Source organism: Pseudomonas sp. MYb541 (assembly GCF_037479595.1).
Classification (GTDB): domain Bacteria; phylum Pseudomonadota; class Gammaproteobacteria; order Pseudomonadales; family Pseudomonadaceae; genus Aquipseudomonas; species Aquipseudomonas canadensis.
Genome location: NZ_JBBGYS010000053.1, coordinates 1 through 44,914 on the forward strand (window position 1 = coordinate 1; position 44,914 = coordinate 44,914).

Here is a 44,914-nt window from a genome sequence, read left to right on the forward strand (position 1 = left end):
CTTTGGTTACTTTCGACTGGGCCGGCATTCCGGCTTTTCGAAAGTGACCCGCCGTAAGGGCGGAACCATAAGCGGCCGTTACCCAAATAACGGATATGTACCCAACCCAACCCAACCCAATTGGTCACCCATTCTTACCCCAAATTGGATATTCCCCCTCCAAGGCCCGATGACTAACCTAGCCATCAATCCCCACTGCCCTGGAGCACCCCCATGCAAACCCGTACCGATTTCTACACCGCCTCCCCAGACGCCATGAAAGCCATGCTCGCCCTGGAAGCCGCCGTCGGCAAGCTGTCCATCGAACTGCCCCTGCTGGAACTGATACGCCTGCGCGTCTCGCAGATTAACGGCTGCGCCTTCTGCCTCGACATGCACACCGCCGACGCCCGCAAAGGCGGTGAAACCGAACGCCGCCTGTACACCGTCTCCGCCTGGCGCGAAACGCCGTTCTTCACCCCGCGTGAACGCGCCGCCCTGGCCTGGGCCGAGAGCCTGACCCTGATCAGCCACACCCACGCCCCGGACGAAGACTTCAACACACTAGCCACTGAGTTCAGCCCGCAGGAGCAGATCGACCTGAGCGTGGCCATCACCACCATCAACAGCTGGAACCGGCTGGCAGTGGGCTTTCGCAAAATGCCAAAGTAAGGCTCAACCTGATTTGAAATAGCCCCGTGGCGTGGTGCCGGTCATTCCCTTGAAGAAGGCAATCAATGCGCTGTCGCTGGCAAAGCCCAGCTCAAAGGCGCAGTAGCCGATACTGCGCCCGGTAGCGAGCAACTCGATGACGCGCATCAAGCGCCACTGCTGGCGCCATTGCTGATACCCCAGGCCGGTTTCCCGCAGGAAGATCCGGCCGATGGTCTTGGTGCTGGCGCCGACCTGCTTTTCCAGTGCTTGCAGCGTGGGCGGCAAGCGTTCGAGATGGGCCAGCAATGGTGCCAGGCGCTTGTCCTGCGGCAAGGGCAGGAGCATGCGTTGCTCGGCCGCACCCTGGATTTCCTCCAGGCACAACGCCAGCAAATGGGCATATCGGCCGGTGTGCCAATTAGTCTCGAAGGGGGCCATGGCCATCGGTTCCAGCACCGCGCGCAACAAGGCGCTCACTTCGATCACCCGAACCTCTGTCGGCAACAGGGTTGCAACGGCCGGGCTTACGTACACCGAGCGGTAATCTACAGCCTTGCTCATCACCGCACGGTGACGCACACCGCAAGGTATCCACGCTGCGCGGGTCGGTGGCAGCAGGCACAGTTGATTGTCCAGGGTAATGCGGGTGCAGCCTTGTTGGGTAAACAACAGTTGACCACGCCGGTGGTGATGCAGGCCGGAGTCGTGGTCGCCGAGAAGGGCGGCTATGCCGATGACGGGAGCCAGGTGGCTGTCAGGGTCGAAGGATGCGTCGGCGGCGAGCCATACCATGGTCTGTCCGATTTCATGGATAGATTGTCGAAGTCTGGATAATACTCCAGTCCCCGCCGCTTAGAATCCTTCCGCTTGTTTTCCCGTGAAGGTGCGATCCATGACATCTAAAAACGTGTTGGTGCTGGCCGTGGCGTTGCTGATGTTCCCGCAACTGGCCCAAACCCTCTATAGCCCGGCCCTGGGTGATATCGGCCAAGCCTTCGCCGTCGGACCTGAACGGGCCGGGCAGACATTATCGGTGTACTTCCTGGCGTTTGCGTTTGGCGTGGTGGTGTGGGGCCGGTTGTGTGATCGCTGGGGCCGGCGCCCAGTGATGATGGCCGGGCTGGGACTGTATGTCGCCGCCACGCTGTTGGCCTTGAGTGTGAGCACGTTCAACGGTCTGCTGTTGGCCCAGACCATCGCGGCCTTCGGCGCAGCGGTTGGCTCAGTGGCCACGCAGACGCTGTTGCGCGACCGTTTTCACGGCGCGCAGTTGGCCCAGGTGTTTTCCGTGATGGGGATTGCCCTGGCCGCCAGTCCGGCAGTCGGCCTGTTCAGCGGCGCGACCCTGGTGCAGTATTTCGGCTATCGCGGCATGCTCACGGGTTTGCTGCTGACCGCGGCGGGATTGTGGTTCGCCTGCCTGTGGGCCTTGCCCGAGACGCGTCCGGCGCCCCTGCCGACCTCGCCCCTGGGCCAAACCGTGGGCCTGATGCTCCGGGACCTCGGGGTATGGCGTTCCGTTGGCCTGGTGGCGGCGTTCAATATTGCGCTGTTTGGTTACTACAGCGTGGGGCCGTTTATCTTCGCGCGGCTGGGCTTGTCTGCTGCCGAGTTCGGCTACAGCGGTGTGTTGCTCGCGCTTGGATCGGGGCTTGGGGCATGGCTGAACAAAGCCTTGCTCAAGCGTGGCCTGAATGGCGAGCAGTTGGTGCTGGTCGCTGCAGGGGTGGCGCTGTCAGGCGGTCTGTCTGTCCTGATGTTGCAGGACAGCTGGCTATTCGTGGGGCCGATGCTGCTGGTGGTGCTGGCGTTCGGCATGGCGATTCCCAACGTGCTGGGGGCGGCATTGGTGGATTATCAAGACCGCCTTGGCACCGCTGCGGCCGTTTTTGGCTTGCTCTATTACCTGGCGATTGGCGCCGGGTTGACCTTGGTTACCTGGGCTCAGGACCTTGGCTGGAGCCTGTTGACGTGCGGCCTGGCGGCGCTGTGGCTGGCAGCGCCGCGTATGTTCAGAAGTTGACCGAAGCACTCAGTCGCGCCGTCAAGGGCGCGCCCTGGAACAGGTAGTCATCGCCCATGTATTCGCCCGCGTCGCGCCAGTAGCGCTTGTCGAACAGGTTGTCGACGCTCAGGCGGAACACCGTCTCATAGCCGCTCACTTTGGTGGTGTAGCGGCTGCCGACGTTCACCACTGCGTAATCCCCCACCTCCACATTGCCGCTACGGTTGGCGTACTTCTTGGCGCTGTATTGCACGCCGCCGAGTACCGCCAGGCCGTTCACCCAAGGCAATGCATAATCGGCATACACACTGGCGCGCAGCTTGGGCACGTTGATCGCTTGGTGGCCCTCATAGTCCGCAGTCCCGCTGCCGGTCACCCGTGCACGAATCGCCGCCACGCTGGTTGCGATCTGCAGGCGCTCAGTGGCCCAGCCATTGGCCGACAGTTCCAGGCCGGTGTTCTTTTGCTCGCCCTGTTGCACATAGTCGAATTGGCCAGTGCCGTCCGGCTTGGCGTATTGGTAGGCCTGGCGGGTCTGGAATACAGCGGCGGTGAAGCTCATGCGGCGCCAGTCGTATTTCACCCCGGCTTCGATTTGACGTGAGGTGGTGGGGGCCAGGGTTTCGCCGTCGTTGCGGGTCGTCCAAGGTGCCTCACCGCCCAGGGACAGCCCTTTGCTGTAGCTGGTGTACAGCGACACATTTTCCACCGGTTTGTAGATCAACGACGCCTGGGGCAGAAATTCGTATTGTTGGGTATGGCGTTGCTGATTGCCGTTTTGGTCGAAGGCTTTTTCATCCAGGCGCACTTCACGGCCGCCGAGGATGGTTTGCCATTGCTCGTTGAAGCGGATGCGGTCCGTTACGAACAGGCCATATTGGCGGCTGTCGAGACGCCGGTGCTTGTCGTTCAACGGCACGTCGGTGGGGGCGAAGGTCGGGGTGTCGACGTTGATGTTGGCGCTGCCGATGTATTCGTTGACCGACTTGCGCTTGTCGACCACTCGGCGAAATGCGCTGGTGCCAACGGTCAGTTCATGGCCCAGGCTACCGGTGTCGAACAGCCCAGTCATGGCCGCCTGCACTTCGTCGTCACGGCGGGTGTCGTCGGGGCTGCGGTAGTCGTAGATGTCGTAGTCGCCGGTGGGGCTGAAGAAAGCAGTGCCGCAATCGGTCACATAGAAACAGCCATAGGCAAACGAGCTGTAATCATCGATCACCACCTTGCTGCGCGCGGCGCTGACACTGCCTTTCCACTGATCGCTGAAGCGGTACTCGAACTTACCGTTGAGGTTCAGTGAGTCAATGCCCACTTGCTTCGACCCACTCTGGTGGCCCAGCAGTTTTTTCGGTGAAGCATCGTGGGGTACTTCGGTGCCGCCGAGCAATTGGTAGCCCGGCACCGAACGCTGTTGCTTGTCCTGGTATTCCGCATCCAACTGCAATACCGCATCGGGGCTGATGTTCCAGTCGAACGCCAGGGACACAAAGTCGCGCTGGCCATTGGCGTGTTCCACATAGGAGTTGAGGTCTTCATGGGCCACGTTGGCGCGCAGGCCGAATTGCTGCTCGCTGCCAAACCAGCCGCCCACGTCGGTGGCGATGTAGCCGCTGCCGCGATCGTCGGTGGAGACGGTCACCGAGCGCACGTCTTCCGGGCGCTTGGTCACGTAGTTGATCACGCCGCTTGGTTCGGAAATCCCGCTTTGCAGGCCGGCCAGGCCCTTGAGCACTTCGACCTGCTGTTTGTTTTCTAGGGCAACGTTCTGCTCGCCCGTGATGGTGCGCCCGTTGATCTTGTAGCTGCTCGCGGCGTTCAGCGAGAAGCCGCGCACCACAAAGTTCTCGTAGTAGCCGATGGGCGCATAGCTGTCGCCTACCGAGGCGTCGTTGCGCAGTACTTCACTGAGCAGGCGCGCCTGCTGGTCCTTGATCAGCGCAGCGTTGATCACCGTGATCGACGCCGGAGTGTCCAGCAGCGGCGCGTCATCGAAGCCGGCCACCGAGGCGGTTTCACTGCGATAGCCGGACTCTTCCTGGCCCTGGACGTTCACCGCTGGCAGTTCGATTTCAGCCGCCAGGCTGCTGCCGATGCCGCCGCTGAGCAGCAGGCCGAGGGCGAAACGTGAGGAAACGACGGGACGAGAACGCAAAACCATGGGGCAGGGCCTTAAAGCGCGGGCGGGGGGCGCATAAGCTAGGCATAAGCGTGGTCTTTTACAAGTCTGCTGCTACGAGGGCGTAGTGCGCTTCAGGGTTTCGCTCGGCAGTTCCTTGAACAACGCCCGGTAACTGTTGGAAAACCGCCCCAGGTGCCAGAACGACCAATTCATCGCCACCTCGGCCACAGTAGAGTCCGGTGAACCCAGCAACTCACGCCGCGCCCCGTTCAAGCGGCGCAACCTCAGCCATTGCGCCGGGCTCATTCCGGTGTAGGTCTTGAAGCCCTGTTGCAACTGACGCAACGGCACGCCGGCAATGTGCGCCAGTTCCAGCAGGTTGACGGTCTCATCCGGTGCATCCGCCGCCCATTCGCCGATGCGCGCCATCAACCGGCGTTCTTCGCTGCGTCGCTGCAACGAGTGGCGGTCCAGGCACACGCAGGCGTTGTCGAGGATGAACAGGCAATCGTCCAGTAACTGTTGGGTGAGGGCGTCACGGCTGGCGGGGTCGATTTCGGCGGACAAGCGGGTGAGGGTGCCACTCAGCCAGCGGCTGAACAGCCCATTCTGCTGGCAGGTCAACGGTGCCATGAACAGGCCTTCGAGCTTGGCCACATCCAGCCCATGGCGCTGCACGAATTGCGGCCCGAACACCACCGCCACTTCACGGTAGTTTTCCGGGGTGATCCAGGTGTTGTGGCTTTCGCCGTTGAGCATATACAGCGCGTTATCACTGCCGTCGAAACAGAACGCCAACGAGCCCGGCGGCGCGTTGAAATGCTGTTCCACGCGGGTGTTCATGCACTCTTCGTACACCTGCACACCCTGCAAATCCAGATAGCGGATTCGCCCGGCAAAATGTCCTGGGGACATCTGCTGGTACTGCTGCACCCAACCGGGTGTCGCATTGCATTGAGCGGCCACATCACCGGTGGTGAAGGCCTGTACGCGCAAAGCTGTTGCCTGTGTCATGAGTAACCTGGGCGCACTCTATTGGTGCGTTGTGGTTCGTGCAAAGTGGATAGATGCCGCAGGGGCGGCGCATCAAGATAGACCTCAATGCGCCAGGAGTACAAGCCGGCGCATGCACCCAACCCATGACGAGGTCCTTATGAACGCCCCCTTCGATCAGCTGTCCGCCTGGCTGAAAGAACACAAGATTACCGAAGTCGAATGCGTGATCAGTGATTTGACTGGCATCGCACGCGGCAAGATTGCGCCCACCAACAAGTTCCTGCATGAGCGAGGCATGCGCCTGCCGGAAAGTGTGCTGCTGCAAACGGTAACCGGGGACTTTGTCGACGACGAGATCTACTACGACCTGCTCGACCCGGCCGATATCGACATGGTCTGCCGCCCGGTGTCCAATGCCACGTATGTGGTGCCGTGGGCGATTGAGCCCACTGCGATTGTGATCCATGACACCTTCGACAAGCAGGGCAACCCCATCGAACTGTCGCCGCGCAACGTGCTGAAGAAGGTCCTGCAGCTCTACACCGATCAGGGCTGGCAGCCGATCGTCGCGCCGGAAATGGAGTTCTACCTGACCCAGCGTTGCGAAGACCCGGACCTGCCGCTGAAAACCCCGATAGGCCGCTCCGGCCGCGCCGAAACCGGGCGTCAGTCGTTTTCCATCGATGCCGCCAACGAATTCGACCCGCTGTTCGAAGACGTCTACGACTGGTGCGAAGCCCAGGGCCTGGACCTCGACACGCTGATCCACGAAGACGGCCCGGCGCAGATGGAAATCAACTTCCGCCACGGCGATGCCCTCGACCTGGCCGACCAGATCACCGTGTTCAAGCGCACCCTGCGCGAGGCCGCGCTCAAGCACAACGTAGCCGCGACCTTTATGGCCAAACCGGTGGCTGACGAGCCGGGCAGCGCCATGCATCTGCATCAGAGCGTGGTCGACATCGCCACCGGCAAACCAGTGTTCGTCGACGCTGATGGCAATAAGAGCCAACTGTTCCTTCACCACATCGGCGGCTTGCAGAAGTACATCCCCAAGCTGCTGCCGATGTTCGCGCCCAACGTGAACTCGTTCCGCCGCTTCCTGCCGGACACTTCGGCGCCGGTCAACGTCGAGTGGGGCGAAGAAAACCGCACCGTCGGCCTGCGCGTGCCCACCTCCAGCCCCGACGCCATGCGTGTGGAAAACCGCTTGCCCGGCGCCGATGCCAATCCCTACCTGGCGATTGCCGCTAGTCTGCTGTGTGGCTACCTCGGGATGATCGAGCAGATCGAACCCAGTGTGCCGGTGGAAGGTCGCGCCTATGAACGCCGCAACCTGCGCCTGCCGTTCACCCTCGAAGATGCGCTCGCGCGCATGGAGGATTGCGACACGGTCAAGCAGTACCTGGGCGACAAGTTCGTGCGGGGCTACGTGGCGGTCAAACGTGCCGAACACGAGAATTTCAAGCGGGTGATCAGTTCCTGGGAGCGTGAGTTCCTGCTGTTGAGCGTCTAAAAAACCAAAAAAGGGGTGTCGATATGCGTCTTGTGAAACAGCTTCTCCCGCTGGCCCTGGTGGCCGCGTTCAGCAGCGCCAGCCAGGCGGCGCCGACGGTCAGCGTCTATAACTGGACCGACTATATCGGGGAGACGACCTTGGCCGACTTCCAGGCCAAGACCGGGATCAAGCCGATCTACGACGTGTTCGACTCCAATGAAACCCTGGAGGGCAAGTTGCTCGCCGGGCGCACCGGCTACGACGTGGTGGTGCCGTCCAACCACTTCCTGGCGCGCCAGGTAAAGGCCGGTGCGTTCCTCAAGCTCGACCGCGCGCAACTGCCCAACTTCAAGAACCTCGACCCCAAGTTGCTCAAGCTGTTGGAAAAGAATGACCCCGGCAACGCGCACTCGGTGCCGTACCTGTGGGGCACCAATGGCATTGGCTATAACGTCGACAAGGTCAAGCAGGTGCTGGGCATCGACCATATCGATTCATGGGCGGTGCTGTTCGAGCCCGAGAACATCAAGAAACTCAACCAATGCGGCGTGGCCTTCCTCGATTCGGCGGACGAGCTGTTCCCGGCGATCCTCAACTACATGGGCAAGGACCCGCGCAGCGAGAATCCCGAGGACTACAAACAGGCCGAGGCCAAGCTGCTGACGCTGCGGCCGTATATCACGTACTTCCATTCCTCCAAGTACATCTCGGATTTGGCCAACGGTGATATCTGCGTGGCCTTCGGTTATTCCGGCGACGTGTTCCAGGCTGCCAATCGCGCCAAGGAAGCCAAGAATGGGGTGAACATTGCTTATTCGATTCCCAAGGAAGGCTCCAACTTGTGGTTCGACCTGCTGGCGATTCCCGCCGACGCGAGCAACCCGAAAGAAGCCCACGCCTTCATTAACTATCTGCTCGACCCTGAAGTGATCGCCAAGGTCAGCGCCTCGGTGGGGTATGCCAACGCCAACCCGGCCGCCAAGGCCTTCATGGACCCGGAACTGGTGAACAACCCCGAGGTGTACCCGCCGCAGGAAGTCCTCGACAAACTCTACATTTCCACCACGCCGACCCCGGCGACCATGCGCCTGATGACCCGGGCCTGGAGCAAAGTGAAGACCAACAAATGATGCAGTCGACTGACCACGCCCGGTCCTACTACCGGGCCACGGCCAACGCCCTGACGGAGCGCCCCGCATTGGGCAGCGACCTGACCGCCGATGTGTGCGTGATCGGCGGCGGGTTCACTGGCGTGAATACCGCCATCGAACTGGCCCAGCGCGGGCTTTCGGTGATCCTGCTGGAAGCCCGGCGCATCGGCTGGGGCGCCAGCGGGCGCAACGGCGGGCAGTTGATTCGCGGTATCGGCCATGACGTGTCGGGCTTCGCCAAGTACGTGGGCGAGGAGGGCGTGCGCTACCTGGAGCGCGCCGGGATTGACTCGGTGGCGTTGGTGGGCGAGCGTATTCGCGAGCACAACATCGACTGCGACTTGCGCTGGGGCTTTTGCGAGTTGGCCAATACGCCGACGCAGTTCGCGGCGTTCAAAGGTGAGCAGGAGCACTTGGCGGCGATGGGGTATGCCCACGAAACGCGCCTGGTGGGTCCGCAGGATATGCAGCAAGTGGTGGGCTCGTCGGTGTATGCCGGCGGCCTGGTGGACATGGGTTCCGGGCACCTTCACCCGTTGAATCTGGTGCTGGGTGAAGCGCAGTTGGCCGAGTCTCTCGGAGTGCGGATATTCGAGCACACTGAGGTGCTTGAACTGATCCACGGCGACACGGTGCAAGTGCGCTGCTCAGGCGGCACGGTACGCGCCGACCACCTGGTGCTGGCCTGCAATGCCCATCTGGAGGAACTGGAACCGCGCCTGAGCGGCAAGGTGCTCCCGGCGGGCAGCTACATCATCGCCACCGAGCCGTTGTCGGAAGAAATGACCCACCAGTTGATCCCGCAGAACCTGGCGTTGTGCGACCAGAAAGTCGGCCTGGATTATTACCGATTGTCCGCTGACCGCCGCCTGCTATTCGGCGGCGCCTGCCATTACTCCGGCCGCGATCCGGTGGACATCGCCGCCTATATGCAACCGAAAATGCTCAAGGTGTTCCCGCAACTGGCCCATACCGCCATTGAGTTTCAGTGGGGCGGCAAGATCGGCATTACCGCCAACCGCTTCCCGCAGGTGGGGCGCCTGAAGCAGTACCCGAATGTGTTTTATGCCCAGGGCTATTCCGGGCATGGGTTGAACGTGACGCACTGGTGTGCAAAGTTGCTGGCCGAAGGTATCCACGCCGGCCACAGCACGGGCCTGGATATTTTCAGCCAAGTGCCACACATGACCTTCCCTGGCGGGAAAGCGCTGCGCTCGCCGCTGCTGGCGTTGGGGATGTTGTGGTACCGGCTGCGAGAGCTGATCTAACCGACACCACCATTTCAAACGGCGTCAGGCCTCGGGTTCGGTGAGTACCTTGCGGAAGGTTTCCACCAGTGGCCGCAGGTTGATCCGATGCCACGCTGCCCACAATGGTGTGGTGTAGCTCAGCCATGGCAGCTCCCGCAACACCACGCCGGGCGGGGCATTGCGGCTCAGGCCTTTTTGTACCATCGCCACGCCCAACCCCGAAGCCACCAAGCCCAACGCGGTAAACGGTTCACCGGCTTCCATGGGGATCTGCGGGGTGAAGCCGGCGCGAATGCAGGCAGCAACAAAGTCGTCAGCTGGATGCGCGCCGGGTTTGCGCTGCACGCCGATCCACTCCTGGTCGGCCAGGTGTTCGGGCAACAGCTCACTCATGTGTACCAAGGGATGATGCTCGGGCAGGGCCAGCAGCATCGGGTCATCCAGCACTTGCCGCGCGATCAGGTCCGGGTCATCGGCGGCCGGTGGTTCGTTCACCAGCGCGATATCCAGGCTGCGTTGGCGCAGACCTTCCAGCTGTTCGAGAGACGGCAGGTTATACAGCTTGATATGCACGGTGGGGCGGTCGTCGCGCAGCACGCGCAGGGCATTGGGTAACACACCGGCATGCATGGCGTTTTCGATATAGCCGATGCACAGCCCACCTTCTTCGCCACGGCCCAGGCGCTTGCCCAGGGATTCCAGGCGATTGGCGTGGGTCAGCAGCGCTTTGGTTTCAGCCAGGAAGGTCTGGCCGTCACGGGTCAGGCGGATGCGTTGCTGGCTGCGTTCGAACAAGGTCAGGCCCAAACGCTCTTCCAGCTGAGCTATCTGCCGGCTCAGCGGCGACTGCGAGATGTGCAGGCGTTCGGCTGCACGGCCGACGTGTTCTTCTTCGGCGACCACTTCGAAGTAGCGCAGTTGGCGGAGATCGATCATGTTAGACCTACGAGGACTCAAGTTGGTCGCAGTATGTCTTGGACGGTCCGATCTCTGCAATCTAGGATCTGCTCAACGGTCACAGCGACCCCTGAACCCATTGAGGATCCACCATGAGCTTGAAAGATAAACTTCCCGGCCAACTCGGCTTCGGCACTGCACCGCTGGGCAACATGTTCCGCGCCATTCCTGAAAACGAGGCACAGGCCACTGTGGAGGCGGCCTGGAACGCAGGCGTGCGCTATTTCGACACGGCGCCGTTCTACGGCTCGGGCCTCTCGGAAATCCGCCTGGGCCAAGCCCTGTCGCAGTACAACCGTGACGACTTCGTGCTCAGCACCAAGGTCGGCCGGGTGATCCTCGACGAAGTCGAGGACAGCGCCCGTGACCTCGGCGAGAAAAGCGGCGTGTTCGAACACGGCCGCCCGAACAAGATGCTCAACGACTACAGCGCCGATGCCACCTTGCGCTCCATCGAAGACAGCCTGACCCGCCTGAACACCGATCGCCTGGATATCGTGTGGATTCACGACATCGCCCAGGACTTCTACGGCGACCAGTGGCTGGAGTACTTCAACCAGGCCCGTACCGGTGCGTTCAAAGTGCTGACTCGCTTGCGCGAAGAGGGCGTGATCAAGGCCTGGGGCCTGGGCGTGAACCGCGTCGAGCCGTGCGAATTGACCCTGGACCTGACGGAAGCGCAACCCGACGGCTTTTTGCTGGCCGGCCGCTACACTCTGCTGGACCACGATCGCGCCCTGCAACGCCTGATGGACGCGGCTTCTGCCCAGAACGTCGAGATCGTCGTCGGTGGCCCCTACAGCTCGGGCATCCTTGCCGGTGGCGAACACTTCGAATACCAGAAAGCCAGCCAGGCGATCATCAGCAAGGTCGAGCAGATCAAGGCGATTGCCCAGGCGTTCGGCGTCAGTGTGAAAGCCGCCGCGCTGCAATTCTCCCTGGCCCATCCGGCCGTGGCGGCGGTAATTCCCGGTGCCAGCCGTCCGGGCAGGATTGCCGAAGACGTCGCGGCGTTGTCAAAAAAGATTCCGGCAGCCTTCTGGCAGGCCCTGCGCGATGCCCGATTGATTTCGGATCGCGCACCACTGCCGCTTTAACTTCAGGAGTTTCAACCATGAAAATTGATGTAAGCGGCAAAGTAGCGATTGTCAGCGGCAGCACCGCCGGTATTGGCCTGGGCATCAGCCAGGCGCTGGCGCAGTCCGGCGCCACGGTGGTGGTGATCGGGCGTGACGCGGGCAAGGTGGATGACGCCTTGGCGAGCATCCGCCAGGCCGTTCCCGGCGCTGACCTGCGTGGTTTGGTGGCGGATCTCGGTACGGCCGAAGGTGCAGAAAAACTCTTCGCCGCCGAACCGCGTGCCGACATCCTGGTCAACAACCTGGGCATCTTCAACGACGTGGATTTCTTTGAGGCCCCGGACAGCGAGTGGACACGCTTCTATGAGGTCAATGTGATCTCCGGTGTACGCCTGGCGCGGCATTACACGCCGGGTATGGTCGAGCAGGGCTGGGGGCGGGTGATTTTCCTGTCGTCGGAGTCCGGCGTGGCGACCCCGGCGGACATGATCAACTACGGCGTGACCAAGAGCGCCAATCTGGCGGTGTCCCATGGTTTGGCCAAGCGCCTGGCGGGCACCGGTGTGACGGTAAACGCGGTGTTGCCTGGTCCGACCTTTACCGACGGCTTGGAGCAGATGCTCAAGGACGCCACCGCACAATCGGGGCGCAGTGCGCGGGACGAGGCGGATGTGTTTGTGCGTAACGCACGGCCGACCTCGATCATCCAGCGCGCGGCAAATGTGGATGAAGTCGCCAACCTGGTGGCGTACATTGCTTCACCCCTGTCATCTGCCACCACCGGTGCCGCGCTGCGGGTCGACGGTGGTGTGGTCGACAGCATGGCCATCTGAATTGTTTTTCATTTTCTGGAGTAATTAACGTGGCAACAGCGTCTTCTGTGATTGAAATCCCGGTTTCGGCCGATCAGGTCTGGCAATTGGTCGGCGGCTTCAACAGCCTGCCGGACTGGCTGCCGTTCATTGTCAAAAGCGAGCCAAGCGATGGCGGCCGCGTGCGTCACCTGCAAACCGCCGACGGTGGCGTGGTGGTGGAGCGGTTGCAGAACTTTGATAACGTTGGGCGCACCTACAGCTACACCATCGAGCAGTCACCGTTTCCGGTGAGTGCGTACCTGGCGACATTGCAGGTTGAGGCCTTGACCGAAACGTCGGCGAAAGTGACCTGGTCGGGTGTGTTCACGCCGGCGACGGGGACTACGGATGCGGCGGTGGAGGAATTGTTTGCCGGTGTCTACAGCGGTGGGCTTGAGGCTTTGCGCGCCAATTTCCCGGCCTGAAACTGAACCTGTGGTGATTGGGCGTTTGTGGTGAGCGGGCTTACCCCGCGCTGGGCTGCGCAGCAGCCCCAAAAATCTTGGGAGCGCTACGCACTCCAGCGCGAGCAAGCTCGCTCACCACAGCAAGCCCGCTCACCGAAGTAAATCTCGACAGCGCAAGCTATTCGGGCATGAGCTGCTGGCGGCATTCCAGGACTAATCTGGCACCGCCTTGTTCACTGGTACCCACTTCCAACTTGAACCCATGCAAGTTGATGATCGCCGCCACAATCGACAAGCCCAACCCGAACCCGCCTTGCTGGTCGCTTTCATCCACGCGATAGAAGCGCTGGAACACTGCGTCACGTTCCGCCGCGGGTATGCCGGGGCCGGAGTCGTGCACTTCAATGCGCGTGCTGCCGGCATCATTGACCCCGCGCAAGATCACTTCGCCGCCCGGTGGGGAGAACTTGATCGAGTTGCTCAACAGGTTGGCCAGGGCTTCGAACAGCAGGGCGCGGTCGCCGGTGATCCACGGCAGGGATTCCGGGGTTTCGAGGCGCAGTTGCAACTCGCCTTCTTCGGCCAGCGGCAGGTAGAAGTCGTGCAACTCGCGCAACAGCGGCAGCGGGTCCATGACCAAAAAGCCGGAGCGACGCTGGTGGTCTTCCAGTTCGGAGATACGCAACAGCCCGCGAAAGCGCGCCATCAGCGTATCGGTTTCGGCAATCGCGTCATCCAGTTTCACCGCGTAGTCCGACTCCGCCTCGGCCTCCTGCTTGATCCGGTACAACTGCGCGCGCAAGCGTGTCAGCGGGGTGCGCAGGTCGTGGGCGATGTTGTCGCACACGCCCTTGACCTCGTTCATCAGCTTCTCGATGCGATCCAGCATGGCGTTGACGATGGCCGCGAGCATGTCCAGTTCGTCGCGTCGGTTCGACAGCGGCAGGCGGTGGGTCAAGTCGCCGGCGACGATGGCTTCGGCGCTGGCCTGGATCCCGCGAATCCGCCGCAACGGGCGTCGACGCAATAAGTGCCAGCCGGCAACACCGGGGATAATCGTCAACGAAAGCGCCCACAGCAGGGCATGCCAGATGATCCGGGTCACGCCAAACAGCGAACCGTTGGCGCGCACCAGCACCAGCCAGCGGCCGTCTTCGGTGTGGGTGGCGACAGCGTCGCAGCTGTCCTTGGGCAACTTGGGGTCGTCGGAGTCGACGCAGTTGACCAGGGCGTGGATCTTGCCGTCCAGCGGCAGGTCCGGCGGCACCGCGCGGATCGGCCCACTGAGCGGGCGGAACTGCTCATCGAACAGGCCGTAGGCGTCCACGCCCTTCATGTCGAAGGTCATGCTGGTGGTCAGGGCTTCCACCAGTTCCTCGCCGTCGAAGCGCTGGAACAGGTGCTGGCGCTGCATCAGCGAATGGCGCGACAGGTCGCCCAGGTAACCCGACACCTCGTAATACAGCACCCCCATGAGGATGCAGCTCCAGGCCACGAACAACGAACTGTACAACGCCAGCAAGCGGCTGCTGGAAGAGCGCCAGCCTTTAGAGGGGTTCAGCAATGACATAACCGGAACCTCGTACCGTGCGGATCAGCGGCGTGAGGCCCGGTGGGTCGATCTTCTTGCGCAGACGGCCGATGTGCACGTCGATCAGGTTAGTGCCGGGGTCGAAGTGATAGCCCCAGACTTCTTCGAAGATCATCATCCGCGACAGGATCTGCCCGGTGTTGCGCATCAGGAATTCCAGCAACTTGTATTCGGTGGGCAGCAGGCTCAGGGGCTGATCGGCGCGACTGGCTTCGCGGCTGATCAGGTTCAGTTCCAGGTCGGCCACGCGCAGGGCGGTTTCGAACTCCTGGACCGTGCTTTTGCGCCGCAGCAGCACTTCGACGCGGGCGGCCATTTCATCCGAGGCGAACGGCTTGGTGAGGTAGTCATCCCCGCCGGCACGCAGGCCGCGCACACGCTCATCCACGTCGGAGAGGGCGCTGATCATCAGGATCGGCGTCGACACACCAATCGTGCGCAGCGTGGTGACGATGGCCAGGCCATCGAGTTCCGGCAGCATGCGGTCGAGGGTGATCAGGTCGTAATCGCCACTGACGGCGCGGACCAGGCCTTCACGGCCGTTGTCTACCCAATCTACATCCAGTCCATGGCTACTCAGCTCGGCGACGATCTCGCGGGCCGTTACGGCGTCATCCTCGATGGTCAAAATTCGGGTCATGGGATTACCTTTCACACTGGAAGACCGCAATCGCCGGCAAGCCGGCTCCTACAGATGTGCGGGCATTTTGCCAAGAAATGGCTGAACGCTTCCTAAATAAAACTTCATGTTGGCAAAACCGCCACATTGACCTCCGGGAATGCATAAAGCCCGCCTGCCACTGCCGTTTCTTGCAACTTGCATGGTCCTGGGAAGTTCAAGTTATTTAACCTGTTGAAATATATAGATATTTATTTTTGTGGCGACTGGCATGGTGCCTGCACTGTCCCTTTTGAGACTTGTAACACTATTTTTCTGCCTTGGAGCACAACAACAATGATCACATCTTCATCCACGCTGCAAGAGTCGAGCGCGCTCTCCGGGGTTTCCTGGGGGGCGATTTTTGCAGGGGCGGCCGCTGCGGCCGCATTGTCCCTGATCCTGGTGCTGCTGGGCTTCGGCCTGGGCTTTTCGGCGGTATCGCCGTGGGCCGACAGTGGCATCAGTGCCAAAGGGCTTGGCATTTCCACGATTGTCTGGCTGGCGTTTACCCAGATCGTCGCGTCCGGGCTGGGCGGTTATATCGCCGGCCGGTTGCGGGTGAAGTGGGCGAATATGCACGGCGACGAGGTGTACTTCCGCGACACCGCCCATGGTTTCCTGGCCTGGGCTGTGGCCACGCTGATTACTGCGGTACTGGTGGTCGGTTCGGTGAGCAGTGTCGTCAGCGGCGGCGTGAAAGCCGGTGCCAGCGTTGCAGCCGGCGCGGCCAGCGGCATCACCCAAGCCGCTGGCAGTGCTGCCAAGGGCGTCAACGGTGGCGACTTCGACTACTACGTCGACAGCCTGTTTCGCGACGACCGCCCGGCCGCCGTCAGCGATGACGCCGCCCACGGTGTGGTTGCCCGCATCTTCACCCGCACCCTGAGCAACGACGGTCAACTGGCCCCTGAAGACCGCGCCTACCTGGCCCAGTTGATCAGCCAGCGCACCAACCTCAGCCAGGCGGATGCCGAAGCGCGTATCGACAAAGTCTACGGCGACGCCCGCAAAGCGTTGGAAGACGCCAAGCTCAAAGCCAAACAAGCTGCTGATACCGCCGCCAAGGTCGCTGCCTACACGTCGCTGTGGACCTTTGTTGCCCTGTTGATCGGCGCGTTCTTCGCCAGCTTCGCAGCCACCTTTGGCGGTCGCCGTCGCGATGCCGTGGTGTATGTCGAAACCGAACACTTCGTACGTTAATTCAAGGAGAACATCATGCGCTCATTACTGCTTTGGTTCCTCGGTGTGCCTATTCCGGTGATCATCCTGATCGCGATCTTCATGCACTGATTGTTGCGTTACCCAAGCCGCGCCTGAGCAACAGGCGCGGCTTTTTGCTGCAAGGCCAGCCAGCTTGTCACCAGCAACACACTTGCCAGTGCCGTCATCATCACCAACGGTGCCGACGTGCCATCGGATAACAGCCCGGTCGCCCAACTGCTCACAGCCGTCAGGAACATCTGGGTGAAAAAGAACAGCCCGGATGCCGTTCCCGCGATTGCACCATAAGGCTGCAGCACCGACAGCTGACAGGCCGGAATCACCATCCCCACCGACACCATGATCAGCACCATCGGCAGGACGATCGCCAGCCATTCCCCCGGCAGCGCGACAGTCGCCAGCGCGAGAATCCCACTGCCCAGCACGTTCACGGCTATGCCGGCGACGATCAAACGGTCTGCCTCGAAGCGCCGCACCAGCCGACGAAACAGGTTCGCGCCCAGCATGTAGCCGCTGATGGTTGTTGCGAATACCAGTGCGTAAGCAGTCGCGGACAGATGAAACCCCCGTTGCAGCAACGCCGATGACTCGCTGATAAACGGAAAATAGGTGCTGTACACGCAACCGATCGCCACGGAGTAACGCAGGAAGTAGCGGTCACGCAGCAGTTGGCCGTAGATGCGCAACAGCCCACGCGGCGGGGCGGCGGCGACTTCCGGCGGGCGGGTTTCAGGTAAACGGCGATACACGACCAGGCACAGCACAGCTCCGATTACGCCCAGCAGCACGAACAGCCCGCGCCAGTGGATGAACGGCAGCATCAGGCTACCCAGTACCGGCGCGGCCATGGGCGAAATTGCCATGGCCATGGAGATCAGCCCAAGCAGGCGTGCTTGCTCGTTGCGGTCGAAGTAATCGCGCACGATCACACGGCCGATCACGGTGGTGCAACAGCCACCCAAGGCCTGGAACAGTCGGGCGATGATCAACACGGCGATGTTGTCCGCCAGGGCACAAGCTGCCGTGGCGAGGACATACAAAAACAACCCGGCCAGCAACACCGGACGACGACCAAAGCGGTCGGTGAGCGGCCCACTGACCAGCAGCGAAATCGCCGAGCCGAGGGCGTACAGCGTCAGGGTCAGTTGCAACTGGCTGTCGCTGGTCTGGAAGTAATCGGCCATGGCGGGCAGGGCCGGGAGGTGCATGTCCAAGGTCACGCGTGGCAAGGCGATGAGCACGGTCAGCAGCACCAGCCAGAACCCGGTGGAGAGGGCGCGTTGAGTCATGGGGCGTCTCGATGCAAAGAGTAGAGTCCTGACTCTAGCTGCGTTGTGGTTTAATCATTAGGACCACTTGTGTCTTGTTCGATAGGACCACTATGAGCCGAGGAAAAACCGCATCCGCCCTCGACCTGCCGCGTCCCGACACGCTGGACGCGGGCAAGCAGCAGGGCGCCTACGAAGCCTTGCGCGGTGCGATCCTGAACCGCCAACTGCCGGCGGGCAGCCGCTTGCCCTCCACGCGGAGCCTGGCCGAACGCTGGCGGGTCTCCCGTGGCACGCTGGAAGCCGTGTTCGACCGTCTGCACAGCGAAGGCTACGTGCAGCGGGTCGCCGGGTCCGGCACGCGGGTGTGCGCGGTGATCCCCGAGCAGTTCATCGCCGCGCCGTTGGCCAAGGACATACCCCGTCGGCCTGTGGAGTCTGATCTGCCGGACAGTGGTGTGCAGAGCCATGTGCCCTTTGTCGCACGGCGCCCGGATGCCAGCCTGTTCGATCTGAAGAGCTGGGCCCGCTGTATCACCCGTGGGCTGTTGTCAGTCGGGCCGGGCGTGTTGGAGGCGTCACACCCGGCCGGCCTGCCCGAGTTGCGCGCACAGATCGCCGACTACCTGCGCAGCTATCGCGGTCTGCATTGCGAAGCCGATGAGGTGATTGTCACCACCGGCATCCGCCACGCCCTGGACCTGATCGCGCGCAGCGTGCTCAAGGTCGGCGATAGGGCCTGTGTCGAGGATCCAGGCTACCTGCCGGCACGGCGCCTATTCACGCTGGCAGGCGCCAATGTGCAGGGCATCCCCGTCACCGCCGAGGGCCTCGATACTGCGCAACTTCCCGAGACAGCCCGCTTGGCCTACGTCACCCCGGCGCACCAGGCGCCGCTGGGCATGACGCTGTCGGTGTCCCGTCGCCTGGCGCTGCTGGACTGGGCAGCCCGCGCGAACGCCTGGGTGGTCGAAGACGATTACGACAGCGAGTACAACTACAACACCGCGCCACTGGCGGCGCTCAAGTCCCTGGATTCGGCAGACCGCGTGATCTACTGCGGCAGCTTCAACAAGAACCTGTTCCCCGGTTTGCGCGTGGGCTTCATGGTGGTGCCCAAGGCGTTGCGTCGCGGGCTGTTGCGCACCTTGCAACTCACCGGGCATTCGGTGGGGGCCACTGATCAATTGGGGTTGGTCGAGTTCTTGCGCAGTGGCGCCTTCGTGCGTCACTTGCGTGCCTCGCGCCAGGCGTACCAGGCCCGTCGCGATGCGTTGCTGGAATGCCTGGGCGGGCGCTGCGCGGTCAGTGGCCAGCAGGCAGGGTTGCATTTTGTGTTGTGGTTGCCGGCCGGTGTCGAAGAGGGCGATTTCTGCAACCATGCCGCCGAAGCCGGGTTGACGCTGCAGCCTCTGGGCAAGTTCTGTCACGGCGTGAGCTTGCCGCCGGCGGTGATCATCGGCTACACCGCGTTGACCCTGGCCCAGATCCGCTATCACGGCCGAGTTCTCACGCAATTGTTAATAGCGGCTTAACCCGCGCTTGGCTAGACTCGCGCCCCATGAGCCGCCTTTTGCGTTTAGCCCTGGTCTTGCTGTTGAGCCTCACGCTTCCCCTGACCGGGATGGCGGGTGTGCCGTCGAGCACCGAACCCTGCCCGATGAAGATGTCGGACATGCAGGTGATGACCGACATGAACCCTGACTGCTGCCAGGACGGCGTCGATCACGGCAAGGCCTGCAAACCCGGCCAGGAGTGCAAGACTGGCGGCTTGCTGCAACTCTCCTTGCCGGTGCTCAAGGCGCCGTTGAGCCTGGCGCATCCGCTGCTCGTCAGCACCTCTTCGGATTTCATCCCAGACCGCACGCCGTCCGGCGTCTGGCGCCCACCCCGTTCCTGATTCCTGTTGCACCTCAAGACGCATCCCCTGACCGGGATGGCTTTGCTGTGGGCCGCGTAATGCGGCGCGCAGCGCAACGGAACAGGAATTTTCAACATGAATCCCTTCTACATGCGCGCCCTGGTGGTGGGCGTGCTGGCGTGGCCGGCGTGGGCGAGTGCGCTGACCCTGGACGACGCCCTGCGCCTGGCGCAGAACAACGCACCGTCGCTCGCTGCTGAGTCGGCCAAGTTGCAAGCCGCGACCCAGGCGGCGATCCCGGCTGGCGAACTGCCAGATCCGAAGCTGGTGGTTGGCCTGCAGAACTTCCCCATCGGTGGGCCCAATCGCGGCACGTTGTATGGCGATGACATGACTGAACAAATGATCGGTATCCAACAGCAGGTGCCCAGCCGCGACAAGCGCAAGGCGCGTATCGAGCTGGCCGATGCCACGGTGGAGCGCACCGCGGCCGAAGGTCGGATCGAGCGCCTGAACGTGCGCCAGGCCACGGCCCAAGCCTGGATCCGTGCCTATGCGGTGGAACGCAAGGAGGCCTTGTTCAAGGACTTCTATCAGCAGAACCGCCTGCTGCAAGACAGCGTGCGTGCGCAATTGGCCGGTGGTCGCGGCCAGCCCTCGGATGCGGTGTTACCACGACAGGAAGCCGCCGAACTGGCCGGACGCGAAGATGAACTGGTCCAGCAACGCGCCCAGGCCCGCGCGGCGCTCAAGCGCTGGATCGGCCCAGCCGCCAATGAAGCACCCAGCGGCCAGTTGCCCAACTGGCCCATCGACGGGCGTTACAACCTGCATCAACACCCTGAACTGCAAGCTTTTGCGCCGCGCACCCGCGAGGCCGAAGCGCGGTTGCGCGAAGCCAAGGCGCAAAAGACTTCGGACTGGAGTTGGGAAGTGGACTACCAGCACCGTGGCCGTGAATACGGCGATATGGTCAGCCTGCAATTGAGTTTCGACCTGCCGATCTTCCCCGGTCGCCGGCAAAACCCTGGGATCGCCGCCAAGCAAGCCGAGCTGGATCAACTGGATGCCGAGCGCGAAGCGGTCACCCGCGAACACACCCAGCAACTGGATGATGACCTCGCGCAATACCAGCGTCTGGACCGCGCCGTGCAGCGCAGCCAGGACAGCCTGGTGCCCCTGGCCGAAGAGAAGGTCGCGCTGAGCTTGGCCGGTTATCGCGCTGGCAAGGGTGACTTGCTCAACCTGGTCGGCGCCCGACGTGAGCTGGTCGAAGCCCGTTTCAAACAGATCGATGCCCTCGAGCAACGTGCCCTGGTTGGCGCGCAGCTATATTTCGCCTACGGAGAAGCCTCCCATGATTAATCGACTCCTCGCGGTGGCGCTGTTGGGCGGTGGCCTGGGCGCCGGTTACTGGCTGGCGCAGGCACCAGCGCCCGTCGCGGCCATGGCCGACAAATCGGCGCTGTACTGGTATGACCCCATGTACCCGCAGCAGAAATTCGACAAACCCGGCAAGTCGCCTTTCATGGACATGCAATTGGTGCCGCGTTATGCCGAAGGCGCTGCAGACAGCGCCGCTGTGCAGATCGACCCCCGTGTGGCGCAGAACCTCGGTGTGCGCCTGGCAACGGTCACCCGTGGCGTGTTGGCGTCCACGCTGGAGCTCTCTGGCATCCTCGCCTTCAACGAGCGTGACGTCGCCGTGGTACAGGCGCGGGCGGGCGGCTTTGTCGAGCGCGTGTATGACCGCGCGCCAGGGGATGTACTCAAGGCTGGCGCGCCTCTGGCTGACCTGTTGGTACCCGAATGGGTGGCGGCCCAGGAAGAGTTCCTGGCCTTGCGCCGTAGCGCGGATGCGCGTCTGTTGGCGGCTGCGCGCCAGCGTTTGCGCCTTAGCGGTATGCCCGCCGGGTTGATCGCGCAGATGGAGCGAAGCGGCCGTGTGCAATCGGTATTGACCGTCGCCAGCCCCATCGGCGGCGTGGTGCAAACCCTCGACGTGCGCGAAGGCATGACGATGGCGGTGGGGCAGACCCTGGCGCGCATCAATGGCCTGGATCGCCTGTGGTTGCAGGTTGCTGTGCCGCAATCTCAAGGTGCGGCCCTGGCTGTGGGGCAGGCGGTGGAAAGCCGCTTTGTCGGGCTGCCGGGGCAAGTCGTCAAGGGCGCCGTCAGTGCCATTCTGCCGGCGATTGCCGGCGACAGCCGTACCGTGCAGGTTCGCGTTGAACTGCCCAATGCCGATGGCACCTTGCGCCCCGGCATGACGGCCCAAGTGCGTCTGGCGCAATCCTCCGCGCAATCCGTGTTGCAGGTGCCCAGCGAAGCGTTGATCCGTACCGGTAAACGCACGTTGGTGATGCTGGCCGAGGAGGGCGGGCATTACCGCCCGGTGGACGTCGAGGTCGGCGCTGAAAGCCAGGAGATGACGCTGATCCGCAGCGGTTTGCAGGAAGGCCAGCAGGTGGTCGCGTCCGGTCAATTCCTGCTGGATTCTGAAGCCAGTTTGCGCGGGATTATCCAACCATGATCGCCTTATTGATTCGTTGGTCAGTCGCCAACCGTTTTCTGGTATTGCTCGCGACGTTGTTTGTCACGGCTTGGGGCGTCTGGGCGGTGCAAAACACGCCGGTCGATGCACTGCCGGACCTCTCCGATGTGCAGGTGATCATCCGCACGCCGTATCCCGGCCAGGCGCCGCAGATCGTGGAAAACCAGGTCACCTACCCGATGACCACCACCATGCTTTCGTTGCCGGGCGCCAAGACCGTGCGCGGGTTTTCCTTTTTCGGCGACAGTTACGTCTATGTGCTGTTCGACGAAGGCACCGACCTCTATTGGGCGCGTTCGCGGGTGCTGGAATACCTCAGCCAGTTGCAGGCGCGCTTGCCCGCATCGGCCAAGCCAGCGCTGGGTCCGGACGCCACTGGCGTCGGCTGGATCTACCAGTACGCACTGGTGGACCGCAGCGGCCAGCATGACCTGGCGCAGTTGCGCGCCTTGCAGGATTGGTTCCTCAAGTTCGAACTCAAGACCCTGCCCAATGTGGCCGAAGTCGCGACCATCGGTGGCCAGGTCAAGCAGTACCAGGTGCAGCTCGATCCGCTGGCCCTGGCCAATCGCGGCATTACCCAGGCGCAGGTGGTGGAGGCCATCGGCAAAGCCAACCAGGAAACCGGCGGCTCGGTGCTGAACATGGGCGAGTCCGAGTACATGGTGCGGGCGTCCGGCTACCTCAAGTCGCTGCAGGATTTTCGCGGGATTCCCTTGCGGCTGGACGCGAATAATGTGCCCGTTACGCTTGGCGACGTGGCAACCATTCAGTTGGGCCCGGACCTGCGTCGGGGCGTCAGCGAGCTGGACGGCGAAGGCGAGGCGGTGGGCGGTGTAGTGATCCTGCGCAGTGGCAAGAATGCCCGTGAAGCCATCGCTGCGGTCAAGACCAAGCTGGAACAACTGAAAAGCAGCCTGCCACCCGGCGTGGAGATCGTCACCACCTACGACCGCAGCAAACTCATCGACCGCGCCGTGGACAACCTCAGCCACAAGCTGCTGGAAGAGTTCGTGGTGGTGGCGCTGGTCTGCGGGATTTTCCTATGGCACCTGCGTTCATCCCTGGTGGCGATCATCTCGCTGCCGGTGGGGGTGTTGATCGCGTTTATCGTCATGCGCTTCCAGGGCATCAACGCCAACATCATGTCCCTGGGCGGCATCGCGATTGCCATCGGCGCGATGGTCGATGCGGCGGTGGTGATGATCGAAAACGCCCACAAGAAAATCGAAGCCTGGCACCACGCCAATCCGGGTCGTGAACTCAAGGGCGAAGACCACTGGCAGGTCATGACCGACGCGGCGGTCGAGGTCGGCCCGGCGCTGTTTTTCTGCCTGTTGATCATCACCTTGTCGTTCATTCCGGTGTTCACCTTGCAGGCCCAGGAAGGTCGCTTGTTCGGCCCGCTGGCCTACACCAAGACCTACGCCATGGCGGCCGCCGCCGGTTTGTCGGTGACCTTGATCCCGGTGCTGATGGGCTACTGGATTCGTGGACGCATTCCGGATGAGCAGCGTAACCCGCTCAATCGCGGCCTGATCAAGCTCTACCAGCCTGCGCTGGAGGCGGTGCTGCGTCGGCCGCGCCTGACCCTGGTGGTAGCGTTGCTGGTGGTCGCCAGCGCGGTGTGGCCGATCTCGAAACTGGGCGGTGAATTTTTGCCGCTACTGGACGAAGGGGACTTGCTGTACATGCCTTCGGCACTGCCGGGGCTGTCGACGCAAACGGCGGGTGAGTTGCTGCAACGCACCGACCGGCTGATCAAGACCGTACCCGAAGTCGCACACGTGTTCGGCAAGGCCGGTCGCGCCGAAACCGCCACTGACCCGGCTCCGCTGGAAATGTTCGAGACCACTATCGAGTTCAAGCCCCGTGACCAATGGCGCCCCGGCATGACCCCGGACAAACTGGTGAAGGAACTCGACCGCGTGGTGCAGGTGCCGGGGCTGACCAATATCTGGATTCCGCCGATTCGCAACCGCATCGACATGCTTGCCACCGGCGTGAAAAGCCCGGTCGGCGTGAAGGTGGCCGGTACCAGCCTGATGCAGATCGACGCGGTGACCCAGGCGGTGGAAAAGGTCGCCAAGGGCGTGCCGGGCGTCAGTTCGGCCTTGGCCGAACGCTTGACCGGCGGGCGTTACATCGACGTGGATATCGACCGGGCAGCGGCCGCGCAATACGGACTGAACATCGCCGATGTGCAGTCGATTGTGTCGGGTGCCATCGGCGGGGAAACCATTGGCGAAACCGTGGAAGGCTTGGCGCGCTTCCCGATCAGCCTGCGCTATCCAAAGGAATGGCGCGACTCGGTGACGGCCTTGGCAAACTTGCCAATCTACACGCCGTCAGGCAGTCAAATCACCCTGGGCACGGTGGCCAAGGTCAAGGTGAGCGACGGTCCGCCGATGCTCAAGAGCGAAAACGCCCGGCCTTCCGGCTGGGTCTACATCGATGTGCGCGACCGCGACCTGGCATCGGTGGTGAAGGATCTGCGCGCGGCAATCAACCAGCAGGTGCATCTGCAACCGGGCATGAGCCTCAGCTATTCGGGGCAGTTCGAATTCCTGGAACGGGCCAATCAGCGCCTGAAACTGGTGGTGCCGGCGACTTTGCTGATCATCTTCGTGCTGCTGTACCTGACCTTCCGCCGGGCGGACGAAGCGCTGCTGATCCTGGCGACTTTGCCGTTCGCACTGACGGGCGGGGTGTGGTTGCTTTACTGGCTGGGCTTCAACTTGTCGGTGGCCACGGGCGTGGGGTTTATCGCGCTGGCCGGTGTGTCGGCGGAGTTCGGCGTGATCATGCTGCTGTACCTGAAAAACGCCTGGGCTGATCGCAAGGATGGGGATCTGCTGGCCGCCATCACCGAAGGCGCGGTGCTACGGGTACGGCCCAAGGCGATGACGGTGGCGGTGATCATCGCCGGCCTGCTGCCGATCCTGCTGGACGACGGCACCGGCAGCGAAGTGATGAGCCGCATCGCCGCGCCGATGATCGGCGGGATGCTCACGGCGCCGTTGTTGTCGCTGTTTGTGATTCCGGCGGCCTATCGGTTGATGCTCAGTCGTCGAAGCCGACCTGCTCATGAATCTCATCCACCTTCAACTCCAACCGGTACGCCACCGCAATAAACAACGCCTGGCACAGGCACAGGGTGGCGCTCAACGAGCGGAAGGCAAACGACGAGCCTTCATTCACCAACAGCACCGCGTTCGCCCGCTTGGCCAGGGGCGACAGGTTGCTGTCGGTGATGATCAGGGTCTTGGCCTGGTGGTGCTGGGCGATGCGCAGGCAGTGCTGGGTCTCTTTGCCGTAGGGCGTAAAGCTGATGGCGATCACCAGGTCATTGGCGCGCACGCTGCGCATCTGCTCGCGGTAGCTGCCGCCCAGGCCTGAGATCAGGTGGATGCGCTTGTTGGTGTGCTGCAGGTTGTAGACCAGGTAATCGGCCACCGCAAAAGAGCGGCGCACGCCGACTACGTAGATATTGTCGGCATTCACTACCAGGTCCACGGCTTTGTCGAACGCGACATCATCCAGCTCCAGCCCCAGGCGCTCGATACCGGACAAGGTCGCGTTGACGCATTCGCGCGCCAGGTCGCCGCCGCTGGCCTTCTGCGACTTGTTGGCGATCATGCTGCGGATGCGTTGCTGGTAGTTCTGCACCGGCGTGGTCTTGTGGGTGTAGGCCTCACGGAACAACGCCTGCATCTCACTGAAGCCACTGAACCCGAAGCGTTGCGAGAAGCGCACGATGGCCGACGGGTGCACCTCGCACTCGCGGGCGATGTCGCTGATGCGGTCGACCATGATCCGGTCGCTCTGTTGGCTCATGTAGCTGGCGATGCGCTTGAGCTGGCGCGGCAGGCTCTCGTATTCGTCGGTGATCAGCTGCAACAGGCGCTCGGCATTGATCGGAGGGCTGGCGATAGTGTCTTCCAGGGTGGTCTCGGGATCGGTGCGGGACATGGGAAATCCTTCTGGCGTTTTTGTCTGTTGCGCTGATGGGTGGCGCAAGTCTACAGGGTAGGCGCAAAAAAATACCCCGGCATCACGGCCGGCGTGGCCTGCTGAAACGATGCACTGTAGTGGGACTGGCTCTGTACAAGCTTAATGGAAAAAATATTCCAATGAAAAAATATCTGGAATAAATATTGATTGGCGTCGCCGGACGTTCTAGTCTGCTCCCACCAAGAGCGTTTGCCGTCGCCACGTCGGTACAACGCAGGCTGATAAAAATAACAGGAGCCAGCATGGGCCAGACTCGTTTTGCCAGTGGGCGTCAATTGGATCTGATTTGCCTCGGGCGCCTGGGCGTCGACCTTTATGCACAGCAAGTGGGTGCGCGGCTTGAGGACGTGTCCAGCTTCGCCAAGTACCTCGGCGGGTCCTCCGCCAACATCGCCTTCGGCACCGCCAGGCTGGGGCTCAAGTCGGCGATGTTGAGCCGGGTCGGCGACGACCACATGGGGCGCTTTCTGGTGGAGTCCCTGGCCCGCGAGGGCTGTGACGTCAGCGGCATCAAGGTCGACCCGGAACGCCTCACCGCACTGGTGTTGCTCGGCCTCAAGGACCGCGAAACCTTCCCCCTGGTGTTCTACCGCGAAAACTGCGCCGACATGGCCCTGCGCGCCGAAGACATCAGCGAAGCCTTTATTGCCTCCAGCAAGGCGCTGCTGATCACCGGCACGCATTTCTCCACCGACGGCGTGTACAAGGCCAGCATCCAGGCCCTGGACTACGCGGCCAAGCACGACGTCAAGCGCGTGCTGGATATCGACTACCGCCCGGTGCTGTGGGGCCTGGCGGGCAAGGCCGATGGCGAAACCCGCTTTGTCGCTGACCAGAATGTCAGCCAGCATGTGCAGAACATCCTGCCGCGCTTCGACCTGATCGTCGGCACCGAAGAAGAATTCCTCATCGCGGGCGGCAGTGAAGACTTGCTCGCCGCCCTGCGTAAGGTGCGCGAACTGACCCCGGCGACCCTGGTGGTCAAGCTCGGTCCGCAGGGTTGCACAGTCATCCACGGTGCCATTCCCCCGCGTCTGGAAGACGGCGCCATCTACCCCGGTGTGCGGGTTGAAGTGCTCAACGTATTGGGCGCCGGCGATGCGTTCATGTCGGGTTTCCTCAGCGGCTGGATCAACGACGCGAGTGACGAGCGTTGCAGCCAGTTGGCCAACGCCTGTGGCGGCCTGGTCGTCTCACGCCACGCCTGCGCACCGGCCATGCCGACGCCGGCGGAGCTGGAATACCTGTTCAACAGCCCGGTGCCGATTACCCGCCCGGACCAGGACGTGACCCTGCAACGCCTGCACCGCGTGACGGTGCCGCGCAAGGCCTGGAAGCAATTGTTCGTGTTTGCCTTCGATCACCGCTGGCAACTGGTGGATCTGGCGCAAAAAGGCGGCCAGGACCCGTCGCGCATCAGTGATGCCAAGCAACTGTTTATCCAGGCCATCGAACGCGTCGAGAAAAAACTCGCCGAGCAAGGGGTGGAAGCCGACGTCGGCCTGCTCGCCGACCAACGCTTCGGCCAGGACGCGCTCAACGCCGCCAGTGGTCGTGGCTGGTGGATCGCGCGCCCGGTAGAAGTGCAGAACTCACGGCCCCTGGCGTTCGAACATGGCCGTTCAGTGGGCAGCAACCTGATCGCCTGGCCCCAGGAACAGATCATCAAGTGCCTGGTGCAATTCCACCCGGATGACGAGCCGATGCTGCGCCTGGAGCAAGAGGCACAACTCAAGGCGGTATATGAGGCGTCGATTGTCAGCGGCCATGAACTGCTGCTGGAAGTCATCCCGCCCAAGGATCATCCGTCCACCTACCCGGATGTGCTCTACCGCAGCCTCAAGCGCCTGTACAACCTGGGTATCTACCCGGCGTGGTGGAAGATCGAGGCGCAGTCGGCCGAAGACTGGAAAAAGCTCGACGAACTGATCCAGGAGCGCGATCCGTACTGCCGTGGCGTGGTGTTGTTGGGCCTGAATGCGTCGGCGGAATTTCTTGCCGACGGCTTCCAGCAGGCCAGCCAGAGCACCACCTGCCGTGGCTTTGCCGTGGGCCGCACGATCTTCCAGGAACCGAGCCGCGCGTGGATGGCGGGGGAGATCGATGACGAGACCTTGATCCAACAAGTCCAGGCCACCTTCGAACAGCTGATCAATGCCTGGCGAAGTGCCCGAACCTGAACCCGTTTTCCAACTTGAAGTGCAATCAAATGTGGGAGCTGGCTTGCCTGCGATGCTGGCAACTCGGTCTATCAGGTACACCGAGTTGATGCCATCGCAGGCAAGCCAGCTCCCACATAAAGCAGATCTCATGCAACTTTGAAAAACAATAAAAGGTGCAGCCATGCCCGCAATCCGAATTGGCATCAACCCGATCTCCTGGAGCAACGACGACCTACCGGCCCTGGGCGGTGAAACCCCCTTGAGCACCGCCCTGAGCGAAGGCAAGGAAATCGGCTACGAAGGTTTTGAACTCAACGGCAAGTTCCCCAAGGACGCCAAGGGCGTCGGCGATGTTTTGCGCCCTTATGATTTGGCGCTGGTTTCCGGCTGGTACTCCAGCCGCCTGGCCCGGCGCTCGGTGGCTGAGGAGATCGAGGCCATCGCCGGGCATGTCGAGTTGCTCAAGCAGAATGGCGCCACGGTACTGGTCTACGGCGAGGTGGCCGATTCGATCCAGGGCTCGCGCATTCGCCTGATCGAACGTCCACGTTTCCACAGTGAACAGGCCTGGCAGGACTACGCCGACAAGCTCACTGAACTGGCGCGCTTTACCCTGTCCCAGGGCGTGCGCCTGGCGTATCACCACCACATGGGCGCTTATGTTGAATCCCCGGAAGACATCGACCAACTGATGCGCCGCACCGGTCCTGAAGTCGGCCTGCTGTTTGATTCGGGTCACTGCTACATGGGCGGCGGCGAACCTATCGAGGTGCTGCGCAAACACATCGACCGCATTTGCCACGTGCACTTCAAGGACGTGCGCAAACCGGTGGTGCAACTGGCGCGTAACCAGATGTGGAGCTTCCCCGACTGCATCGTCAACGGCACCTTCACCGTGCCTGGCGATGGCGATATCGACTTCGCCGAATTGCTCGACGTGCTGCTGGCTGCCCACTACGAGGGTTGGCTGGTGGTGGAAGCCGAGCAGGATCCGGCAGTAGCCCCCAGCTATATCTACGCGAAGAAAGGCTATGACACCTTGCGCGCGCTTCTCAACGAGAGGACTTGAGTGATGAGCTTGTTGGTCAAAAGCAGCAAACGCGGCCAGACCATGGTCGCCCTGGAAGCCGGGCGCCTGGAGTACGTGGGTTTTTCCGCCTACCGCCTGAGCCTGGGGGAAACCCTGCCGGTCAGCGCCGGTGATAAAGAGCTGTGCCTGGTGCTGCTCAGCGGCCGGGTGAACATCGAAGGTGAAGGCTTCAACTGGCAGAACCTGGGTGATCGCCAATCGGTGTTTGAAGACAAATCGCCGTTCGCCGCTTACTTGCCGCCGGGCACCGATGCCCAGGTCACGGCGTTGAGCGACGTGCAGATTGCCGTGTGCGCGGCGCCTGGCACCGAGGGCTACGAACCACGCCTGATCCGCCCCGAAAACTGCAAGCGCAGCGTACGTGGCAAGGGCGCCAACACTCGCTACGTGTGCGACATCCTGCCCGACAGCGAGCCGGCCCATTCGCTGCTGGTGGTGGAAGTGCGTACGCCGTCCGGGCATTCGTCGAGCTACCCGCCGCACAAGCACGATACCGACGACCTGCCGCACCAGAGCTTCCTGGAAGAAACCTACTACCACCAGATCAACCCGCCCCAGGGCTTCGTGTTCCAGCGCGTCTATACCGACGACCGCAGCATCGACCAGGCCATGGCCGTGGAAAACAGCGACCTGGTGGTGGTGCCCAAGGGTTATCACCCAGTCAGCGTGCCCTATGGCTACGAATCCTATTACCTGAACGTGATGGCCGGCCCCAAGCGTGCCTGGCATTTCCACAACGACCCGCAGCACAGCTGGCTGCTGGACCTTTAATCAGCGGTTTGGACGGAGAACAACAACAATGAAGTCGCCTCTACGTTTCGCCCTTAACCGCATGGTTGCCCCCAATCTTTCCCTGCCGGATTTCATCCAACTGGCCGCAACGCTCAAGTGCGATGCGATCGAGATTCGCAACGACCTGGCCGACAAGCAGATCGAATTCGGCACCCCGGCCAGCCGCGTGCGTGAACTGTGCGCGGTGCAGGGCATTACCGTGCTGTCGATCAACGCGCTGTACCCTTTTGATGTGTGGAACGACGAGCGTCGGGCCCAGGCGATCACACTGGCGACCTACGCCCGTGAATGCGGCGCCCAGGGCCTGGTGATGTGCCCGCTCAATGAGCCGGGCGACACGCGCAATGAAGCCCAGCGTGCCGCCGGTTTGCGCACGGCCTTGAGCGAGTTGGCGCCGATCCTACGCGACTACGGGATTCTCGGCTTTATCGAGCCCCTGGGTTTTGAAGAGTGTGCCCTGCGGCGCAAGCGCGTGGCGGTGGAGGCGATCAAGTCCATCGGCGGCCTGGATGTGTTCCGCCTGGTGCACGACACCTTCCATCATCACCTGGCCAGCGAACATGAGTTCTTCCCGGAGTTGACCGGGCTGGTGCATATCTCCGGCGTGGAAGATAGCGAGGCGCCGCTCAGTTCGATTCGCGACGGCCACCGCGTGCTGGTGGGCGAGGGCGACATCCTGGGTAACGCCGCACAGATCGACACCTTGCTCAGCACCGGCTACAGCGGCTACCTGTCATTCGAACCGTTTGCCGAGAGCGTGCATGCATTGGCGGATATCCAGCAGGCGTTGGGGGCAAGCATCGCCCATCTGCAGAAACGATAAGGGGCGCGAGATGACCACAACAAGACTGACCATGGCCCAGGCCCTGGTGAAGTTCCTGGACAACCAATACATTGAAGTCGACGGCGTACAGAGCAAGTTCGTCGCCGGGGTGTTCACGATTTTCGGCCACGGCAATGTGCTGGGCCTGGGCCAGGCCCTGGAACAGGATGCCGGCGACCTGGTGGTGCACCAGGGCCGCAACGAGCAGGGCATGGCCCACGCCGCCATCGGTTTCGCCAAGCAGCACCTGCGCCGCAAGATCTACGCGTGTACGGCCTCCGTCGGCCCTGGCGCCGCCAATATGCTGACCGCCGCCGCGACCGCCACGGCCAACCGTATCCCGTTGTTGCTGTTGCCCGGCGATGTGTACGCCAGCCGCCAGCCTGACCCGGTGCTGCAACAGATCGAGCAGTTCCACGACTTGAGCATCAGCACCAACGATGCCTTCCGCTCGATCAGCAAATACTGGGACCGCATCAACCGCCCCGAGCAGTTGATGACCGCCGCCATCCACGCCATGCGCGTGCTTACCGACCCGGCCGAGACCGGCGCGGTGACGCTGGCATTGCCCCAGGACGTGCAGGCCGAGGCCTGGGATTATCCGGATTATTTCCTGCAGAAACGCGTGCACCGCATCGACCGTCGCCCGGCGACCGCCGCGATGATCAGTGATGCATTGGCGGCGTTCCGCGGCAAGCGCAAGCCGCTGATCATCTGCGGTGGTGGGGTGAAGTACTCCGGCGCCAACGCCGCGCTGCAAGCCTTTGCCGAACGGTTTGATATTCCCTTCGCGGAAACCCAGGCGGGCAAGAGCGCCGTGGTTTCCAGCCATCCGCTGAACGTCGGCGGGATCGGTGAAACCGGCTGCCTGGCGGCGAATCTGCTGGCGCCCGAAGCGGACCTGATCATTGGTATCGGCACGCGCTACACCGACTTCACCACCTCGTCCAAATCGCTGTTCAAGCACGCAGACGTGAAGTTTCTCAACCTCAATATCAGCCCCTGCGACGCCCTGAAACTGGATGGTGTGCAGGTGTTGGCCGACGCGCAGATCGCCTTGGAGACACTGGCGGATGCCCTCGGCGATTACCGTTCCGGTTGGGGCGAGCAGATCAGCGAGGCCAAGGCGCAGTTGGAGGCCGAAGTGGACCGTGTGCATCAGGTCGAATATGCCGGCGACGGTTTTGTGCCTGAGGTCGACGACCACCTGGACCGCGCGGTGCTGCGTGAATTTATCGAGCTGACCGGCTCGTGCCTGACCCAAAGCCGCGTGCTGGGTGTATTGAATGAAACCCTGGCCGACGACGCCATCATCGTCGCCGCCGCCGGCAGCCTGCCCGGTGACCTGCAGCGAGCCTGGCGCAGCAAGGGCGTGAACACCTACCACGTCGAGTACGGCTATTCGTGCATGGGCTACGAGATCAACGCCGCCCTCGGCGTGAAACTCGCCGAACCGAGCAAAGAGGTCTACGCCCTGGTGGGTGACGGCTCCTACATGATGCTGCACTCGGAGCTGGCTACCTCGATCCAGGAGCGCCGCAAGATCAACGTGGTGCTGCTCGATAACATGGCCTTCGGCTGCATCAACAACCTGCAGATCGGCAACGGCATGGACAGCTTCGGCACCGAGTTCCGCTTCCGCAACCCTGAGAGCGGCAAGCTCGACGGCGGCCTGGTGCCGGTGGACTTTGCCATGAGCGCAGCGGCCTATGGCTGCAAGACCTACAAGGTCAGCAGCGTGGAACAGCTGCAAGCCGCGCTGGCCGATGCGCGTACGCAGACGGTGTCCACGCTGATCGATATCAAGGTGCTGCCCAAGACCATGATCCACGGCTACCTGTCGTGGTGGCGAGTGGGCGTGGCGCAGGTCTCCACCAGCGAACGCACGAATGCCGCCGCGAAAAAACTCAACGAACACCTGGCGAAGGCCCGGCAGTACTAATAACAAGAGGAGTGTTGTATGTCTTTGAAGCTTGGAGTGATTGGTACGGGCGCCATTGGCCGGGACCATATTCGTCGTTGCAGCCAGACCCTGCTCAACAGCCAGGTCGTCGCCGTGACCGACATCAACCTTGAACAGGCCGCCAAGGTGGTGGCGGACTTGAAGCTGGACGCCGAGGTGTACCCCGACGGCCATGCGTTGATCAACTCGCCGCAGGTGCAAGCGATCCTGGTCACCTCCTGGGGCCCGAGCCACGAAGAGTTCGTGCTCGCCGCCATCGCCGCCGGCAAACCGGTGTTCTGCGAGAAACCCCTGGCGGTCACTGCCGAGGGCTGCCGCAAGATCGTCGATGCCGAGGTGGCCTACGGCAAGCGCCTGGTGCAGGTCGGTTTCATGCGCCCCTACGACGAAGGCTATCGCGCCCTCAAAGCCGTGATCGACAGCGGCCAGATCGGCGAGCCGCTGATGCTGCACTGCGCGCACCGCAACCCGACGGTGGGCGAGAACTACAAGACCGACATGGCGATCACCGACACCCTGATCCACGAGCTGGATGTGTTGCGCTGGCTGCTCAACGACGACTATGTGTCGGTGCAAGTGGTGTTCCCGCGCAAATCCAGCAAGGCGTTGGCCCACCTGCGCGACCCGCAGATCGTGCTGCTGGAAACCGCCAAGGGCACGCGCATCGATGTGGAAGTGTTTGTGAACTGCCAGTACGGCTATGACATCCAGTGCGAAGTGGTGGGGGAGACCGGCATCGCCAAGCTGCCGGAGCCGTCCCAGGTGCAACTGCGCAGTGAAGCGAAGCTGTCCAACGCGATTTTGATGGATTGGAAGGACCGTTTTATCGGCGCCTATGACGTGGAGTTGCAGGCGTTCATCGACAGCGTGCGCGCCGGCCAGGTCGGCGGGCCTTCGGCGTGGGATGGCTTTGCGGCGGCAGTGGCGGCGGATGCGTGCATCGAGGCGCAGAACAGTGAGCAGATTGTGAAGGTGAGCCTGCCGGATCGCCCGCACTTCTACGGCTGATTCACTGGAGAAACCCGGTCAAAAACTGTGGGAGCTGGCTTGCCTGCGATGGCGGTTCATCAGTGTCAGATTCATTGCCTGACACACTGCTATCGCAGGCAAGCCAGCTCCCACAGTTGAATTGGGTTTCCAGTTTAAATTAGGAGTGTATGTATGAGAATTGGACTGGTTGGCTATGGCCACGGAGGGCGCTTCTTTCATGCGCCGCTGATTGCAACACTGCCCGGCGCCACGTTTGTTGGCGTCGTTACTCGCTCACCTGAACGCCGCCAGCAGTTGGCGACTGACCATCCCGGCCTCAAGGCTTTCGATTCCATCGGCCAGATCGTCGAGGCCGGTGTCGACGCGCTGGTCATCTCCACCACCCTCAAAGGCCGCCCGGCCCTGGTGCTGGAAGCCATCGAACACGGTGTCACCGTGGTCAGTGACAAGCCCTTTGCCGCTAACGCCGAACAGGCCCAGGCGCTGATCACCGCCGCCGAGCGCCAGGGCACGCTGCTCAGCGTGTACCAGAACCGGCGTTGGGATTCGGACTACCTGACCCTGCGCAAGCTCATCGACGCTGGCGCCCTGGGCAAGATCACCCGCTTTGAGTCTCGCGTGGAACGCTATAGCCCGCACGCCGTGGGCAACGCCAGCGGTGGTGGCTGGCTGCGCGACCTGGGCAGCCATTTGGTCGACCAGGCGTTGCAACTGTTCGGCCCGGTAGATCGAGTGTTCGCCCAACTGCACTACACCGCCGAACATCCCACGGTGGATCACGGCTTCTTTGTCTCCCTGACCCATGCCAACGGCGTGATCTCCCATCTGTGGGGCAACGCCTTGCAAAACAGCCAGGCACCACGTTTTCGCGTCAGTGGCAGCGCAGGTTGCTACACCGTCGAAGGCCTGGACGGTCAGGAAGAGGCGTTAATGGCCGGCAAGTCGCCGAAAACCGAAGGCGAGCACTGGGGCGCCGAAGAGCATCGACGCTGGGGCTGGTTTGAACAAGGATCGGAGCGTGAGCGAGTACCCTCGGAGAAGGGCTGCTGGACGCAGTTCTATCGGCAGTTGCAACTGGCCGTGCAAGGGCAGGGACCGTTGCCAGTGGACGCCTATGACGCCTTGGAAACCACCCGTATATTGGACGCCGCACGCCTCAGCGCCGAGCGTCAGCAGGTGGTTTCAACAAAAATAGAATAAAATTCTAAAACATGTTGATATGGAAATTATTTTCCAATAAAGTCTTTTCCAGGTTGCATAAAGTACGTTCGGGCTCGACCCGCGCGACTCAACAAAAACAAGATCAAAAACAACCAGGTACCGTCAGATGAAAATCTTCAACGCTGTACTGCGAGTTTTACGCCCCACTCTTGCGCCACGCGGTCTGCCCCGCGCCCGGCCGTTCTACTTCTCCTTCCTTAATGTGCTGTGCGTCGAAAACAAAGGCGCGCTGGTGTGCTGCATTCCAGGCGCACCGGTCGTCCGGCTGCCTGCCGAGCTCTGATAAACGCAACGTCCAAAAAACCAACAAGAAAGTGGAGACAGACCGTTCATGAAGACCCCGATCCGTTTTACCGCGCTGGCCCTGTCCATGCTGCTCGCCAGCGGTGTTGCCTCGGCTGCTGACCTCAAGATAGGCGTGAGCATGTCCGCCTTCGATGACACCTTCCTGACCTACCTGCGCGAAGACATGGATAAGCAAACCAAGTCCTATCCCAAGGGGGATGGCGTGCAATTGCAGTTCGAAGACGCCCGTGCCGACGTGGTCAAGCAACTGAGCCAGGTCGAGAACTTTATCAGCCAGAAAGTCGACGCGATCATCGTCAACCCGGTGGACACCGCGTCGACGGCCAACATCATCAAGGCCGCCACCGCAGCGAAAATCCCGCTGGTGTTCGTCAACCGTCGTCCTGACAGCGCGACATTGGCCCCAGGCGTCGCGGCGGTGACGTCCGACGACGTCGAGGCCGGCAAGCTGCAGATGCAGTACATCGCCGAAAAGCTTGGCGGCAAAGGCAACATCGTGATCCTGCTGGGTGACCTGGCAAACAACTCCACCACCAACCGTACCAAGGGTGTGAAGGAAGTCCTGACTAAGTACCCAGGCATCAAGATCGAGCAGGAACAGACCGGTATCTGGCTACGTGACAAGGGCATGACCCTGGTCAACGACTGGCTGACTCAGGGCCGCGAGTTCAACGCGGTGTTGGCCAACAACGATGAAATGGCCATCGGCGCGTCCATGGCCCTCAAATCGGCGGGCAAGAAGGGCGTGTTGATCGCCGGTGTCGATGGTACGCCGGATGGCCTGAACGCGATCACCAAGGGTGACATGACGGTGTCGGCCTTCCAGGATGCCAAGGGCCAGGCCGACAAGTCGGTGGAAACGGCGCGCAAGATGGCCAAGAACGAGCCTTTCGAGCAGAACGTGGTGATCCCGTTCCAGCTGATCACCCCGGACAACGTCAAAGACTTCAAATAGCCCTGCATAACAACAATAAGCCGGCAGGGCGGTCTTGGCCGCCCTGCAGATGGAGTACTTCCCTATGCTCGCTCAAGCGACTGTCTCGCAGCCTCCCGGTCTTCAGCCCCAGCCGCTGGAAGAACCCTACCTGCTGGAAATCGTCAACATCAGCAAAGGCTTTCCCGGCGTCGTGGCCCTGGCCGACGTGCAACTACGGGTGCGCCCCGGCACCGTGCTGGCGCTGATGGGCGAGAACGGTGCGGGCAAGTCGACGCTGATGAAAATCATCGCCGGCATCTACCAGCCCGACGCCGGGGAAATCCGCCTGCGTGGCAAGCCGATCGTGTTTGAAACCCCCCTGGCGGCCCAGAAGGCCGGGATCGCGATGATCCACCAGGAACTCAACCTGATGCCGCACATGAGCATTGCCGAGAACATCTGGATCGGTCGTGAGCAGCTCAACAGCCTGCACATGGTCAATCACCGCGAAATGCACCGCTGCACCGCCGAGTTGCTGGCGCGCCTGCGCATCAACCTGGACCCTGAGGAACATGTGGGCAACCTGAGCATCGCCGAGCGGCAGATGGTCGAGATTGCCAAGGCGGTGTCCTATGACTCCGACATCCTGATCATGGATGAGCCGACCTCGGCCATTACCGAGAAGGAAGTGGCCCACCTGTTTTCGATCATTGCCGACCTCAAGTCCCAGGGCAAAGGCATTGTCTACATCACCCACAAAATGAACGAAGTGTTTGCCATCGCCGATGAAGTGGCGGTGTTCCGCGACGGCCACTACATCGGCCTGCAACGTGCCGACAGCATGAACAGCGACAGCCTGATCTCGATGATGGTCGGCCGTGAGCTGAGCCAGTTGTTCCCGGTGCGCGAGACGCCCATCGGCGACCTGTTGCTGACGGTACGCGACCTGACACTGGACGGCGTGTTCAAGGACGTATCGTTCGATCTGCACGCCGGTGAAATCCTCGGTATCGCCGGGCTGATGGGCTCGGGCCGTACCAACGTGGCAGAAACTATTTTTGGCATCACGCCCAGCAGCAGCGGCGAGATCACCCTGGATGGCAAGGCGGTGCGCATCACCGACCCGCACATGGCCATCGAAAAGGGCTTCGCGCTGTTGACTGAGGATCGCAAGCTCAGTGGCCTGTTCCCGTGCCTGTCGGTCCTGGAAAACATGGAAATGGCCGTGCTGCCGCATTACTCCGGCAACGGCTTTATCCAGCAGAAAGCCCTGCGTGCGCTGTGTGAAGACATGTGCAAGAAGCTGCGAGTGAAAACCCCGTCGCTTGAGCAGTGTATCGACACCTTGTCCGGTGGTAATCAGCAGAAGGCCTTGTTGGCGCGCTGGCTGATGACTAACCCGCGGCTGCTGATCCTCGATGAACCCACCCGTGGCATCGACGTGGGCGCCAAGGCCGAGATCTACCGATTGATCTCATTCCTCGCCAGCGAAGGCATGGCCGTGATCATGATTTCCTCCGAATTGCCCGAAGTGCTGGGCATGAGTGATCGGGTCATGGTGATGCACGAAGGCGAATTGATGGGCACCCTGGACCGCAGCGAAGCGACCCAGGAAAAAGTCATGCAGTTGGCCTCCGGGATGACGGCAGTCCACTGACGTACAGAATAAGAAGGTGATGGGCTATGAACGCAATAACGGATAACAAACCCGCGACGGTACCCACCAAAAGTCGCCGACGCATGCCCACCGAGCTGAGCATCTTTTTGGTGCTGATCGGCATCGGCCTGGTCTTCGAGCTGTTTGGCTGGATCGTGCGGGACCAGAGTTTCCTGATGAACTCCCAGCGCCTGGTACTGATGATCCTGCAAGTGTCGATCATCGGCCTGCTGGCGATTGGCGTGACCCAGGTCATCATCACCACGGGGATCGATCTGTCCTCCGGTTCGGTGCTGGCGCTGTCGGCGATGATCGCCGCGAGTTTGGCCCAGACTTCCGACTTTTCCCGTGCGGTGTTCCCGAGCCTGACCGACTTGCCGGTGTGGATCCCGGTGGCGATGGGGCTGGGGGTCGGGCTGCTGGCGGGAGCGATCAACGGCAGCATCATCGCCGTCACTGGCATCCCGCCGTTCATTGCGACGCTGGGCATGATGGTCTCGGCCCGTGGCCTGGCGCGTTACTACACCGAAGGCCAGCCGGTGAGCATGCTCTCGGACTCGTACACGGCCATCGGCCATGGCGCGATGCCCGTGATCATCTTCCTGGTGGTGGCGGTGATCTTCCATATCGCCCTGCGCTACACCAAGTACGGCAAGTACACCTACGCGATTGGCGGCAACATGCAGGCAGCGCGTACCTCGGGGATCAACGTCAAGCGCCACTTGATCATCGTGTACAGCATCGCCGGACTCTTGGCTGGCCTGGCGGGTGTAGTGGCCTCGGCACGTGCCGCCACCGGCCAGGCCGGCATGGGCATGTCTTATGAGCTGGATGCGATTGCTGCGGCAGTGATCGGCGGTACCAGCCTGGCGGGCGGGGTAGGGCGCATCACCGGCACCGTGATCGGCGCGCTGATCCTTGGGGTGATGGCCAGCGGGTTTACCTTTGTCGGTGTGGATGCGTACATCCAGGACATCATCAAGGGCCTGATCATTGTGGTGGCGGTGGTGATCGACCAGTACCGCAACAAGCGCAAGCTCAAGCGCTGAAGCGCTTTCTTGTAGGAGCCGGCTTGCCGGCGATAGCATCGACACGGTCTCGCTGAAGAGCCCGGTTGACTGCATCGCCAGCAAGCCGGCTCCTACATTTAACCGTTTGTCTTCTATATAGCTCCACAACACTGAATTTCTTGCTATAAACGCACTCCGATGACCATTCGCCGAGCCCGTCCTGGTGCTTTTGGGGGTTATCTCGGAAAAATTGCCTGTCTTTTCAGTTGCTGCGCCCTCAAGTCGGCCTTAGACTGCCGCCCCTCGTAAATTGAGTGCCGGGTGGCGCTTGAAATGAATGGCGCCCTTCCGAGACCTGCAGAGGCCTTCCGGAACGCTCCCTTATTCGCCTTAATGCACGTATTTTTTATAGAGAAATCAATGACAAAGGAAAAGTTGCTGGCCATGCCGGCGGATGACTACATGAATGCCGAACAGCACGCTTTTTTCGAGCAGTTGCTGCAAGACATGAAAGTGGAACACCACGAGCGCATTGAACAGAACCGTATCGCCATTGAAAGCCTGGACACCCCGGCCGACCCGGCCGACGCCGCTTCTGTCGAAGAAGAGCGCACCTGGCTGGTCAACGCCATTGACCGCGACCAGCGCATGCTGCCGCAGCTTGAGCGCGCACTGGAGCGTATCAAGGAAGATTCCTTTGGCTGGTGCGATGACAGCGGCGAGCCTATCGGCCTCAAGCGCCTGCTGATCAGCCCGACCACCAAGTACTGCATCGAAGCGCAAGAGCGTCACGAGCAGATCGACAAGCATCAGCGCCAAGCCTGATGCGGTGAAGCGGGGGACCGTCCAGCGGTTCCCCGGGAAAGACCCGTTACACCCCGTCTATTGATCTGCTGCAAGCCACCCCACTAAAGGCCCATGGATAATGGCCCGATAGTGGCGTTTAATGCAGCGACAATAATGACAAGCAGTGGGGTAACGAAGATGGCTGGAGACGGATCTCTGATGGGCGCAGCAGTGCCACCGCAAGCGGTGGCGCGCGGGCTGCCCGGCTGGCTGACGCCCCTGTTGCAGAGTACCGCCCTGGTGTTGGTCCTGCTGGGCTTGGCGCTCGCCAGCCTGCCGCTCTACCTTTGCCTGCCACTGGCCCTGCTGGTGATCTGGCTGCCTCGATTGAAAAGTCGCACACCTGTTATTGCATCTTCCGATGCCGTCGATGCCATCGGCGAATTGACTCGCGACCTGTCCTACACCACCAGTCATAACGCGTTGTCTGCGGCCGGCGTGGCCTTTTCGGTCAAGCAACTGGCGGCCCGTGTGCAGTCGCAGTTGGGCGCGGCCAAGCAGATTGTCAGCAGCGCCGAGGTGATGATCGGCACTGAAAAGATCACCTCCCAGCTGAGCCGCGAAGCGCTTGGCGCCGCCAGCCAGGCGCATCAACGCAGCACTGAAGGCCGCGAAGTGCTGGCCCAGTCGATTACCCGCATGCACCAACTCAGCCAACGCGCCAACGCCAGCCGTGAGCTGATTGAAGCCTTGAGCCTGCGCAGCGAGGAAATCCAGCGAGTGACCTTGGTGATTCAGTCCATCGCCAGCCAGACCAACCTCTTGGCGCTTAACGCCGCGATTGAAGCGGCTCGGGCCGGTGAGCATGGACGCGGGTTCGCCGTGGTCGCGGATGAAGTGCGCGGTTTGGCAGGGCGTACCGCAACGGCCACCGATGAAGTCGGGGTGATGGTGGCGGACATCCAGCAGCGCACCGCCCAGGTGGTGGAGCAGATTCGCCAGTTATCGGCGGACTTGCATACCGGTGTCGAGCAGGTGGAGCACGCCGGCGAGCAGTTGCAAAGTATCGCCAGCCTGGCGGCCGATGTGGAAGGCCAGGTGAATGAAATCGCCCAGGGCACCGACACCAACCGCACCCAGCTCGACAGCTTGTTCCATGCCGTGGAACAGATGCGCAGCGACCTGGCTGTCAGCGATCAGCAAACCCGCCAGTTGGCCGACGCTGCCGTGCAGATGGAAGGGCAAGCTGAAACCATCAGCGAGCGCCTGGCGGAAGTTGGGCTGGATGACTACCACCAGCGTGTCTACGACCTGGCCCGCGAGGGGGCGAGCCGGATTGCTGGGCAATTCGAAGCCGATGTGCAGCAGAACCGGATCAGCCTGGATGACCTGTTCGACCGCAGCTACACGCCGATCGCCAACACCAGCCCGAGCAAGTACCACACCCGGTTCGATGGCTACACCGACCAGGTGTTGCCGCCGATTCAGGAGGCGCTGCTGCCACGGCATGAGGGGTTGGTCTTCGCCATTGCCTGCACTCCGCAGGGCTATGTGCCGACACACAACAAGGCATTTTCCCATGCTCTAACGGGTGATGCGCAGGTGGATGCGGTGCAGAACCGCACCAAGCGCAAGTTCGAAGACCGCACCGGGATCCGTTGCGGCAGCCACCAGCAGGCCGTTTTGTTGCAAACCTACACCCGCGACACCGGAGAACTTATGCATGACCTGTCAGTGCCGATCATGGTCAAGGGCCGGCATTGGGGCGGCTTGCGCCTGGGCTATAAACCTGAGGCAGTAAAGGGCGGGCGCTAAGGATTATTGTTGTTTATGCAATGGAGCTATTCCTGGGATAGCTTTTTCCAACTGGAAGAAAACCGTAGCATGGCCAACATTGTTAGCCAGCTAACTAATGCTGCGGAGAAGCTCCATGCAAAACAAAGTCGATGTCGCCGTGATGATTGGCAGTGGCGTACCTCAAACCCTGCGTGCGCTGGGCCAAAAAGCCTGTTGGGTGGTGTTGCTCAACGGTGAGCAGCGCGGCACCGCCTTTGCCAGTCGTGATGAAGCCGAGGAATGCAGGGCCGCCTGGCAGGCGCTGTTGCGCCTGGAGCAGTCGGACAGCCTGCATTGATAAGGGCTTATTGCGATTGATGCAGGCGTTGATTCAGCTCATCCACGGGAATTGCCCATTCAGCGTCCTCGCGTAACTCTTCCTTGAGAAAGGCCGCTTGCTGAGCAGACCAGAATGGCGCATCGATCAGCTTCACGTCCTCAGGCAAAGGATGCGCGACGATAAAGGCGTCGATGGCGTCCGGGGTCGAGTCCAGGCCCAATTGTTCAAACAAGGTTTCAAGGGTAGGGATTGGCGCGTTCATATCGTTCTCCATGCAGGGTGGTCGTTATGCATGGGAGGGTTGTGGCGCAGCAGAGTTCTATCGGATTGTCAGGACTTCAGCGCCCCGGAATCCACGGCGGCCTTCAAGGCCTTGGCCGACTCTTTTGCGGCGATGGCCGCCGCGTCGACGGTTTTGAACCAGCGGTCTTTTTCCACCTGGTGGGTGGTGACAGTGGTCAGCGGAGGCTTGGCCCGCATAATGATCACTGCTTGGAACTCACCGTCTACTTCCCTTGCGTCGCCATGGATGAAAAATTCGCCGATATCAAATTCCGTCACGTAGAGCCTTCCCTTGGAGATAACTGCACTGGAGAAACCTGGCCCGCAGGGCACAAACTTCAGTGGACGGGCCAGTATGGCAGTTGTTGCGGGTCGGCGGCGCAGTTAAGTTATCGGGCGGACGAAACGACCGCTCCATGGTGTGCTTGCAACTGGGCTTCTAGTTTCTTGGCCAGTTCACAAGCCTTGACATGGCCGCTGCGAAAGCCTTTTATTTGGCCGCTGAGCACTTCACGGATGTGGAAGAAGTTTTTACCGGCAGGTACAACCTGGTAAAGAACCGGATCCGAGTACCCCTCGAAGCCGCCCAAGCGGTAGTATTGAGCCTCGCCCTGGCATGATGAACGGGTGTGCGAAGACATTGCATTGTAGGTTGATCGTTGCATGGCCTGCTCCTTTCGATCGATCCGGTTGACTTGATTGCAACGTTTTGGGTGGTTTTGATTGGTGCTGCTGTTTTAGTATTGTCGTCGGCGATCTGCGCCTGGTTCCATGACAGCGTGCTTATTTGCGCTTGCGTGTCGGAAAACTGCATTTTTAACTGGGTTATTCTCTGAAGTGGGTCGGTCCGTATTCTCTGGCCGTTGAACCTGTGATCTCCTGTGGTGCTTGATGACCTTGCACAAGGTCCATCGCGTACGTCTGTACTGGTCTTATGGCGCGGCAGTGGGTTCTTCTTCAGTTTTTTTCAAAGAATGAGTGATGTGATCGTGCCGTAATGGCCGTTTTTTTGTGCTGCCCGCTCTGGCGGACAGCGCTCTTTTTGATGTGGGGGCGTTTCCTTGGCAGTCAGTAATCTGGATATGCACGCGTTGTTCGTGCTGGGTGATTTGCGCGCAAAGTTGGTCAAACAGTTTCAATCCCGTTTCGTTTACATCACTGAGCAGACGCCGGAAGGTATCTACATCGCCGAGATCGACACCGAGGCGGCGTTGGTCGTGGACGACAAGCCCCGCCTGGAACTCAAAGTTGGCGATCACTTCCGCGCAGCGGTATTGCCCAGCCGTGAAGGTGGCAAATTCGAACTGAAGTTCCGCGATATCAAGTTGACCGTCTATGGCCTGGGTGACTACGCCTTTGTCTCCTCGGCCGAAGGCCAGGGCATCGTGTTCAAGGAAGGCCACAGCGTGATGCTGGTGTTTGCCGCCAACGAGCAACTGCAGGAAGGCCTGACCAAGACCCTGAAAGCCGTGACCGGCAAGGCCGCCAAATGGCGCAAGGGTGAACTGGTGACTTTCAAGGCCAGCGAATAACCAGCAAATTCCACGAACACCCGTTATCTCCCGGAACCTCTACTACAGTTGAGTTGACTTAACTATTCAGAGGCTTCGCGCTTACGCAGCAAAGCCGTCCGCTGTCTGCTGCGATATCGCGAGGTGCAAGGGCATGAAAGGATTGAGAACGCTGTTGGCTGCATCCGTGACGGCCTTGAGTCTGTCCGTGGCCGCATTGCCGGTTTCGGCCGCCGAGACGCCGATACACTTTGCCGATTTGAATTGGGAAAGCGGCAGCCTGATCACCGAGGTACTTCGGGTGATTGTCGAAAAGGGCTACGACTTACCGACCGATACCTTACCGGGCACCACCATCACCCTGGAAACCGCCCTGGCGAAGAACGACATCCAAGTGATCGGCGAAGAGTGGGCCGGCCGCAGCCCGGTGTGGGTCAAGGCTGAAGCCGAAGGTAAAGTGGTCGGCCTGGGCGATACGGTCAAAGGCGCAACCGAAGGTTGGTGGGTGCCGGAATACGTGGTCAAGGGCGACCCTGCCAAAGGCATCAAGCCTCTCGCGCCGGAACTCAAGAGCGTGAAGGACCTGGCGCGCTACAAGGACGTGTTCAAGGACCCGGAATCCCCGGGCAAGGGGCGCTTTCTCAACAGCCCTATCGGCTGGACCTCGGAAGTGGTCAACAAGCAGAAGCTCAAGGCCTATGGGTTGGACGACAGCTATGTGAACTTCCGCAGTGGCTCGGGCGCGGCACTGGATGCCGAGATCGCTTCGTCGATCCGCCGGGGCAAACCGGTGCTGTTCTACTACTGGTCGCCGACGCCGTTGATGGGGCGCTACAAGTTGATCCAGCTGGAAGAGCCACCGTTTGATGCCGAGGCGTGGAAGACGCTAACGGATGCGGATAATCCTGATCCAAAACCAACACGCTCGTTGGCGTCCAAGTTGAGCATCGGGGTGTCGACGCCGTTCCAGAAGGAACATCCGCAGATTGCACAGTTCTTTGAGAAGGTCGAGTTTCCGATTGAGCCGCTGAACAAAGCCTTGGCGACCATGAGTGAAAATCACACGGCGCCACGGGAAGTGGCCCAGGTGTTTCTGAAGGAACATCCGCAGGTGTGGAAGGCTTGGTTGACCGAGGATGTGGCGCAGAAGGTTGAAGCCAGCCTGAAATA

At 61.5% G+C, this 44,914-nt stretch carries 41 protein-coding genes; 30 read left to right on the forward strand and 11 right to left on the reverse strand.

Annotated elements, in window-relative coordinates:
* Positions 1–213 precede the first annotated feature (213 nt).
* The gene (locus WH299_RS25700) at positions 214–651 is read left to right on the forward strand and encodes a carboxymuconolactone decarboxylase family protein (RefSeq protein ID WP_028615837.1); all 438 of its coding nucleotides are present in this window, start codon (positions 214–216) and stop codon (positions 649–651) included.
* A 3-nt stretch (positions 652–654) separates the two neighbouring features.
* On the opposite strand, the gene WH299_RS25705 is transcribed toward WH299_RS25700, so the two are convergent.
* Positions 655–1,425: an AraC family transcriptional regulator gene (locus WH299_RS25705; RefSeq protein ID WP_339551665.1), complete on the reverse strand. Its 771-nt coding sequence runs from the start codon at positions 1,423–1,425 to the stop codon at positions 655–657.
* 100 nt (positions 1,426–1,525) lie between these two features.
* Here WH299_RS25705 and WH299_RS25710 point away from each other — a divergent pair, with 100 nt between their 5' ends.
* Entirely contained in the window at positions 1,526–2,656 is a 1,131-nt protein-coding gene (locus WH299_RS25710) for an MFS transporter (protein WP_339551666.1), read from the forward strand.
* Here WH299_RS25710 and WH299_RS25715 read toward each other — a convergent pair.
* Both WH299_RS25715 and WH299_RS25720 read right to left on the reverse strand, forming a co-directional pair.
* On the reverse strand, positions 2,646–4,796 hold the full coding sequence (locus WH299_RS25715; protein WP_339551667.1) for a TonB-dependent siderophore receptor: 2,151 nt from the start codon (positions 4,794–4,796) through the stop codon (positions 2,646–2,648). The genes WH299_RS25710 and WH299_RS25715 overlap by 11 nt on opposite strands.
* A 72-nt stretch (positions 4,797–4,868) precedes the next feature.
* Positions 4,869–5,771 (reverse strand): helix-turn-helix domain-containing protein, encoded by a 903-nt coding sequence (locus WH299_RS25720; RefSeq protein ID WP_323625437.1) that lies wholly within the window; start codon positions 5,769–5,771, stop codon positions 4,869–4,871.
* A gap of 139 nt (positions 5,772–5,910) precedes the next feature.
* Between WH299_RS25720 and WH299_RS25725 the strand changes: the two genes are divergently transcribed.
* Genes WH299_RS25725 through WH299_RS25735 form a run of 3 tightly spaced genes read left to right on the forward strand, consistent with a single transcriptional unit; the run spans position 5,911 to position 9,670 of the window.
* Entirely contained in the window at positions 5,911–7,269 is a 1,359-nt protein-coding gene (locus tag WH299_RS25725; protein WP_068934205.1) for a glutamine synthetase family protein, read from the forward strand.
* A gap of 23 nt (positions 7,270–7,292) precedes the next feature.
* Complete coding sequence (locus WH299_RS25730; protein WP_028615843.1) at positions 7,293–8,381, forward strand: polyamine ABC transporter substrate-binding protein; 1,089 nt, start codon at positions 7,293–7,295, stop codon at positions 8,379–8,381.
* Positions 8,378–9,670, forward strand: coding sequence for an NAD(P)/FAD-dependent oxidoreductase (locus tag WH299_RS25735; RefSeq protein WP_339551668.1), 1,293 nt, complete (start codon positions 8,378–8,380; stop codon positions 9,668–9,670). Before WH299_RS25730 ends, WH299_RS25735 begins: the two co-directional genes overlap by 4 nt.
* 24 nt (positions 9,671–9,694) lie before the next feature.
* Here the strand turns inward: WH299_RS25735 and WH299_RS25740 are convergent, their stop codons facing one another.
* Positions 9,695–10,588: a LysR substrate-binding domain-containing protein gene (locus WH299_RS25740; RefSeq protein WP_126571690.1), complete on the reverse strand. Its 894-nt coding sequence runs from the start codon at positions 10,586–10,588 to the stop codon at positions 9,695–9,697.
* Positions 10,589–10,701: 113 nt separating this feature from the next.
* Here WH299_RS25740 and WH299_RS25745 point away from each other — a divergent pair, with 113 nt between their 5' ends.
* From WH299_RS25745 to WH299_RS25755, 3 genes are read left to right on the forward strand one after another with little or no spacing between them, the layout of a single operon-like run.
* Positions 10,702–11,706 (forward strand): aldo/keto reductase, encoded by a 1,005-nt coding sequence (locus tag WH299_RS25745; protein WP_339551670.1) that lies wholly within the window; start codon positions 10,702–10,704, stop codon positions 11,704–11,706.
* Positions 11,707–11,723: 17 nt separating this feature from the next.
* The gene (locus WH299_RS25750) at positions 11,724–12,521 is read left to right on the forward strand and encodes an SDR family NAD(P)-dependent oxidoreductase (protein WP_016975578.1); all 798 of its coding nucleotides are present in this window, start codon (positions 11,724–11,726) and stop codon (positions 12,519–12,521) included.
* Between the two features lie 29 nt (positions 12,522–12,550).
* Entirely contained in the window at positions 12,551–12,967 is a 417-nt protein-coding gene (locus WH299_RS25755) for an SRPBCC family protein (RefSeq protein ID WP_323625433.1), read from the forward strand.
* 160 nt (positions 12,968–13,127) lie between these two features.
* On the opposite strand, the gene WH299_RS25760 is transcribed toward WH299_RS25755, so the two are convergent.
* Both WH299_RS25760 and WH299_RS25765 read right to left on the reverse strand, forming a co-directional pair.
* On the reverse strand, positions 13,128–14,519 hold the full coding sequence (locus WH299_RS25760) for a sensor histidine kinase (protein WP_028615849.1): 1,392 nt from the start codon (positions 14,517–14,519) through the stop codon (positions 13,128–13,130).
* Complete coding sequence (locus tag WH299_RS25765) at positions 14,497–15,180, reverse strand: response regulator transcription factor (protein ID WP_010211030.1); 684 nt, start codon at positions 15,178–15,180, stop codon at positions 14,497–14,499. The genes WH299_RS25760 and WH299_RS25765 overlap by 23 nt, the downstream gene beginning before the upstream one ends.
* Before the next feature lie 315 nt (positions 15,181–15,495).
* Here WH299_RS25765 and WH299_RS25770 point away from each other — a divergent pair, with 315 nt between their 5' ends.
* Complete coding sequence (locus tag WH299_RS25770) at positions 15,496–16,401, forward strand: hypothetical protein (RefSeq protein WP_123476703.1); 906 nt, start codon at positions 15,496–15,498, stop codon at positions 16,399–16,401.
* Positions 16,402–16,499: 98 nt separating this feature from the next.
* On the opposite strand, the gene WH299_RS25775 is transcribed toward WH299_RS25770, so the two are convergent.
* Entirely contained in the window at positions 16,500–17,711 is a 1,212-nt protein-coding gene (locus WH299_RS25775) for a Bcr/CflA family efflux MFS transporter (RefSeq protein WP_122727594.1), read from the reverse strand.
* Between the two features lie 92 nt (positions 17,712–17,803).
* Between WH299_RS25775 and pdxR the strand changes: the two genes are divergently transcribed.
* From pdxR to WH299_RS25800, 5 genes are all read left to right on the forward strand, one after another.
* Positions 17,804–19,225 carry a MocR-like pyridoxine biosynthesis transcription factor PdxR gene (gene pdxR, locus WH299_RS25780; protein ID WP_339551672.1) on the forward strand — a complete coding sequence of 474 codons (1,422 nt, stop codon included), beginning with the start codon at positions 17,804–17,806 and terminating at the stop codon, positions 19,223–19,225.
* A 26-nt stretch (positions 19,226–19,251) separates the two neighbouring features.
* Complete coding sequence (locus tag WH299_RS25785; protein ID WP_126571695.1) at positions 19,252–19,590, forward strand: hypothetical protein; 339 nt, start codon at positions 19,252–19,254, stop codon at positions 19,588–19,590.
* Between the two features lie 96 nt (positions 19,591–19,686).
* Positions 19,687–20,916 carry a TolC family protein gene (locus WH299_RS25790; RefSeq protein ID WP_339551674.1) on the forward strand — a complete coding sequence of 410 codons (1,230 nt, stop codon included), beginning with the start codon at positions 19,687–19,689 and terminating at the stop codon, positions 20,914–20,916.
* Complete coding sequence (locus tag WH299_RS25795; protein WP_339551676.1) at positions 20,909–22,084, forward strand: efflux RND transporter periplasmic adaptor subunit; 1,176 nt, start codon at positions 20,909–20,911, stop codon at positions 22,082–22,084. Before WH299_RS25790 ends, WH299_RS25795 begins: the two co-directional genes overlap by 8 nt.
* Positions 22,081–25,239 carry an efflux RND transporter permease subunit gene (locus WH299_RS25800; RefSeq protein WP_339551678.1) on the forward strand — a complete coding sequence of 1,053 codons (3,159 nt, stop codon included), beginning with the start codon at positions 22,081–22,083 and terminating at the stop codon, positions 25,237–25,239. The genes WH299_RS25795 and WH299_RS25800 overlap by 4 nt, the downstream gene beginning before the upstream one ends.
* Here the strand turns inward: WH299_RS25800 and WH299_RS25805 are convergent.
* Positions 25,169–26,077: a MurR/RpiR family transcriptional regulator gene (locus WH299_RS25805; RefSeq protein ID WP_010211026.1), complete on the reverse strand. Its 909-nt coding sequence runs from the start codon at positions 26,075–26,077 to the stop codon at positions 25,169–25,171. The two genes, WH299_RS25800 and WH299_RS25805, sit on opposite strands and share 71 nt — an antisense overlap.
* 284 nt (positions 26,078–26,361) lie before the next feature.
* Between WH299_RS25805 and WH299_RS25810 the strand changes: the two genes are divergently transcribed.
* From WH299_RS25810 to WH299_RS25875, 14 genes are all read left to right on the forward strand, one after another.
* The gene (locus tag WH299_RS25810) at positions 26,362–28,299 is read left to right on the forward strand and encodes a bifunctional 5-dehydro-2-deoxygluconokinase/5-dehydro-2-deoxyphosphogluconate aldolase (protein ID WP_339551679.1); all 1,938 of its coding nucleotides are present in this window, start codon (positions 26,362–26,364) and stop codon (positions 28,297–28,299) included.
* Between the two features lie 163 nt (positions 28,300–28,462).
* Positions 28,463–29,350 carry a myo-inosose-2 dehydratase gene (iolE, locus tag WH299_RS25815; protein WP_122727608.1) on the forward strand — a complete coding sequence of 296 codons (888 nt, stop codon included), beginning with the start codon at positions 28,463–28,465 and terminating at the stop codon, positions 29,348–29,350.
* Positions 29,351–29,353: 3 nt separating this feature from the next.
* Positions 29,354–30,142, forward strand: a complete 789-nt coding sequence (gene iolB / locus WH299_RS25820) for a 5-deoxy-glucuronate isomerase (RefSeq protein ID WP_068934195.1) — start codon at positions 29,354–29,356, stop codon at positions 30,140–30,142.
* Positions 30,143–30,170: 28 nt separating this feature from the next.
* The gene (locus WH299_RS25825; RefSeq protein ID WP_028615861.1) at positions 30,171–30,986 is read left to right on the forward strand and encodes a TIM barrel protein; all 816 of its coding nucleotides are present in this window, start codon (positions 30,171–30,173) and stop codon (positions 30,984–30,986) included.
* Between the two features lie 10 nt (positions 30,987–30,996).
* Positions 30,997–32,928: a 3D-(3,5/4)-trihydroxycyclohexane-1,2-dione acylhydrolase (decyclizing) gene (gene iolD / locus WH299_RS25830; RefSeq protein ID WP_339551682.1), complete on the forward strand. Its 1,932-nt coding sequence runs from the start codon at positions 30,997–30,999 to the stop codon at positions 32,926–32,928.
* An 18-nt stretch (positions 32,929–32,946) separates the two neighbouring features.
* Complete coding sequence (locus WH299_RS25835) at positions 32,947–33,957, forward strand: Gfo/Idh/MocA family protein (RefSeq protein WP_126571701.1); 1,011 nt, start codon at positions 32,947–32,949, stop codon at positions 33,955–33,957.
* 153 nt (positions 33,958–34,110) lie between these two features.
* Positions 34,111–35,139, forward strand: coding sequence for a Gfo/Idh/MocA family protein (locus WH299_RS25840; RefSeq protein ID WP_122727612.1), 1,029 nt, complete (start codon positions 34,111–34,113; stop codon positions 35,137–35,139).
* A gap of 127 nt (positions 35,140–35,266) precedes the next feature.
* Entirely contained in the window at positions 35,267–35,443 is a 177-nt protein-coding gene (locus WH299_RS25845) for a hypothetical protein (protein WP_163002101.1), read from the forward strand.
* Between the two features lie 48 nt (positions 35,444–35,491).
* The gene (locus tag WH299_RS25850; RefSeq protein ID WP_339551685.1) at positions 35,492–36,421 is read left to right on the forward strand and encodes a sugar ABC transporter substrate-binding protein; all 930 of its coding nucleotides are present in this window, start codon (positions 35,492–35,494) and stop codon (positions 36,419–36,421) included.
* Between the two features lie 64 nt (positions 36,422–36,485).
* Entirely contained in the window at positions 36,486–38,039 is a 1,554-nt protein-coding gene (locus tag WH299_RS25855; RefSeq protein WP_028615866.1) for a sugar ABC transporter ATP-binding protein, read from the forward strand.
* Positions 38,040–38,065: 26 nt separating this feature from the next.
* Positions 38,066–39,088, forward strand: a complete 1,023-nt coding sequence (locus tag WH299_RS25860) for an ABC transporter permease (protein WP_016975559.1) — start codon at positions 38,066–38,068, stop codon at positions 39,086–39,088.
* A 381-nt stretch (positions 39,089–39,469) separates the two neighbouring features.
* On the forward strand, positions 39,470–39,874 hold the full coding sequence (locus WH299_RS25865) for a TraR/DksA family transcriptional regulator (RefSeq protein WP_010564800.1): 405 nt from the start codon (positions 39,470–39,472) through the stop codon (positions 39,872–39,874).
* Between the two features lie 543 nt (positions 39,875–40,417).
* Positions 40,418–41,650 (forward strand): methyl-accepting chemotaxis protein, encoded by a 1,233-nt coding sequence (locus WH299_RS25870; protein ID WP_445262725.1) that lies wholly within the window; start codon positions 40,418–40,420, stop codon positions 41,648–41,650.
* 115 nt (positions 41,651–41,765) lie between these two features.
* Positions 41,766–41,969, forward strand: coding sequence for a hypothetical protein (locus WH299_RS25875; RefSeq protein WP_010211013.1), 204 nt, complete (start codon positions 41,766–41,768; stop codon positions 41,967–41,969).
* Between the two features lie 7 nt (positions 41,970–41,976).
* On the opposite strand, the gene WH299_RS25880 is transcribed toward WH299_RS25875, so the two are convergent.
* From WH299_RS25880 to WH299_RS25890, 3 genes are all read right to left on the reverse strand, one after another.
* On the reverse strand, positions 41,977–42,213 hold the full coding sequence (locus WH299_RS25880) for a DUF2789 domain-containing protein (RefSeq protein ID WP_122727617.1): 237 nt from the start codon (positions 42,211–42,213) through the stop codon (positions 41,977–41,979).
* Between the two features lie 68 nt (positions 42,214–42,281).
* A complete protein-coding gene (locus WH299_RS25885; protein WP_122727619.1) occupies positions 42,282–42,512 on the reverse strand; it encodes a hypothetical protein in 231 nt (76 codons plus the stop codon).
* Positions 42,513–42,622: 110 nt separating this feature from the next.
* A complete protein-coding gene (locus WH299_RS25890) occupies positions 42,623–42,898 on the reverse strand; it encodes a hypothetical protein (RefSeq protein WP_028615871.1) in 276 nt (91 codons plus the stop codon).
* Positions 42,899–43,315: 417 nt separating this feature from the next.
* Here WH299_RS25890 and WH299_RS25895 point away from each other — a divergent pair, with 417 nt between their 5' ends.
* Both WH299_RS25895 and WH299_RS25900 read left to right on the forward strand, forming a co-directional pair.
* On the forward strand, positions 43,316–43,765 hold the full coding sequence (locus tag WH299_RS25895; protein WP_174890956.1) for a hypothetical protein: 450 nt from the start codon (positions 43,316–43,318) through the stop codon (positions 43,763–43,765).
* Between the two features lie 133 nt (positions 43,766–43,898).
* The coding region (locus tag WH299_RS25900) for an ABC transporter substrate-binding protein (protein ID WP_122727622.1) at positions 43,899–44,914 on the forward strand (1,016 nt) is incomplete at its 3' end.

Excerpts from the sequence above, each read along its gene's own strand:
- WH299_RS25700 (WP_028615837.1), top strand. The coding sequence starts at position 214 with ATGCAAACCCGTACCGATTTCTACACCGCCTCCCCAGACGCCATGAAA.
- WH299_RS25705 (WP_339551665.1), bottom strand. The coding sequence starts at position 1,425 with ATGGTATGGCTCGCCGCCGACGCATCCTTCGACCCTGACAGCCACCTG.
- WH299_RS25710 (WP_339551666.1), top strand. The coding sequence starts at position 1,526 with ATGACATCTAAAAACGTGTTGGTGCTGGCCGTGGCGTTGCTGATGTTC.
- WH299_RS25715 (WP_339551667.1), bottom strand. The coding sequence starts at position 4,796 with ATGGTTTTGCGTTCTCGTCCCGTCGTTTCCTCACGTTTCGCCCTCGGC.
- WH299_RS25720 (WP_323625437.1), bottom strand. The coding sequence starts at position 5,771 with ATGACACAGGCAACAGCTTTGCGCGTACAGGCCTTCACCACCGGTGAT.
- WH299_RS25725 (WP_068934205.1), top strand. The coding sequence starts at position 5,911 with ATGAACGCCCCCTTCGATCAGCTGTCCGCCTGGCTGAAAGAACACAAG.
- WH299_RS25730 (WP_028615843.1), top strand. The coding sequence starts at position 7,293 with ATGCGTCTTGTGAAACAGCTTCTCCCGCTGGCCCTGGTGGCCGCGTTC.
- WH299_RS25735 (WP_339551668.1), top strand. The coding sequence starts at position 8,378 with ATGATGCAGTCGACTGACCACGCCCGGTCCTACTACCGGGCCACGGCC.
- WH299_RS25740 (WP_126571690.1), bottom strand. The coding sequence starts at position 10,588 with ATGATCGATCTCCGCCAACTGCGCTACTTCGAAGTGGTCGCCGAAGAA.
- WH299_RS25745 (WP_339551670.1), top strand. The coding sequence starts at position 10,702 with ATGAGCTTGAAAGATAAACTTCCCGGCCAACTCGGCTTCGGCACTGCA.
- WH299_RS25750 (WP_016975578.1), top strand. The coding sequence starts at position 11,724 with ATGAAAATTGATGTAAGCGGCAAAGTAGCGATTGTCAGCGGCAGCACC.
- WH299_RS25760 (WP_028615849.1), bottom strand. The coding sequence starts at position 14,519 with ATGTCATTGCTGAACCCCTCTAAAGGCTGGCGCTCTTCCAGCAGCCGC.
- WH299_RS25765 (WP_010211030.1), bottom strand. The coding sequence starts at position 15,180 with ATGACCCGAATTTTGACCATCGAGGATGACGCCGTAACGGCCCGCGAG.
- WH299_RS25770 (WP_123476703.1), top strand. The coding sequence starts at position 15,496 with ATGATCACATCTTCATCCACGCTGCAAGAGTCGAGCGCGCTCTCCGGG.
- WH299_RS25775 (WP_122727594.1), bottom strand. The coding sequence starts at position 17,711 with ATGACTCAACGCGCCCTCTCCACCGGGTTCTGGCTGGTGCTGCTGACC.
- pdxR (WP_339551672.1), top strand. The coding sequence starts at position 17,804 with ATGAGCCGAGGAAAAACCGCATCCGCCCTCGACCTGCCGCGTCCCGAC.
- WH299_RS25785 (WP_126571695.1), top strand. The coding sequence starts at position 19,252 with ATGAGCCGCCTTTTGCGTTTAGCCCTGGTCTTGCTGTTGAGCCTCACG.
- WH299_RS25790 (WP_339551674.1), top strand. The coding sequence starts at position 19,687 with ATGAATCCCTTCTACATGCGCGCCCTGGTGGTGGGCGTGCTGGCGTGG.
- WH299_RS25795 (WP_339551676.1), top strand. The coding sequence starts at position 20,909 with ATGATTAATCGACTCCTCGCGGTGGCGCTGTTGGGCGGTGGCCTGGGC.
- WH299_RS25800 (WP_339551678.1), top strand. The coding sequence starts at position 22,081 with ATGATCGCCTTATTGATTCGTTGGTCAGTCGCCAACCGTTTTCTGGTA.
- WH299_RS25805 (WP_010211026.1), bottom strand. The coding sequence starts at position 26,077 with ATGTCCCGCACCGATCCCGAGACCACCCTGGAAGACACTATCGCCAGC.
- WH299_RS25810 (WP_339551679.1), top strand. The coding sequence starts at position 26,362 with ATGGGCCAGACTCGTTTTGCCAGTGGGCGTCAATTGGATCTGATTTGC.
- iolE (WP_122727608.1), top strand. The coding sequence starts at position 28,463 with ATGCCCGCAATCCGAATTGGCATCAACCCGATCTCCTGGAGCAACGAC.
- iolB (WP_068934195.1), top strand. The coding sequence starts at position 29,354 with ATGAGCTTGTTGGTCAAAAGCAGCAAACGCGGCCAGACCATGGTCGCC.
- WH299_RS25825 (WP_028615861.1), top strand. The coding sequence starts at position 30,171 with ATGAAGTCGCCTCTACGTTTCGCCCTTAACCGCATGGTTGCCCCCAAT.
- iolD (WP_339551682.1), top strand. The coding sequence starts at position 30,997 with ATGACCACAACAAGACTGACCATGGCCCAGGCCCTGGTGAAGTTCCTG.
- WH299_RS25835 (WP_126571701.1), top strand. The coding sequence starts at position 32,947 with ATGTCTTTGAAGCTTGGAGTGATTGGTACGGGCGCCATTGGCCGGGAC.
- WH299_RS25840 (WP_122727612.1), top strand. The coding sequence starts at position 34,111 with ATGAGAATTGGACTGGTTGGCTATGGCCACGGAGGGCGCTTCTTTCAT.
- WH299_RS25845 (WP_163002101.1), top strand. The coding sequence starts at position 35,267 with ATGAAAATCTTCAACGCTGTACTGCGAGTTTTACGCCCCACTCTTGCG.
- WH299_RS25850 (WP_339551685.1), top strand. The coding sequence starts at position 35,492 with ATGAAGACCCCGATCCGTTTTACCGCGCTGGCCCTGTCCATGCTGCTC.
- WH299_RS25855 (WP_028615866.1), top strand. The coding sequence starts at position 36,486 with ATGCTCGCTCAAGCGACTGTCTCGCAGCCTCCCGGTCTTCAGCCCCAG.
- WH299_RS25860 (WP_016975559.1), top strand. The coding sequence starts at position 38,066 with ATGAACGCAATAACGGATAACAAACCCGCGACGGTACCCACCAAAAGT.
- WH299_RS25865 (WP_010564800.1), top strand. The coding sequence starts at position 39,470 with ATGACAAAGGAAAAGTTGCTGGCCATGCCGGCGGATGACTACATGAAT.
- WH299_RS25870 (WP_445262725.1), top strand. The coding sequence starts at position 40,418 with ATGATCGGCACTGAAAAGATCACCTCCCAGCTGAGCCGCGAAGCGCTT.
- WH299_RS25875 (WP_010211013.1), top strand. The coding sequence starts at position 41,766 with ATGCAAAACAAAGTCGATGTCGCCGTGATGATTGGCAGTGGCGTACCT.
- WH299_RS25880 (WP_122727617.1), bottom strand. The coding sequence starts at position 42,213 with ATGAACGCGCCAATCCCTACCCTTGAAACCTTGTTTGAACAATTGGGC.
- WH299_RS25890 (WP_028615871.1), bottom strand. The coding sequence starts at position 42,898 with ATGCAACGATCAACCTACAATGCAATGTCTTCGCACACCCGTTCATCA.
- WH299_RS25895 (WP_174890956.1), top strand. The coding sequence starts at position 43,316 with ATGCACGCGTTGTTCGTGCTGGGTGATTTGCGCGCAAAGTTGGTCAAA.